The sequence below is a fragment of the Lonepinella sp. BR2271 genome (genome assembly GCF_051851515.1).
Taxonomy (GTDB): Bacteria; Pseudomonadota; Gammaproteobacteria; order Enterobacterales; family Pasteurellaceae; genus Lonepinella.
Map to the genome: position 1 here is coordinate 1 of NZ_JBPDVF010000005.1, position 57,671 is coordinate 57,671.

Here is a 57,671-nt window from a genome sequence, read left to right on the forward strand (position 1 = left end):
ATTTTGACGATATGATTACACAGGAATGTAAACGATGTCTTTAGGGATTATGTAAACTATGTTATCAGGTTGTACCCTCACCCTAGCCCTCTCCCAGAGGGAGAGGGGATTTTTTTGTTATTGCCCAAATCCCCGCAATCCCACGACATGAACCTGCTCTTGATTCCCCGAAATTTTCCGCACCAATTTATAAGTCGTGCCTTTTTCTGGGCTGATGTTTTCAGGGGCGGCGATTAATAATTGCATATCCAATCGTTCGCAGAGTTCAAACAGCGTGGAAATGGATTTGCCATCAAGTCGTGCGGCTTCGTCAAGGAATAACAGGCGGCAAGGGACAATGTCTTTGCCCCGAATACGGCGGCTTTCTTCTTCCCAGCTTTGCACCACCATTAACAAGATCGACATCCCCGTACCAATGGCTTCACCTGTTGACAATGCCCCACTTTCGGCACGCAACCAGCCGTCTGCACCACGGAACACTTCCACTTCTAAATCCAAATAATTGCGGTAATCCAGCAATTCTTCGCCGATGGTTTGAGCGGTACGTTGCCCCATATCAATATGCGGATTAATGCGTTGATAGAGTTTCGCCATCGCTTCTGAGAAAGTGATGCGATTGTCGCTAAATAAATCTTGGTATTCCTGCTGTTCGCCTGATAAGGCATCTAAAAGCATTGCGTGGGTATCACGGATATTCACCACCAACCGCACGGATTTCACTTGTCCAAAGGAAATATTTTGTAATCCTTGGTTGAGCTGACGAATACGATTTTGTTCACGTTGAATGGTTTTTCGCATAATGTTCGCCACACTTTCTGAGCTTATCGCCAATTTTTGCTCACGGCCAGTAAGTTCGTCCGTTAAGCGGTTAAGCTCAATTTCCATTTGTTCAATGGCATCAATTGGGTCATCGGTTTTGATAATATCTTGACGAATCCGCTCACGCAAATGTTGATACACCGCAATAAAGAACCGCACTTTGTTTTCAGGTTTGCGGTTATCTTCCGACAAACGCAGGCTATCACGCAGATATTCATTGTCTGCCACCGCTTGACGCAATGCCCCAAGGGCTTTATCCGACATTGAACGCAAATCGTCTGCGGATAAATAGGTAAGCTCACGGCGGTGTAGTCGTTTTTCCACATCGCTGTTGCGAGATAACCGCAATACCACGCACCAACTGGCTTTAGCAGCGACCACAATTTCACGTTGCTGTTTATAATCTCGCTCTGCTTTGCGAATACGGCGAGTTAAATTTTCTGCATCACTTTCAATCAAGGTAAGTTGTTTTTCCACATAAGAACGGCGTTGACGATTGGTGGAAAGTTGTTGATATAATTCATCTTTCCGCACTCTCGCACGCTCTTCTGCACCCTGATCGGCTCTCACGCCTAATTCGTTGACTTCAGTCAATAATTCTTTCAGCAAATCATTTTTACTGTTATACGCACTTTGCAACTGAATCATCACCTGATTATATTGGGCAAATTGTGCTTGTTTTTGGCGGAGCTGTTCACGTTGTTGCTCACGGCGTGCTTGGGTCTGCTCCAATTTCAACCGCAGTTGCTCATTTAGGCTGTTGCTTTCGGTTTGAATGGCATCATCATAGGCAAAATGGGCTTTGCGTTGCACCACGTTGGAAAGAGCAAAGATTTTCTGTTGCACTTGTTTTTGCATTGCCACGGCTTGTGCTAAATCGTCTTTCAAACGCGCATAATTTTCAGGGTCGCTTTGCAAGCTGTTTGCTATCGGCTCTAACTGTGACAATGTCACGCCGTGATGGCGAATAAACAATTCATCTTGTTCCAGATTATCCAACTGCTCCCGACATTCTTCAATGCGATCTTGCAGGCTTTCATCAGCAATTACGGCTAATTGCGGAATAATCCGATTGAGCAACTGCATTTTTTCTTTGGCTTGATCTAATTTCAAGCGCGCTTGTTGTTCGCCTGTGGAAAGTGCGGTTAATTCTCGCTCAATTTCATTGCGTTCCGTATTAATGGCTCGCAGGCTTTCTTCAGGGTTTGGTAAGAACGCCAAGGCTAAATGCAAGCCGACAAATTGGCTAAATTGTTGGTGTAAGCGTTGGCATTTTTGTACATCAAAGGCGGCTTCAGCGTACTTTTCTGTGACATTGTCACGCTCAATTTCCAATTCCGCTAAGTGTTTTTCCCGAGCCGCACGCCCGAATAACGGAATTTCAGGGAATTTGGAATAACGCACTTCCCTATCCGATACCTGCACCACCACGCCGTGTTCCAACTCATTGGCGGACAACACGCTATCATCAAAGGCACTTGGATCACCTTCAATTAAATACAAATCATCAGGGCAATCGTCTAAATTGGCAAGTTGGGCTTTAACGGTGGCTAAATCACGCACCACAATGGCGTGGCGAGCAGGACCATAAAGGGCGGAGAAATACGGTGCATCTTCTATCGGCACATCATCGTAAAGTTCAGACAACAACACGCCACCAAAACGCTCTGCCAATACATTCAAACGCGCATCTTCTGAGCCATCAGGTTGGCTTAAACGTGAAATCTGTGTTTCTAACTGTTGACGTTTTTGCGCTAACTCGTCCCGTTGAAGCGTTAATTCACGTTCTTTCACCAACAACGATTGCATATAATTCATCACATCTTGGCTATCACCAAACTGCTCGCCTGATTGTTCGGTTAATCGTTCAAGTTCGGCTTGAGCCAGTAACCACGCAGGGGCTTTTTGCGAATGTTCATTATAGGCTTGATTTAACTGCTCTCGTTTTTGACGTAAGGTAGAACGGTTTTCCACTTGCTCGGAAAGCTCCGCCCCCAAATCGTCAATCAGGGCTTCTTGTTCGCTGTAAAATTCTTCCAACTCATCAGCGGTTTCCAACTGTGTGTTGGCACGTTGATTAAACTCTTTTAATAAACGCACCGCCGCTTGTTGCTGGGCAAAACGCTGTTCCAATTCGTGTAACTTCGCTCGTAATTGTGGGGTTTGGGTCGCATTGAGTTTTTGCGTTGGGTATTCACGCAACAGTTCTTTCGCTGATTCCCACGCCGCACTTCTTGGCACGTCCCCTGCAATTTTGCACACCAACTGGTAGGCTTTATCAAATTGCGATTTTGCCGCTTCGGAAATGGACATTTTATGCTCAAGCTCTAACACTTTTTCGGTCAGAATGTCCCCTTGAGCGGCAAATTCCTGCTGATAATCGTCCACATTTTTCACGCTCAAATCTGCCAATCCGCAGAGCTGTTTGGCTTTTTCTAACGCCGCAATGGCTTGTTGATATTGCAACGCTCGAGTTTGTTGGGCATCTAATGCTTGTTGATAATCAGCAAGCTGGCTGCGAATTTGATCCACTTCGCTTTCTAATTGCTCAAATTGGGCTTGGCTTTCTTCTAGCTGTTCTTGGCTCGTTTCTACCACCATTTTTTGTTCTTCAAGACGTTCCGTTAAGCCACCAATATCGTCTTGATAACGTTCAATTTTTTCTTGATGACGTAACGCATTGAGCACCAAATTTAAATGATCCGCCGCACTTTGATGATCCACTTCCAGCCCCTTTTCGCTTTCGGCTAATTCTTGTGCTTCACGGCTTAAATCAATCAAACGATGTTGCGACAACGCCTGTTCCGACTTAGCTTGATACCACTCACGGCGGAATTTCAAGGCATTTTCAATATTGCCCTGACGCTCATTGGCGTTACGCATATAATCCGATGCTACATAATTGGTGGTTTCGGTAATCAAATGCTTAAATAAATCCCGATCCGCTTGGGTCAGTTTAATGGCTTCCAAGGTCATACGGTTTTCTCGCAACGCCGATTCCATATCTTGGAACGCCTTGCGAACGCCTAAATTTTCAGGCAATAAATAATCACGCAAGGATTTGGTGATGGCACTGGAAATCCCGCCGTACAGGGACGCTTCAATCAGTTTATAAAATTTCGCACGATCACTGGACGAACGCAGACGTTTTGGAATAATCCCCAAATCAAACATCATTGCGTGATAATCGGCGATGGAATGATATTGCTTGAATTGTCCGCCAATATCGTCAATCTTGTCTTTAATTTCGGTCAAATTCAATACTTTGGCTTGGCGATCATTGACCACTTCGGTGAAAATGGACGTTGGATTAACGGATAATTCTACCCCTTGCAAACTAAAGGTTTTAATATCTACTTTCTTATCACGCCCTGCAATTTGCTGCAATCTTGCCCCAACCAAGGTGCGTTGATGACGTGAATTAAGGGTATCCAACACTGCATAACACACCCCAGGGCGAAGTTTGCCGTGCAACCCTTTATCACGAGATCCGCCACTTGCCCCCGCTTCGGTGGTATTGCGGAAATGCAACAAGGTCAAATCAGGAATCAATGCGGTGACAAAGCCTGCCATTGTGGTGGATTTCCCTGCCCCGTTACCGCCCGACAGCGTGGTCACCAGTTCATCTAAATCAAAGGTGCGAGCAAAAAAACCGTTCCAGTTAATCAGCGTGAGCGAGCGGAATTTGCCTCGTTCTACCCCTGCTTGCGGTTGAAATGGCGAAACGGCGGTGAAAATGTCTTCTGTTTCTTCCTGCATTTCTTCTACCACATCTTGTTGGCTTAAATCATCTTGTTCTAATTCAAACTCTGCCATTATTCCGCCCCTTCTTCATTCTCATCTTGGCTATCATCAAAATCTTCGTCATTTTCCACCGCAGTTTCTTGATTGAACGCCGCTTTTTCCGCTTGCAATGATTGCGGAGTTGCCGCCTCACCGTCCCGAATCAAGCGTAATTGGGCTTCCAATGGATCATCCCCCGACCGCACTTCCGCCCCAAAACGGAACACGGATTCGGAAATGGTAAACTTGCCGCTATTCTGCTCGCCCACCGTGTGTAACATTCCCAAACGGCGTAACCGCCCAATGGCTGCTCGCACTTTTTCTGCTAGCTTTTGTTTATCCAAATCCGATCCGCTAGCACGCAAATTAATCGCTTTCAACAATTTCGCTTCGTCTGCAAGATTTAACAACTCATCATACACTTCTTGCACCGAAAAAATCCCCTGTTGAGCCAACCGTTCAGGGCTTAAATACAGATAACACAGCACTTTCCCTACCAACATTTCTAGCTCCGACAACACGGAACGTGAAATCAACGTCGTGGCTTTCGGACGCAAATAGAAAAAACCTTCGGGGGCGCGAATCAGCTCCACATTATAACGGCGATAAAAACTGTCTAATTCTGCCTGAAAATCGCCTAAAAACGCATAATTATCTAAATACTCTTGCCCGATATGCCGCCCTGCCCGTAACTGGCTATCCACCGCAGGAAATAGTGGATTGGCAATGGCGGCTGCTAGTTTGGTTGAAATCACGTCTTCTAATTTTTCTGTCATATTCTTTTTCCAATCAAAATCTATTTGAAATAACATTATTCATTAAAATCATCAAGATAATTAAACTCAAGTTTACTTTGAATAATAATTTCTTCCATAATTGATGATAATTTATTCATATTTACCATTTCTTCAAACGCTTTTACCAGCATTGGAACATTGATAATTTCTTCTATCGCATCCATATAAGATGCTACAATCGCTTCTATTTTATATTTAATACTAGCTTGTTCTTGAATTAAGCTTTTTATTTGCTCTGGTGAATTATTGGATTTCACCACAAAAGTAATTGGAAACCGTTGTACTTTTTCTATGTCTAGAAAATATTTATTTACATCTATAGTTTCCGTTACTTGAAAAAATCTTCCTAGAGGTTTCATCACAAAATCAATTCCACCATCATTCGCATTGGTTCGCCCAGTTTTATATAAGCTCAATTTTTCTTCTAATATATTCTCTCTCGTATAACCAATCCAAATGGACTGTTCTGAATATTTAGATTTCAAGACGGCGTAACTGACTATTTCAAAAATTCTTGCATCAGCACTAGGATCTAATTGTGCTTTAATAAATGCGACTGCTTTTGTAGGTTCTTTTGTACTTAATTCATTAATTCTTTGACAAGTTTGGATAAATTCATCAAAGGCTTTCGTTTTTTCTGCTACATATTGCTCTATTATTTGAATAATAACCTTTGCTAAATTATAAACAACAGGCTTTCCTTGGTGATCAATTAATGTGATTTTTATCAAATCTTCTTGTAGCCAATATCTTTGCTTTTGAAGATCTCGCACAATAGGAACGATATTTAGTGTTGGGAAATATTTTCTGAATTCATCATTCAATCTATTATTTAACGCATGATTTTGTAATTTCTGCCCAAAAGGTAACTCCCTTAATCTTTTCAGCAAATCTGTAAATTTAGCACCTTCATATTTGGCATAATGAGTATCATTTTCTAAATATCCTTTATTAATATAATCTTCTATCAAAACATAAAGGGCATAATGATTCGCAAAAGATCCTCTCGATTTTGAACCTTTATTTGCTGATCTTGTTTTTACATTTAAATATTGAATAAGATGACTTTCTTTATATATTTTTGTTGCATTTTCACCAAATTCATTCTCAAGGATCGAAAGTATCTGAGATGAAAAAGAATGTTCAGTTAAAATAGGTTTCTTTGACATATTGCCTCTGATGATGTAAGTCTATTATTCTTTTGCTTTAATTGCTTATCCAGTTTAGAAAGTGTTTCTCCGTTATATTCTGTCGCAATGCCTAATCTTCTCAAACCAATTTTCACATATTCTTCTTGAAATTCAATACTAATGCTTCTTCTACCTAAACGTTGAGCTACTGCACTGGTAGAAAATGTACCACCAAAGGGATCTAAGATTAAATCCCCCTTATTTGAACTGGCTTTAATAATACGTTCTAGCAATACTTCTGGCTTTTGACTAGGGTGAACTTCATATTCTTCCATTCGGTATCTTACTCTAGGAAAATACCAAGTATTACCAGGGACTTTAGTTGTTTTATAAGGCGTTGGCACTGGTTTTCTATAATCAATCAATTTTCTTTGAGCACCCGTTTTAGCTTCTACTTCAATATCTTCTGCATTAAACGTATAATTTTGAGGGTTTTTCACCGCAAATAATATAGGTTCATATAAAGATCCAAAATATTTTTTTGCTTGAACCCCCGAACTATCGTAATGCCAAACAATTCGAGAAAGAATTGTCATGTGTTCACGAAGCCATAAATCAATATAAGGCATAGATTGAGTACTCGTCATTACATACAAGGAACCACTCTCTTTTAATTTTTTAATACATAATTCAAGCCATTGATAACACCAATCAATATATTCCTTTTCTGTCTTCCAAGAATCTCTAAATTGACTAAATTTTTTTCCAATATTATAAGGTGGATCGGCAAAAATAAGATCAATGGAATTATCCTCTATTTCTGATAAAGCATTTAAGCAATCATCAAAATAAATCTTTGTTAATGTGTTTTCAAAAACTTTCATAAAATAAAACACCTAAATCATGATATTAACGATACTCATCAATCACATTTGCTTGCACTTCTGCACCAGCGTTATTAATCGGTTGCCACGGGGAATAAATGCCCGAGAGATCTTGACTGGCTAAACCTAATCGCACCGCTTGATCCACGATAATGCGTGCCACGTCAAAATGGCGAGAAAGCGGATAATGTTCAAGCTGTTGTTTTAACACAAGGCTTAAATCAATCGGTTGATTGTGTTCTCGTTGGGCGATGAGCAAGGTTTGCATCGTTTCTACAATTTGATCGTGCAAGTCGGAAAGCTGTTCATACTGCAATTCATCAGGTAATTCGCCCAAGGCATCTTCATCTCGCAACAGTAATTCTTCATCACGCAAATCAATCAAGCGTTCCGCTTGAGCCGTCCACAAATACCACGGGGCATCAAAATAATGATGAATAGAGTTGCGCAACCGTTGGCTAAACACCCGATTTTTATCCATATCAATGGCGGTACGAATAAATTTATGCACGTGCCGGTCGTAGCCGATCCACAAGTCAATGGCTTGCTGTCCCCAGCTGATAATGCGGTCTAATTTGGCTTGTAAATCCACAATCAACTGGTCAATAAAATACAGCGTACTATTCCCGATAATACAGTCTTGAATCCGCAATAATTGGGCTTGTAGCTTGTCGCCAGCGGCGTTTAACGTATCTTGCAATTCTCGCAAATTGCCCGATGTTTCATCTAACAACCGTTCACAACTGGCAATCGCTGCTTGCCAATCTTTGCTTAACAAATCAGCGATTTCTTGCTTAATCCCCTGCTGATTTTCGTCCATAATGCGTTGTGATAAATCAATGCTATCAAAAATCTCCGCCACGGAATATTTGAGCGGTGCAAACACATTTCGCCGCCAAAAATACGCATCTTCGTTTTTCCGCACACCTTCTTCCGCTGATTCCGATGCACGCTGAATTTCATCTGCCACAATGGCAAGCTGCACGGACAACTTAAGAGCGGAAAATTCACGTTGACGAATATAATAATCAGACACGCCCACACCCAACGGGGTCAAGCGGTAAATGGAAAGTCCTTCGGTAAACTCGCTACTAAAACGGTTTAAAAACCGCTGTTTCACCAAATCATTAATGGCATTGTTGGCTCGGGTGACGACACTCTCAGAATACTCAAATTCAGATGACACTTGACGGAAAATATCCACTAAATCAGATTCTTGCATCTCGCCGTCAAAACGTTCGGCATTATACAGCGAAATTGCCAATAAAAACGCCAGCCGTTCGGTGTTGAGATTGAGCGAAAATTCCCGCTCTCTTGCCCACGACACCAGTTCGGGGATAGTTTGTGATGTTTCAGACATTAAAATTTCTCACAACCTTTGAAAATAGATATAATTGAAGAAGATTATACAGGATCTTTGTTGATATTGTAAGTTCTTGATCGTTACAAAAAAGTGCGGTGTAAATTTTTAATTTTTTATTGAAATTTATCAAGGCAATCCGTACCATACGCAGATTAATTTTAATGGATATTTTTATGACAACCGAACAAGAAAAAAAACACACCTACAACCTAAATAAACTACAAAAACGCTTACGCCGTCATGTGGGTAATGCCATTGCGGATTTTAATATGATTGAAGACGGCGACAAAGTGATGGTTTGCTTGTCGGGCGGGAAAGATAGTTATACGCTGTTGGATATTTTACTGAATCTTAAACTGAACGCCCCGATTCATTTTGATATTGTGGCGGTCAATTTGGATCAAAAACAGCCAGGGTTCCCTGAGCATATTTTGCCTGGCTATCTCGCCAGCATTGGTGTAGATTACAAAATTGTGGAAGAAAATACTTACGGCATTGTGAAAGAAAAAATTCCTGAAGGCAAAACCACTTGCTCGCTCTGCTCTCGCTTACGTCGTGGGATTTTATACCGCACCGCGACGGAACTGGGTGCAACCAAAATTGCCTTGGGACATCACCGTGATGATATGTTGGCAACACTATTCTTAAATATGTTTTATGGCGGAAAACTCAAATCCATGCCACCGAAATTGATTAGTGATGACGGCAAGCACATTGTGATTCGCCCACTGGCGTATTGTAAAGAAAAAGACATTGAGAAATACGCCATTGCGAAACAATTCCCGATTATCCCGTGCAACCTTTGCGGTTCGCAACCGAACTTGCAACGTCAAGTGGTGAAAGAGATGTTGAATACTTGGGATCGTCAATACCCAGGGCGATTGGAAACGATGTTTAGTGCCATGCAAGATATTGTGCCGTCCCATTTGTGTGATGCGGAATTGTTTGATTTTAAAGGGATTAAAAAAGGGGCAGTAATTGAGGGCGTTGAGGGGGATTTGGCGTTTGATAAGGAAGAATTTTCTGCGGTGTCCTTGAATGATGAAAATGAAGATTTTGAGTTAGAGAATAAGATTGATTTTAAAGAAGTGGTTTAATTTAAATCGGGTTTCGCCACGCTCTTTACTTTTCTTTGCTTGTGGTAAGAACGGATTTCGCCGCTGGCGACTTACTTTTTCTTTGCTTCGCCAAAGAAAAAGTAAGCAAAAAGAAAGGCGACCCCGATTTTGCCTTGTTTCCTGAAAATGCTTAAATTTGCTTAACGGAAAAGTTGTAAACTCGCTACGCTCAAACAGTACAACTTTTCCTACAAATTTAAGCATTTTCAGGCGGCAAAGACGGGGATCCCATTGGTGATGAAATAAAGTGCGGTGGAAAAATTGAGAATACACCTAGCACTGGCGTACTAGGTTAAGCATGGTAACGCTACTCCGTAGCTTAGAAAAGAATATCTATTTTTTTACTCACAATCCTTGATAAGACTATTCGGAGCTTTGCTCCCATTGCTACGCAATGTTGAAAATTCCTACGGAATTTTTTAACCGCCTTTTATTTTCGCTCGGTCAAAATTTGGGGCCCCGTCTGAACCGCCTGAGTGTTTTGGTATTTTTAGCTAAATTTTGCATGTCTGAGCGTAGCGAGTTCAAAATTTAGCGTGAAGAAAATACCAAATAAGCTCAGAAAAGCGGTGAAGTCGGGGCGTGCTTTCTTTTTGCTTACTTTTGCTTTGCACGAGCAAAGAAAAAGTAAGTCGCCATCGGCGAAACCCGATTGAAATCTACTTCACTACCCCACAATTCAAACAATACAAATACTGCCCTTTCGGATCATTAAACCGTCCCAACACCCCCAATGGCTGTTTAATTTCTTGCTGAATTTGAGACAGTCCAACCATTTCAAGCAAACTGGTTTTAATCCATGACTTCACCCCAAATTGTAATGATTGCAACAGCGCCTTAATGCCTTGTGGATCTTCCGTCAACCATTCAACGGAATAGTCTTTAATATTCGCCAATTCTTCCGCTTTTTTCACCGCAGTTTCAAAGTCACCAAGTTCATCCACGAGTTTATATTGTAACGCATCTTGCCCTAGCCAAACTTGTCCTTGTGCGACTTTATCTACATCCGTTTTTGATAACTGCCGTCCACGACTTACTACGTCCAAAAAGCGATCATAGCCGTTCTCAATTTCTAATTGAAATACCTGTTTTAATTCCTCGGATAATGGACTCACTGATGATATTTCGCTTAATTTTGAAATACTTACACCATCCGCCGTTACACCGATTTTTTTCAAGCTATTTTCAAAGGTCGGGAACATGGCGAAAATGCCAATAGAACCGGTAATCGTATTTCTATCCGCCACAATATAATCCGTGGTGCTAGAAATCCAATAGCCCCCCGAGGCGGCCATTGAGCCCATTGAGGTCACAACAGGCTTGCCTAATGCTTGCAAATGATCGATTTCTTGGCGAATAATTTCAGAGGCAAAAGCGCTACCACCGGGGCTATTTACACGTAAAACTACCGCTTTAACCGCCTCATCTTGAGCAGCTTGACGTAGTAAATACGCCACGCTATCGCCACCAACTTCATTTTCATAGCTCTCGCCATCAATAATCGTCCCCTCGACATTCACAACGGCAATTTTATGGGTTGGCTCAGAAAAGGCACTGTCCCCTTGTTGACGGTCTGGTAACGCGCTTAAATAAGTATCAAAATCGACATTTTTAAACGCATAACTTTCATCTTGCATTGATGGACCAAAAACTGCGGTGAGTTTTTGTTGTGTTTCTGGACGACTGGCTAATTGTGTCACTAAATGCCGTTGTTTCACATAAGCGGTGCTGTCGCCTTGCAAGGCTTTTAGTTGTGCCAAATATTCTTGGCTGTCTGGCAAGACATCCTTGATCGGAATTTGGCGATTTTTTGCGACAACGTCACGGAAATTTTGCCACATACCGCCCAACCAACGTTGTGCATTGGCTTTGGCTTCAGGTGACATATCATCACGCAAAAACGGCTCCACCGCAGATTTATAGGTGCCCACACGGAAAACGTGCGGCGTGACAGCCAATTTTTCTAGCATGGATTTAAAATACAAATTTTCAGCCGATAAACCGTGAATATCTACCGTCCCCACGGTATTTAAATAAATGTCATCCGCAAAACTAGCAAGAAAATATTGTCCTTGTGTGTAATTATCTGCCATGGCAATCACGGGTTTATGTTGTGCTTTGAAATCATTTAAAGCATGACCAACATATTCCAATGCGGGTAAATCAGCGCCCTCAAAATAATTTAAATCTAGCACAATCCCTTTAATTCGGTCATCATTCTTGGCATTTTCAATAGCATAGACCACATCAAAAGTCGAAATTTGACGAGCCACTTGATTGCTATCCAAGGTATTTAAGGCTTTTTGCCAAGTCATTGTTTGCTCTCGATTATCCGCCAGATAACCGTCTAAATTTAACACCAATGCGCCTTGTTCACCGACCAATTCTGTTTGCTTAGTTGGTGAATGGAATAAACTCACAAATGTGATAAACACCAAAACGAATAACAAAAAAACCACATTCATTACTACACGTCGAACAACGTTTAAGGCTTTCCAACACTGCTTTAAAAAACGAAAAATGAGTTGCATAACATCCTCTTAATATAAACGGTAAATGGCAAAAAATAATACAAATTCACCGATGAGCTATTGAATTGAAAGGGAATATACCGCAAAAATGAGAAGTTTTCACGGTATTTTTGTGTTAAAATCATGCACGTTAAAATAAGCAAGAAAGTAAAGAAAAGAGGAAAAGAGCGTTATGAACGCATTAGAATTACTGATCAATCGTCGATCAAATAAAAAATTAGTGGCGCCTGCCCCCAATAAAGCACAACTTGAACAAATTTTTCAAGCCGCATTGCGCACACCCGATCATGGCAAATTAAAACCTTATCGCTTTGTGGTCATTGAAAATCACGGCTTAACCACACTTGCTAATGCCTTAACTCAAGTGGCAACGGATCTGAATTTAGAACAAAAACAATTCGACAAAATCGACAAACTCTGCGCCAATCCAATGGTGATTGCGGTGATCGCAAAATTGGATTCGACGATTGCCAAAGTGCCAGAATGGGAACAGCTTGTTACTGCAGGTTGTGCGGCTTACGGCATTCAACTAGCCGCACAAGATTTGGGCTTTGATAATGTCTGGATTACGGGAAAATGGAGCGACGGCAACGCCTTACGCCAAGCCTTGCATTGTACCGAACAAGAAAAAATTGTGGCTCTCTTATTAGTCGGTACGGCAGAAAATGACAAGATAGAACGTGAATGTAGAACAGTCGATACACAAGATTTTGTTTCATATTTATAGGATTTTTTCATGGATGTGTTAATTAACTTTTTTACTGATTATGGCTATTGGGCCGTTTTATTTGTATTGATTATTTGTGGCTTTGGCGTACCGATTCCAGAAGATATTACTCTGGTTTCTGGTGGCATTATTGCGGGCCTTTATCCTGAAAATGTGAATGTGCATATGATGTTGGTGGTGAGTATGATCGGCGTATTAGCGGGTGATAGCACCATGTATTGGTTAGGCCGTATTTATGGCGTGAAAATTTTACGTTTTCGCCCATTACGCAAATTACTCTCCTCCAAGCGTTTAAAAATGGTACGGGAAAAGTTTGATCAATATGGTAATCGAGTTTTATTTATTGCACGTTTCTTACCTGGCTTACGAGCCCCGATTTATATGGTATCAGGCATCACCAATCGAGTAAGTTATACTCGTTTTGTGTTGTTAGATTTCTGTGCAGCGATTATTTCAGTGCCGATTTGGGTTTACCTCGGCTATCATGGCGCAGACAATCGAGATTGGTTGGCACAACAAGTGAAAAATGGTCAACACGGTATTTATGTTATCGTGGCTGCGGTCGTGTTATACGTGGCTTATAAAATTTATAAAGCCAAGAAATCGAAGAAAAAACCGAATTAATACGTTAATAAATAGAAACAGCAAAGTGCGGTAAAAATAATATGATTTTTACCGCACTTTTCGTTAATCATCCTGTCTATTCAAAAATAGGAATAATTTTTGTGGCTTGCGAACCTTTTTCGCCATGTGAAACCTCAAAATTCACTTTTTGGCCCGCTTTTAATGAACGATACCCCTCCATTTCAATCACAGAAAAATGAGCAAAAATATCCTCATCACTGCCCTCTTTATTAATAAAGCCAAAACCTTTTGTATTATTAAACCATTTAACAACACCAACTTCCATACGATACCTCATTTCGGTCTAATGATAAAAAACAAGCGTCATGCCTTGTTACCTGTTCATATGATTAAGTATTTTTGTATTTTCTGCAATCAATAAATGTTCAAAATTCGACATAGATCACAAAATTTTTTTGCTTAATCTTTTCAGCAACGCAAAAAAGCAAAACGACATGCCGTATTTCGCAAATATTTTCAGGGATTTTTTGGTAAATCACTGAATTTAAGGTAAACTAAGCAGAATTTTTTATGAATAATAATATTTTGATTTCGGAGATTAAAAATGACAAAAATTGCCTCTATCACCGACGTACTGCAAGGTAAAGTTGCGATTGGTGAAAGCGTAACTGTACGTGGTTGGGTGAGAACTCGCCGTGACTCAAAAGCGGGCCTTTCTTTTCTGACTGTCTATGACGGTTCTTGCTTTTCCCCTATTCAAGCGATTGTAAATAACGATTTAGCGAATTATGAAACGGAAGTGTTACGTTTAACCACGGGTTGTTCCGTGGTTGTGACAGGGACCGTGGTAGAATCCCCTGCCGAGGGACAAGCGGTGGAATTACAAGCTCAAAGCGTGGAAGTGGCGGGTTGGGTAGAAGATCCCGATACTTATCCAATGGCCGCCAAACGCCACAGTATCGAATACCTACGTGAAGTGGCACATTTACGCCCTCGCACCAATATTATCGGTGCCGTGGCTCGTGTGCGTCATTGTTTAGCCCAAGCGATTCATCGTTTCTTCCATGAACAAGGTTTCTATTGGGTAGCAAGCCCAATTATCACTGCGTCAGATACCGAGGGGGCGGGCGAAATGTTCCGTATTTCTACCCTTGATTTAGAAAATCTACCACGTAACGACAAAGGTGCGGTGGATTTTTCACAAGATTTCTTTGGACGTGAATCTTTCTTAACCGTATCGGGTCAATTAAATGCAGAAACCTATGCTTGTGCATTAAGCAAGGTCTACACATTCGGGCCAACATTCCGTGCGGAAAATTCAAATACCACACGTCACTTAGCGGAATTCTGGATGATGGAACCTGAAGTGGCCTTTGCTGATTTGAATGATAATGCTAAATTAGCCGAAGATATGTTGAAATACGTATTCCGTGCCGTATTAGCAGAACGCCGTGATGATTTAGAATTCTTTGCTAAACACGTGGATCCAGAGGTGATTACCCGTTTAGAAAATTTTGTCAGTTCCGATTTTGCGCAAATTGATTACACCGATGCTATCGAGGTGTTATTACAATCGGGTAAGAAATTTGAATTCCCAGTATCTTGGGGAATCGACTTATCTTCTGAACACGAACGTTATTTAGCTGAAGAACACTTTAAATCCCCTGTGGTGGTGAAAAACTATCCGAAAGACATTAAAGCATTCTATATGCGTTTAAATGATGACGGCAAAACCGTGGCCGCCATGGACGTATTAGCACCGGGAATTGGTGAAATTATCGGGGGTTCACAACGTGAAGAACGTTTGGATGTGTTAGATAAACGTATGATCGAAATGGGATTAAACCCAGAGGATTACTGGTGGTATCGTGATTTACGCCGTTATGGCACCGTGCCACATTCAGGTTTTGGACTAGGTTTTGAACGTTTAATCGTCTATGTCACTGGTGTACAAAATATCCGTGATGTGATTCCGTTCCCTAGAGCGCCAAGAAACGCTAGTTTCTAACACAAAAAGGAACGCAAGTTCCTAATAAAAAAGAAAATAAATAAGGTGCATAAAATGCACCTTATTTTTTGTTATTTATTCTCCAACTGCACCCCGTCAAACAAGCGTTTAACGGCATTATTATCGTGCATAGATTCGGCTTTTTCCACTAACGTACGAGTTAAGTGCGGTGAAAAATAATTAATAAAATCGTACATATAATTGCGCAAGAACGTACTGTGTTTAAAGGCAATTTGCGTCATACTCGCATTAAATAAATGGCTTGCATCAATAGCAACTAAATCCGTATCAGCCTCAGTATGCGCCATGGAGGCGATAATCCCCACGCCCAAACCTAAGCGAACATAGGTTTTAATGACATCCGCATCAGTGGCCGTAAACACGATATTCGGCAAAATACCCTCGCTGTTAAAGGCATAATCCAAATCCGATACACCAGTAAACCCGAACGTATAGGTAATTAACGGGTGTTTACCCAATTCCGCAATGGTTAAATTTTTCACGTTCGCCAACGGGTGATCTTTTTTCACCACCACCGAACGGTTCCAAAAATAACAAGGCAACAGCACCAAATCATCAAATAAATATTGGGCCTCGGTGGTAATGGCTAAATCCACTTCGCCAGACAACAACGCATCATAAATTTGATTCGGTGAACCTTGATGCACATGTAAACTGACATCGGGATATTGTTTTGAAAAACGTTCAATCACCGACGGCAACATATAGCGTGCTTGCGTATTCGTCGTGGCAATGCGTAACACGCCATGATTCGGCTGAGTATACTCATCCGCAATCGCCCGAATGGCTTGGGTTTTCACCAACAATTCACGCGCAATACCAATAATTTTCTTGCCCGCCGGCGTAATGGATTTAATGTGTTTGCCATTACGCTCAAAAATTTCTAGCCCTAATTCTTCTTCCAACAAACGAACCTGTTTACTGATCCCCGGTTGCGAAGTATACAGCGCCGCAGCCGCCTCCGTGACATTTAAATTTTGATTAACAATTTCCACAATATAACGTAGCTGTTGAATTTTCATAAAAATTTCTCTTTAAAGGAATGTCAAACTAGGCTTTTTTATAACGCTTACTGATTTCAGTGTAACGTTTCACGGCTTTACGAATTTTGCCTGTATTAGAGCGACGTTTTGGCTGAGTGATATCTAATTTCGTTTCGGTTTCAGGCGCCAAACCCACCAATTCACGCAAATAATTCACATTGGCTAAATCCATTTCTTCCCAACCACCTCGTGGCAAAGATTTCATCAATTTAATATTGCCGTAACGAATACGAATTAAACGGCTGACCTGAATACCTTGGCTTTCCCACAAACGACGTACTTCACGATTGCGCCCCTCCATTAAGGTCACATCAAACCATTGATTTAACCCCGTACCGCCCATGGCTTTCACGCTTTTAAAATTGGCAAGTCCATCTTCTAACTGCACGCCTTTACGTAAGCGAGCAATCATGGCGTCATTCACCTCGCCAAACACTCGCACCGAATATTCACGCTCCACTTCTTGACTTGGGTGCATTAAACGATTGGCCAATTCGCCGTCGGTGGTGAACAATAATAAACCGGAGGTATTAATATCTAAGCGGCCTACGGCTATCCAACGTGAACCAACCAAACGTGGCAAACGATCAAATACCGTGGCTCGTCCTTCTGGATCACTTCGGGTGCATAATTCGCCCTCGGGTTTGTAATACATTAACACACGGCACACTTCTTTTTGTACCGCCGTTAAATTAATTAAATGGCCATCAATGCGGATTTTCAAGCCAGAATGCACGGTGACACGATCACCTAGCGTGGCCATTTTCCCATCGACACTCACCCGTCCAGCGGCGATAATCGCCTCAATTTCACGGCGTGAACCTTGCCCTGCATTGGCTAAAATCTTCTGTAATTTCTCACCAGCGACCGTTGGCTTATTTTCTGTGACTGCAACAGGTTTAGGTTTACGCATCGGCAAGGGTTTACGTTCAAACGGTGCTTTATCTGGGTTATTTGAACTGGATTTCACCGAGTTACGTTCACCTCGAGAACGGTCTAAACGCCCTTTTGGCGCTTGCTGATCTTTATCTTGACGCCCTCTTTCTTGGCCCGTACGGATAGTAAAGTGCGGTGATTTTTCGCCTCGTTTTTCATTTCTTCCAGTATCACGATTTGTGCTACGATTGCGGTTACGATCTGTGGAGCGTTCGGTTGAACGTTCTGTTGAGCGAGGCTGAGATTGAAATTTCATAAATGTGTCCTTTGTTGTCGCTTTCCCAAGCGTCATAATTAAAATAAACGGTTAAATAAACGGCGTGGTGCTACCACTACCCTCACGTAAAATAACCGGAATGTCCTCGGTCAAATCCACCACTGTTGTCGGGTCTTGACCTAAATAACCACCGTGAATAATTAAATCCACGTGATGTTCTAAGCGATCACGAATTTCTTCGGGATCGGATTGGGTAATATGTTCTTCTTTCGGCAACATCAACGAGCAAGATAAAATCGGCTCGCCCAAAGCCTTTAACAAATCCAAGGCAATTTGATTATCTGGCACACGCAACCCAATGGTTTTACGTTTTGATGTCATCAAACGACGAGGCAATTCTTTGGTCGCCGACAAAATAAAGGTATAACGCCCTGGTGTATTGTTTTTGATTAACCGATAAGCCACATTACTCACCGTGGCATAATGGGATAGTTCCGATAAATCACTGCATACCAAAGTAAAATTATGCCCCTCTGGCAACTGACGAATGGTCACAATGCGATCCATAGCATGCTTATCGCCCATCATACAACCTAGAGCATAACCCGAATCGGTCGGGTAAACAATCACCCCACCGCTTTTCAAAATCTCCACCGCTTGATTAATTAATCTCACTTGTGGATTTTCAGGGTGAACATAAAAAAACTGGCTCATTGTATTTCCGTTACAATATAAAAAATAATCCTTATTATACTGCATTGTTATATGTTTTTAATAGTGTTATCTGTTTCACGGAAAAAGATTTCTTTATATCCAACGGCCTTATTGGGTGGGCATATAATTTATAGACGAAAAAACCACGCAAAACGTGGTTTCTTGTAATTTGGTGCCAGTGGCCGGACTCGAACCGGCACGCTTTTAAGGGCGGCGGATTTTGAATCCGCTGCGTCTACCAATTTCGCCACACTGGCTAGCACTGATAAGAATTAATTTCTGAGGCGTATTATACGGTTATCTGCCCCAGTTGCAAGTATAAATTATATTTTTATGTTTGTTCGCTTTAAATTTCATCAATAACAAAGCGCGGTAAAAAATAAGACTATTTTCACCGCGCTTTGGCTTGTATTATTTTATAATTCTTAAATGTGAAGCGGATTTATTTTCTGTTTTCTTCACTACGTTTTCCGGTGACTTAGGTTTGTCCACGATATCGTTGAAACCCGCAGGCTGCTCGATATGAGGAACGGGATCTTCATCATAAATTGCCTCAGGCTCAAACATCACGCCGTCACCATTTTCTCGCGCATAAATGGCTAATGCGGCGCCCATGGGAATGTACACATCTCTTGGTATACCTTGGAAACGAGCATTAAATTCAATGGCGTGATTACCTAATGACAACGCACCTACTGCGCCGGCGGAAATGTTCAGCACAATTTGTCCGTCTTTGACATATTCCTGCGGTACAACAACATTATTATAAGTAGCGTCTACCACTAAATAAGGGGTAAAACCATTATCAACTAACCAATCATAATAGGCCCTTAATAAATACGGGCGCTTAGGTGTCGATTTATATTCCATGGCCATTATTTATCGTCCATTAAATTGCGTGGCGCAGCATTACCGACAGATTGTTGGAATGAATCGCGCTCAAATACTCGATTCATATAGGCTTTCAAGGCTTTGCTCCCCGTGCCGGTAAATTCTACGCCAAACGCTTGCATACGCCATAATAACGGAGCAAGATAACAATCTACTAAACTAAATTCTTCACTCATGAAAAATGGCATTTGGTCAAAAATGCCCGCAATCGCCATCAATTCTTCTCTTAATTGTTCCAGTGCTGTTGCTCGTTCTTCTTCTGTACCATTTTCGGCTTGGGCTAAAGTCGGATACCAATCTTGTTCAATGCGTTGCATTAATAAACGGGTTTTTCCTCTTGCCACGGGATAAACCGGCATTAATGGTGGATGTGGAAAACGTTCATCTAGATATTCCATAATAATACGCGAATTAAACAGCACGAGGTCACGATCCACTAAAGTCGGTAAAGTACCATAAGGATTTATCTCCATCAGTTCTTCTGGCAAACTTTGTGTATCGACGATTTCCGCCTCATAAGCCACCCCTTTTTCTGCTAATACAATACGTACCTGATGACAATAAATATCAGATTTATCGTAAAAAAGGGTCATTATTGAACGTTTATTTACTGCACTAGTCATTTAGTCCTCCAACGACTAAAATAGAAAGTTTAAACTGCTAAAATACGGTTATTCTTACTCTAGAAGAAAACCTGATAATATATCCCGACATTATACCATAAATACCCGTTAAATAGCCAAATAAAAAAACGGTGGCTTGGCACCACCGTTTTATTCACAAAAAATTCTGTTTATTAATCAACAATTAAGGTACGGCAAGTGTTGGTATCACCATTACCTAATGGATCGCCATGGGTTAATAAAACAAGATCGCCTGACAATAAGAAACCTTTATCTTTTAACATTTGTACCGCTGATCTCGCGCCTTCAGCCGTGCGAGATTCACCATCAAAATGAACCGGTGTCACGCCACGATATAATGCACAAAGATTTAAGGTGGATTGATGACGAGATAAGGCAAAAATCGGTAAGCCTGAACTAATACGTGACATCAATTTCGCGGTATGACCGGTGCTTGTCATGGTGATAATCGCAGCAACGCCTTTCATGTGGTTTGCGGCGTACATCGCGGAGAATGCCACAGATTCGCCAATGGTTTCAAATTGCACGTCCATACGGTGACGAGAAACGTTAATGCTTGGCATTTTTTCCGCGCCTAAACAGACTTTCGCCATCACAGCGACCGTTTCAGCCGGATATTGACCGGCCGCTGTTTCTGCTGAAAGCATGACCGCATCCGTACCATCTAATACCGCATTAGCCACATCCATTACTTCCGCACGGGTTGGCATTGGGTTGCTGATCATAGATTCCATCATTTGAGTGGCGGTAATCACCACACGATTTAAACGACGTGAACGACGGATTAATTTTTTCTGTACGCCCACTAACTCAGGGTCACCAATTTCTACCCCTAAGTCACCACGCGCCACCATAATCACATCTGAAGCTAAAATAATATCGTCCATGGCTGCGTCATCCACCACGGTTTCCGCACGCTCTACTTTCGCCACAATTTTGGCGTTTAAGCCCGCATCTGTAGCCAATTGACGGGCATAATTTAAATCTGCACTTGAACGCGGGAAAGACACGGCTAAGTAATCTACGCCAATTTTCGCCGCAGTAATAATATCGGCTTTGTCTTTTTCTGTTAAGGCATCAGCGGATAAACCACCGCCTAATTTATTAATTCCTTTGTTATTGGATAATGGACCGCCCACAGTCACTTCCGTAAAGACTTTCGCCCCTTCGGTGGATAAGACTTTTAATTGAACGCGTCCATCATCTAACAATAGAATATCACCGGGTACCACATCTTGTGGCAATGTTTTATAATCTAAACCAACGGCTTGCTGATTACCTTCACCTTTTGGTAACTCAGCATCTAAAATAAATTTATCTCCGATATTTAAGAAAATTTTTCCCTCTTTAAAGGTAGAAACACGGATTTTTGGTCCTTGCAAGTCACCTAAAATAGCCACATCTTTGCCTAATCTTTTGGCAATTTCACGAACGCGATTAGCGCGTCCGATATGGTCCTCTGGCGTACCATGCGAAAAATTCATACGCACGACGTTCGCACCTGCTTCAATAATTTTCTCTAAATTATTGCCTTTATCCGTAGAGGGACCCATTGTACATACAATTTTGGTTCTTCTTAATTTTCTTGACATTACTTTACTTTCTCCGTCACGTTTACAATTTAAAAATGATCATTCGCCACTCCCCCACCACAAAACATGGATAGCAGATTGCTGATAGCGAAAAAAACTGGCACACATTATACGCTGAAAATGACTTGAAAGCGAGAGACCTAAAATAAAAATTTCCTTTTGACTTTTATGGGGGTTTACGATTATATTTTTGTTCATGTATTGTAGGGCTTGTGGACGTTTCATTTTTCCCAGTGTTGTCGCTTAAAAAAGCCACAGGCAAGGAAAAAAATGCGGAAAATAGTGGTTCTATTTTCAAATTTTTTGACGTAGAATGTGGCTTTTTTAAGCACAACCCCATCTCTGTGAATATGGGGGACGGGACTTATTTTAGCCCACTCTGCGTTAAAAGTCATTTGTTTAGAATGACTAAACCGCATGACTTTCGCCTTGATTGGGCTAAAATAAGTCTCCGTCACTGGGAAAAAATGAAACGTCCACAAGCCCTAATAAGGAAAATCAGATGAAAATTTTTATTATGCGTCATGGTGAGGCTGAAATGTTTGCCAAATCCGATAAAGAACGGACACTCACCGAATTTGGGCAACAATCTGCGGCGAGCCAAGCGCATTGGCTAAAATCAACCGCATTACAATTGGATAAAGTATTGGTCAGCCCCTATACGAGAGCCAAACAGACTTTTGACTATATTAACCAAGCCTTTGACGATCAACTTTCTGATTGTGCTGAAGTGTGGGACGCGATTACGCCGAATGGCAAAGCAGAATTGGTGGTAGATTATCTTTCTGTCTTATTTGATCAAGATATCAATCAAGTCCTCTTAGTCTCCCATTTACCTTTAGTGGGCGAGATTGTGGCAGAATTGTGCGGTAAAAATAATGTGTCATTTTTACCTGCGACCATTGCTGAAATTGATTGGGATGGTGAAATTGGCCACATCATTCAGGCCAAAAAGCCGTAAATACAAGCGAATACAAAATACGTGAAAAGTGCGGTCTTTTTTGACAGAATTTTACGCTAGGCATAGGTAATTATGCCTAGAGGTATTAATTAACGTAATAGCCTTGTTGACCTAAATCACTGCATTCCCAACCTAAATAACGGGCCGAAAATTCCTCTGCCAACAGTTCGAATTGCTCCACTTGGGAAAAAATCGCTTGCGTATCTAAAGCCATCTCTTGCTCGACTTTCACTAAATAAACCCACTGTTCATCCTCCACTTTCACCGCGCGCTCGGTATATTTAATCCGTTCAAAGGGGACTTGTGACAGACTACATTTTTCAATAAATTGCTCAATATCCTCTTTTTCATCAAAATGAAAGTTATGTTCAATCCGTTGTGAAATAGACAAATCCACTCCACTTTCGCTAAGCGTATCTAACATTTCCTCCGTCAACATCATTTTACTTTCCAAGGATGACGGCAATAAAAATTCAAAATAAGTATCCCACTGAGGATCTTGCTGAATATCAAGGGCGTCATAAGTGAGTTGCCCTAAGGTTTCCAACAAGCTAATTTCATCATTAAAATAGAAAAATTGCTGCGCTTTACCGTTGGACAAAATATGCCCCGCATAAAACACATCTGGCAATGCACAAAGTTGCGTAATTGTATGCAAAATCTGGCGAAACATATCATGATAATGAGGTTCACTTGGCAAACCATTCTGATCGCTTTCATAATGTCGGCTAATTTGTGCAATATTTATCGGACGCGCCTCTGAAAAAGAGGCCAACACAGCGGTGTTCACTGAGACCACCGCCACATGCTCACCAAACCATGTGCGATAATTCTGCCAATGCTGATCATCAATATCCTGATGAAAATGTATCGCTGACATTAGTTAAATTCCGCCCAAATCGGTGCATGATCGGAAGGTTTTTCCATGCCCCGAATCTCCCAATCAATCCCCACATTGACACATTTTTCCACCAAGGCTTGATTCGCTAAAATATGATCGATCCGCAAGCCACGGTTCTCATCAAAACCTTTGGAGCGATAATCAAACCACGAAAATTGATCGTTCACCGTTGGATTTAGCTGACGGAACGTATCTCGCAACCCATAATCATACAGACGTTGATACCATTCTCTTTCTTCAGGTAAAAACGAACATTTGCCCGTACGCAACCACCGTTTACGATTTTCTTCGCCAATACCAATATCCAAATCCGTCGGACTAATATTCATATCGCCCATAATCACAAGAGGATTGGCTTTATTATGCTGATTTTCCACATAATTTTGCAGATCCGCATAGAATTTTTGTTTCGCAGGGAATTTGGTTTCATGATCACGGCACTCCCCTTGCGGAAAATAACCATTAATCACCGTTAATAAACCAAAGGGCGTGTCTAAATCTGCCATAATAATGCGTTTTTGAGCATCTTCTTGATCAGTTGGAAAGCCTTTTCGAACAGCTACCGGAGATTGTTTACATAGGAGAGCGACACCATAATGCCCTTTTTGTCCGTGATGAAAAACATGGTAGCCCAAATGCGCCACCAGTTCATAGGGAAATTGTTCATCTGCCACTTTAATTTCTTGCAACCCCAACACATCAGGCTGATGTTTTTCAATAATCGCTTCTAGCTGATGTGGTCTTGCTCGTAATCCGTTGATATTAAAAGAGATAAATTTCATAAAGGGTTCTCGTGATAAAAGAATGGTTTATTATACAGCTTTTGTAAATTGAGGGGAACTGGATAAAGAAAATAAAATCACCTGGGTCAAGCAATCCAACTTAAATAAGCTATATGGGATAAAGAGAATTCTAAACTTGTTGAGATTTATCAATTCAACGCTAAAGATAATGATGTTACTCTGGCATTTTTTGTGTAAACACCAATTTCACTTATTTACTATCTGCCATTTTCATGACAGATAGTTATATAATATGACTAAAAACTACTCTTCTCCAAGTAATTTCAACTCACGTACTCTCACTTGTGCTTTCAAAATTTCCACAAATTCATCCACATCATAAGTGCCTAAATCCGCCCCTTTGCGCGTTCTCACCGCAATTTTGTTTTCAGCAATTTCTTTATCACCACAAACCAGCATATAAGGTACACGGCGTAAGGTGTGTTCGCGGATTTTGAAACCGACTTTTTCGTTACGTAAATCCGATTTCACACGTAAACCTGCGTCCGAAAGTTTTTTGGTGACGGCTTGAACGTAGTCCGCTTGGCTGTCAGTGATGTTCATCACGACCGCTTGCACTGGGGCTAACCACGCAGGGAAGAAACCTGCATATTCTTCGGTGATAATACCGATAAAGCGTTCAATTGAACCTAAAATCGCACGGTGAATCATCACTGGCGTGCGGCGGTCGTTGTCTTCGGCGACATAAGACGCATTTAAGCGACCCGGTAAAGCGAAGTCTAACTGAATCGTGCCGCATTGCCATTCACGACCCAGGCAGTCACGCAAGGCAAATTCGATTTTCGGGCCGTAGAATGCACCCTCACCCTCTTGAATTTCATATTCAAGACCATTGTGACGTAACGCATTGGCTAAGCCCTCTTCGGCACGATCCCACATTTCATCGGAACCGATACGGCTTTCTGGACGGGTAGACAATTTCACAGCGATATTGGTGAAGCCAAAGGTGCTGTAAATGTCGTACACCATTTTGATACAGCTGGTGACTTCGCTTTCAATTTGTTCTTCCGTACAGAAAATATGCGCATCATCTTGGGTAAAACCACGCACACGCATTAAACCGTGTAACGAACCAGACGGCTCATTACGGTGGCACGAACCAAATTCCGCCATACGAATCGGCAAATCACGGTAAGATTTCAAACCTTGGTTGAAAATCTGCACATGTCCTGGGCAGTTCATGGGTTTAATGGCATATTCACGGTTTTCTGATTGCGTCGTGAACATTAAATCGCCGTAGTTTTGCCAGTGACCTGTACGCTCCCAAAGCACTCTGTCCATCATAAACGGCCCTTTGACTTCTTGGTAATCGTACTCTTTTAATTTGGTACGCACAAAGGTTTCCAATTCACGGAAAATCGTCCAGCCGTCATTATGCCAGAACACCAAACCAGGGGCTTCTTCTTGCATATGGTATAAATCTAAGGCTTTACCAATACGGCGGTGATCCCGTTTAGCCGCTTCTTCAAGGCGAGTTAAATGCTCGGTTAATTGCTTTTTATCCGCCCACGCCGTGCCATAAATCCGTTGTAACATTTTATTTTTACTGTCGCCACGCCAGTACGCCCCTGCCACTTTCATTAATTTAAAGTGTTGGCAAAAACGCATATTCGGCACATGCGGCCCACGGCACATGTCAATATATTCTTGGTGATGATATAAAGCAGGCGTTGCCGTGCGTTCAATATTTTCATCTAAAATCGCCATTTTGTACGGCTCACCACGTTGCTCAAAGGTATCCCGTGCTTCCTGCCACGAAACGGGCTTTTTCACCACGTCATAATTGGTTTTGGCTAATTCAAGCATGCGTTTTTCCAACGCATCAATATCTTCTTGGGTTAAAGAACGATCTAAATCCACATCATAATAAAAGCCGTTTTCAATGGTCGGACCAATCGCCATTTTCACATCAGGGAATAATTGTTTAATGGCATGTCCCAATAAATGTGCGGTGGAATGGCGGATAATTTCCAAACCATCTTCGTCTTTGGCAGTGATAATTTCTAATTGGCTATCTTCTGAAATCACATCGCAAGCATCTTTACGCTCACCGTTGACCCGCCCTGCAATGGTGGCTTTCGCCAAGCCCGCCCCGATATTTTGGGCAACTTCTAAAACAGAAACAGGGTGATCGAATTGACGTTGTGAACCGTCGGGTAAAGTAATAATAGGCATGTTGTATCCTTGTTTACAGTGGTAACCCATACGAAAGGTTACTTGTTAAATTTAAGTTGAGTTAAAATAAAAAAGTGCATAAAAAGCACCGCACTTTGTGCTACACCTACATTGCATAGCCAAAAAGTGCGGTGTATTTTAGCATAATTTTTTTCAAATTTCCCATAAGGATTTTATTTCGTTACCCTAGACGGTGAAAAAATCCCGTTGTATAATTCCGTCACCTCCCTGTCATCTGAAGGATCAATACTATGGCAAAACAAACAAACAAACAAACAAACAAACAAACAAACAAACAAACAAACAAACAAACAAACAAAGCGTTGGTTATCTTATCTAATTAGTCAACCTTTTAAATTCAACACCCCGATGGGGATAAAAGAATACCGTGTTGCCTCAGTAATGCTGTTGATTTTATCCGTTTCCATGTTAGTTATCCAAACCTTTATTATTCCAATTTTTACTAATTACAGTACCCATTCATACGGAACCAGTGGAACTGATGGTTGGGGTAGCATTTGGACAATGACCAACATCTATTCTATTGCTCACAACCCACTAGCAAATTTACCTAGTATCTTTTTTATGGTATTTTTTGTGTTATTTTTAATAGCGACTTACAGACGTTTTCTAGATGTGGAAAAAGCGAATGACGGTATAAAATATAGTTTTTTTATATTATGTTTTGTGTTATTCCTTAATCAATATTGTTATAAATACCTTTTCATTTTCCTACCTTTTTTATATCTTATGAGTTTTATTCATTCATCAGAAAAAACCTTTTGGAACAACCTATTGCAAAAGACAACAATATCCCATTATACAAAAGATAAAATTAGCAATAAAACATCTAAATTATCCGCTTTATTTTCTGTATTGGAGGAAAAAACAAAAGATAAAAAGATTGAAAATATATTGCTATTTTTTACTTATCTTGCAATAATTCATTTATTAACCTCATGGAAATACTCAATTTATAACCTAATATTTGATATTGGTGAATCTATTTTTGTTGGTTCTTTGGGCATTATATTAATGTCATTATTAATAATAAAATCCAATAAAATAGATCGTAGCTTTTGGTCACCCAAAACAATAACAAACAAGCTCCCTAAATCTCTTATTTTAGCCTTACTATTTTCTTTATACTTTTTTAGAGAGCGTGATATAAATATATTGCTTATTATTTTTTTATTATTTACTAACATATTATTACTCTATTTTATTGAGTTAATTAAAATACATCTTTCATGGAATACGAAATTAAAAACACCGACTGTTTATCTATTTCTTTACGTTATGCTTTACCCATTATTGCTAATAACAGGATATCAAGGAATTTGGTTCTTATCTATTCTGATTTTTATATTCATCAATTCCTTCCGAAATCTCTATTTCGTGCCAGGTTTGCCTGAAAGTGACACCAATGATGAGCTTGTCAATGAACTCAACGACACCCTCACTAATCTCACTCAAAAAGCCAAAGAGAGCGACATTGGCGAACTTGCCAAGGACCTCTCTAAGCTCAGCACAACTAAAAAAGAGCAAGAAGAAAGCAACGAAGAAAGCGAAACAAACAAAAACTAAAGCAAAGGGAAAACAGAAAAATGCCAGCCTACACTGGCATTTTTTGTGAATGTGTCCTTAAAAATGCGGTGTTTTTTCGCATAATTTTTTCAAAAATTTGACCTAGCTCACAGATTATTGTGAAAAATTGGTTTATGATGACATGAGTGTTAAGCTGTATAAGGGGGCGAACATGTGGAAATCAGTTTCTCAAGTATTGGCGGATCAATTTGGTGCCTATTATTCCATCAAAGAAAAAGACAAAGTACACACGGGCGAAATGCACGAATCTTGGTTAATTGATGATGGCATACAACCTGTTTTTGCCAAAACTAACGATAAAACCTACCGTTCTATGTTTCGAGCGGAGGCCGATCAAATTGAGTTATTAAGCAAAACTCGCACCATTGATTTACCGAAAGTTTATGGCGTAGGTTGTTCGCAAAATCACAGTTTTTTGTTGTTGGAGGCCTTGCAATTAGACACGCCAACGCCTGAACAATTTGCCCAATTTGGCGTAGCGCTGGCGAATTTGCATAACATCAAGGGGTCAGAAAGTTACGGCTTGGATTTTGACACTTGGCTCGGTTCGGTCTATCAACCGAATGAATGGCGAACTAATTGGGCGACGTTTTTTGCCGACCAACGTATTGGGTGGCAATTACAAATCTGTAAAGAACAGGGAATCAATTTCGGTAATATTGAAGAAATTGTTGCCGTGGTGGCAGCACGACTTGCCAAACATAAACCTACACCGTCTTTGTTACACGGTAACTTATGGATTGAAAATTGCGGTGCATTTAACGGCAAAATTTACAGCTACGACCCTGCTTGCTATTGGGGCGACCGTGAATGTGATTTAGCCTTTACTGAACTGTTTGAGCCATTTCCTGATGAATTTTATGAAAATTATCACCGCACTTATCCGTTGGCGGAAGATTATATTGAACGCAAACCGATTTATCAGCTTTATTATTTACTTAATTTTAGCCACCGATTTAGAGGACATTATGTGGAATTGACAAAACGGTTTTTGGAATTAATTTTGTAAAAAAATTGGATAAAAAAACACCGCACTTTATGAAAAAAATCAAAAAGTGCGGTGTTTTTTCAGGGAATTTTTTTAAATCGCTTTATCGGAATAAAGCTCAATATTGCTTAATTTCGCCATAGTTTGCACATAATTTTGCAAACCTTGAGGCAACACTAACCCTTTCACGCACGTTAAATTCCGCAACATTGGGAAAAGCATAATATCTTCAATAGATAATTGCTGACCATTGGCTTTATCTTCCGCCAGAACCAAGGTTTCAAGAGTAAGTAAATCTTGTTGCAATTCCGCAATATATTGCGCCGATTGTGCAAGATTTTCGGCAAAATCACCAATAAAAGCCGTCTTTTTATTGATAAAATAATCTAATGCACCTTGCGTTTCATATTCAGGCAAACCCAACTGCACAAAACGAGGTAATAGCAAGTGATTATAATAACTGCCAATTTGCTTGATTGCCGTTTCCAATTCAGGGCGAACCACATCAGACAGCAATTTTTCGCCATAATTATCATCTACATAACGCACAATATCTAAACTTTCTGGCATGGCAGAACCGTCCTCTTTTTGCAAAATCGGCACGGCTTTTTTACCAATTAACCCCACTGGCGTGGTTTCATCATCATTTTGAATATAAACCAATTCAACGTCTTGCTTTTTCAAGCCAAAAATCATTCTCGCCCGTACACAATAAGGGCAGTGATCAAACACATAAAGTTTCATATTTTTTCCTCTATTTACCAGTTAAAGATTTCAAATAAAGTTATCCATTTTTCATCTAACCCTGCTGTTACCTGAATTTGCTCATTTGTGACAGGGTGACGAAATTCAAGTTTTTCGGCATGTAACATCAATCGATTTACGCCTGTTTTTTCCGCTAACGCCCGATTTTGGTGTAAATCGCCATATTGGGTATCGCCTAAAATCGGGTGAAAAATATGTTTCATATGACGGCGAAGCTGATGTTTTCGCCCTGTTTGTGGGGTTAAACGAACCAAAGAATAACGTGCCGTTGGATATTTCCCGACGGCATAAGGCATTTCTACCGTTTTTAAACCTTGGTAATCGGTGATGGCCGATTGTGGCTCTTTATTCTCTTGAGCAAATTTATCCGCAATTTTATCTAATTGAATTTTCAATGGATAATCAATGCGTTCTTCCCCTGTTAAATAACCACGCACCACCGCTAAATAGCTTTTCTGTACGGTTTTACTTTCAAACTGCTGACACATCAAATTCGCCATTTCGCTATTTAACGCAAATAACAACACACCCGAAGTAGGACGATCCAAACGATGAATCGGAAAAACATGCTGACCAATTTGATCTCGCAACGTCTGCATGACAAACTGCGTTTCATGCCTGTCTAACCAACTGCGATGTACCAACATGCCTGCAGGTTTGTTCACTGCCACGATATATTGATCTTGATATAAAATTTCTAGCATTGGCTTAACAGCTTTTCAATTTCAATGATCGGTCTTAACAATTCGCCTAACCGCTCTTGCTCTTTCAATGCTTCTTCCACATAAGGTGAAATGGCTATTTTGCTCGGCAACACCGCTCCACTGTCTAACAACGCCCACATTCTCGGAATAAAAATCCACTGCAACCATTCGTGAGCTTGCAGATAATCAATGGCAAAAGGCTGTGTACTTGCAAAGGCTTGTTCAGACGGTGGCACGGTTTGCCATAGGTCAAGTTCTTGCAGGATTTTTTGTAGGTTTCGCAGATATTGTTTGGTTTGTTCGTACATTTTAATATTTCTTCGCTATCGCTATTAAGTTTGGAATTTTCTTAAGTAATTCAGGCACCTGCTCATTTAACGTCGTCCAAACTAACAAAGGATCAACTTCATTATACCCATGGACTAATCGATGTCGCATACCTGCAATATCTTTCCAAGGAACAAAATCAGCCTGTAACAGAAAATCAGGTTCTTTTTGTTTTAATGTCGTGCTAATCTCGCCTAACGTGATTAAATTAAGCGTCACAGCCTGTTGGGTTTTGCGATCGTTTAGAAAGGCGACTTTATCCATTCCTTGAATAAACGACAACGCTTCTTCTGCATAGCGTTGCAAATCGTCTATATAGCTCAATAATCTATTCATACAACAACTGCCTCTTTCAACACATTTTCTTTAAATTTCAATGGCAAGCTGCTTTCTTCCATTAAATCAAAATTATCTCCGAACACGTCTTGCAAATCCGTGCATAATCCGCCAATATCAAACAAACTGGAGCCAGGTAAAACGGTCACCAAAAAATCAATATCACTATTTTCGGTATCTTCACCACGAGCAACAGAACCAAATACCCTTAAATTTTGCAATTTGGGATATGTGGCAAAAATTTGTCTTATTTTGGTTCTGTTTTGATTTAAAATTTCTGACGGTTTCATTTTAGTTTACCTAATCGTTATCAACATAACTTATTATAGGGACTGTTGTTCTCGATCTCAATCTCAAATTAAGGTAACATAACCGCTATTTTAATTCAATTTTTAGCAAAAAATGTACCTTATCGACATCTTTTTACAAAACAAACACCCCGAACGACATCAACAGCAATTTATTATGCTCGGTGAACTCATTGATGAATGGCGGTATAACGGCCAAATTCTCGGGCGTGAAATTCCTGTGTTTCAAGCGGAACAAGAAAATCAACAAGGCTTTGGGATCAAGGTGATTTGCCCTGAACAACATAGTCTTTTACCAGAACACAACAATGCGGAAGTCAATCGTTGCCTTGAAAATTTGGAAAAGTGCGGTGTGTTTTTGCAGAGTTTTCAGATTGTGGCGGATGATTTGATGTCCGATCAAACCAATCAAAGTGATCCCACATGGCAAGTGCTTTACACCACCTATTTACGCTCCAGTTCGCCTGTGGTGAACGGTGATAATCTCGCTCCTATTCCATTGTATAAACTGGCACAAAACCAACCGCACTTAAGCCTAGATTTAATCAAATGGCTAGAAGATTGGCAGGCTTGCGATCAGTTGCAAATGAATGGGTCGGTGTTGGAAAAATCTGCACTGCTTGAAATTTCTGATTTTAACAGCACATTAAGTAAACATGGACGAGCGTTATGTCAGGAAGTAGAACAAATATCAGGCGTGCCAACCTATTATTATCTGTACCGTATCGGCGGTGAAAATTTGGAAACAGAACAAAAACGCCGTTGCCCTTGTTGTGGCGGCGATTGGGCGTTGGCAAAACCTGTTGCTGACGTATTTTATTTTAAATGTGACGCTTGCCGTTTAGTGTCCAATTTATCGTGGCATTTTTTATAACCCCTTTTGAAGAGAAATTACATGCAAGACTATATTATTGAAATTAATGAACAAAATCTCACGGAAACATTGCAACGTTCACAACAAACCCCCTTGGTGGTGGTATTTTATGCCCCAAGTCACGAAACTTCGCTTAATTTCACCGCGGTTTTGGAACGTTATGCGGACAAATATCAAGGGCAATTTTTGCTGGCGAAAGTCAACTGTGAAACTCAACAACAAATCGTGATGCAATTTGGTATTCAAGCCTTGCCAACCACGTATTTATTTAAAGAGGCTCAGGCGGTAGATGCTTTTCAAACGGCGTTACCAGAAGATCAACTTGAACAGCATTTAGCCTTGATTTTACCCAAAGAAGAAGAAATTAAATTCAATTTAGCCTTGGATTTTTTACAGGCGGAAAACTATGATGCGGCCTTGCCATTGTTAAAAGAAGCATGGTTGGCTTCGGAGCAAAAAAACAGCGATATTGCACTACTCTATGCAGAAACCTATATTGCGATGAAAAAAACCGAACCGGCACAGGAAATTTTAAATAAAATTCCACTGCAGGATCGAGATAGCCGTTGGCATGGGTTAGTCGCCCAAATTGAGCTATTAATCAAAGCCGCCGACACGCCAGAAATCCAGCAATTACAAGCAGATTATGCCAATAATCCACGCCCTAATATTGCATTAAAGTTAGCCGTACAACTTCATCAAGCTAACCGAGATGAACAAGCGTTAGAATTACTGTTTAGCATTTTACGTCAAGATCTCAATGCGGAAAATGGCGAAGTGAAAAAGCAATTTTTGGAAATTGTGGCGGCACTTGGCACAGATCCGCTGGCGAATAAATACCGCAGACAGGTTTATTCACTATTGTATTAGCACAAATTTGGTTATAATAAACAAAAGTTATGATTAACAAGGAATTTTTATGTCAGACATTAAACACAGCAAATTATTAATTTTAGGCTCCGGACCTGCCGGTTACACCGCAGCCATTTATGCGGCTCGGGCAAATTTAAAACCGGTTTTAGTGACCGGTTTACAACAAGGTGGACAACTTACCACTACCACTGAAATTGAAAACTGGCCGGGAGATTTTGGCGATACTACTGGGCCGGAATTAATGCAACGCATGCTACAACATGCGGAAAAATTTGATACCGAGATTGTGTTTGATCATATTGGTAAAGTGGATTTATCTAGCCGTCCATTTAAACTGTATGGCGATGTGCAAACCTTTTCTTGTGATGCCTTGATTATTGCGACAGGGGCATCTGCTCGTTATTTAGGCTTACCATCAGAAGACACTTTCAAAGGCCGTGGCGTATCCGCTTGTGCCACTTGTGACGGTTTTTTCTATCGTAACAAACCGGTTGCCGTGATTGGTGGGGGCAATACGGCAGTGGAAGAAGCCTTGTATTTAGCCAATATTGCCAGTGAAGTGCATTTAATTCACCGCCGTGATAGTTTCCGTGCGGAAAAAATCTTAATCGACCGTTTATACAAAAAAGTGGAAGAAGGTAAAATTATTCTCCAAACGCACCGCACTTTAGACGAAGTGTTAGGCGATAATATGGGCGTAACCGGCGTACGCTTGAAAGATACGCAATCGGATAACACCGAAGAATTAAAAGTTGATGGGGTCTTTGTGGCGATTGGGCATGCACCCAATACCGATATTTTCCAAGGACAATTGGAACTCAATAATGGCTATATTGTGGTGAAATCGGGATTAGACGGCAATGCCACAGCCACTAGCGTAGAAGGTGTTTTTGCGGCCGGTGATGTGATGGATCATAATTATCGTCAAGCCATTACGTCGGCGGGTACAGGTTGTATGGCTGCCTTAGATGCAGAACGTTTTTTAGATGCGTTAGCTTAATTTTTTCAGCTAGGATCTAGCGGATATTTATCTTTGGAGTGATTTTGGGCGAACCTGTATTTGTTAAGGTTCGCCCCTAAAATTTTATAAAAAATGGAAAAACAACGTCAAAAATATTTGTTTAAATGGTTGCGAGAACAGCAAAAACCGATAAAGAAATTATTAAGCCTAAATGTTGGCTTAGCGACTTTATCTTCTTTAATTTTGGTTGGACAAACTTGGTTGCTGGCAAGTCTTTTACATCATTTTATTATCCAACAAACACCACGCAGTGAATTACTTCCTTATTTTGTCGGCTTAGTTATCGGTTTTGCTTTACGTGCATTGATTTTATATCTGCGTGAAAAAATCGGCTTTAACTGCGGTCAAAAATTACGCAATATTATCCGCCAACAAATTTTAGATAAAATTCATGCGGTTGGACCGGCGACCATTCAAGGTAAACCGGCGGGCAGTTGGGCCAGTTTAATGTTGGAACAGGTGGAAAATCTGCATAATTTTTATTCACGCTATCTGCCCCAACAAATGCTGTCGGCAATTGTTCCGGTGATTATTTTAATTGCTGTTTTTCCGCTTAACTGGGTGGCTGGTTTGATTTTATTATTCACTGCTCCCCTTATTCCTGTTTTTATGATTTTAGTCGGTTTGGCAGCGTCGGATAAGAATCAGCAAAATATGGCGATTTTAGCGAAATTAAGCGGACAATTTCTCGACCGTTTACGTGGATTAGAAACCCTACGTCTGTTTAATCGTGCCGAAGAACAAACCGCACATATTGAAACATCCACTGAAGATTATCGCATTAGCACCATGGATGTATTAAAAATGGCCTTTTTATCGTCTGCGGTGTTAGAATTTTTTACCTCGGTGTCTATTGCCATTGTGGCGGTTTATTTTGGTTTTAGTTATCTTGGCCAAATTGATTTTGGCAGTTTTAGTGATAACACTGGCATTACCCTATTTGCAGGCTTTTTCTGTTTAATTCTCGCCCCTGAATTTTATCAACCGTTACGTGATCTTGGTGTGTATTATCACGATCGAGCCGCCGCTATTGGGGCAGCGGATGCGATTGCAGAATTTATTGAAACCGACTATCAAACGGTACAACCTGACCACGATCAACAAATTCCCAATCAACGTGCGGTGGAAATTGTGGCAGAAAATTTGGTGGTCTTGTCACCGCAGGGCAAAGCACTCACCCAACCGCTTAATTTTCACTTAGCTAAACAATCTAATACAGCGTTGGTGGGACAAAGCGGTGCAGGAAAAACCTCATTAATCAATGTATTACTCGGTTTCTTGCCTTATCAAGGTAGCCTAAAAATTAATGGCATAGAACTCAATCAAGCCGATCTTACCCAATGGCGAAAACAAATTGCATGGGTAGGGCAAAATCCGTTGTTATTGCAAGGAACGATTAAACAAAATCTGTTACTTGGTGATATTCAAGCCACGGACGAACAAATTGATCTCGCTTTAAGCCAAGCCAATGCCAAAGAATTTACCGATCACATTGGCTTAAATGCAGAAATTAAAGACGGTGGCGTCGGCGTATCCGTAGGACAAGCTCAACGCTTGGCCATTGCTCGAGCCTTATTGCGTCAAGGTAATTTGTTGTTATTAGATGAACCGACTGCGAGCTTAGATGCAAAATCTGAAAATCAGGTGCTGACAGCGTTATATCAAATTAGCCAAAACCAGACCACTTTGATGATTACCCACCGCATTGAAGATTTAAAACAATGTGATCAAATTTTGGTGATGCAACAGGGGCAACTTGTGCAACAAGGACATTTTGAACAGTTGCAACAGCAAGGTTATTTTGCTGAACTTTTGGCACAACGTCATCAGGACGTACAATAAGAGAGAAAATATGCGTTCATTACTTCCTTTTTTATCCTTATTTAAACAAGCAAAATTCCCCCTGTTTTTAGGCGTGGTATTAATGATTGGGGGACTTGCCAGCAGTATTGGCTTGCTTACCTTATCAGGTTGGTTTTTATCCGCCACAGCCATTGCTGGAGCCGGTGCATTATTTAACTATTTTTATCCCTCATCAAGTGTGCGTGGTTTGGCCATTGGTCGTACCGCCATGCGTTATGCGGAAAAAATTGTCACGCATGACGCTACTTTTCGTATTTTGGCGAAATTGCGTGTTCAGGTATTCAGCAAGATTATTCCGCTCTCCCCTGCGGTATTAAATCGTTATCGCAACAGCGACTTGCTTAACCGTTTAGTGGCAGATGTGGATACGCTCGATAGCCTGTATTTACGCTTAATTGCCCCTTTCATCAGTGCCGTTACCGTAATTGGCATGATGACATTGGCACTGAGTTTATTTAATCTTTCACTCGCCTTATTAATTGGTGCAATCCTGTTGATTTTATTACTGATTATTCCAACGGTATTTTATTTTTTAGGTTTAACGTTTGGTGCAAAACTGACACAATCTCGCTCGCTATATCGTATGCAATTTGTGGAATTTATCCAAGCTCAAGCAGAATTATTGCTATTTAATGCACAAGATAATCTGCAACAAAAATTAAATCAAACAGAACAACAATGGCAAAATTATCAACAACGTGAAAGTAATTTATCCGGATTTTCCACCGCCGTTTTAATGTTTGCCAATGGCTTATTAGTGGTGTTGACCTTATGGATTTCCGCCAATATTGAATTTGCGATTGAAGAATATCGTCTGGCATTTATTGGTTTGTTTACGCTGTCAGCCTTGGCGTCGTTTGAAATTCTTATGCCTTTGGGGTCTGCTTTTTTACATATTGGTCAGGTGATCGCCTCTGCGGAACGTGTCAGTGAAATAATTGATCAACCGCCGCTGGTGGAATTTAATGGGACAGAAACTGCGGTGAATTTTGGTGATGTTTTATTTGATCTAAAACAGGTCAGTTTTGACTATCCTGAACGGCAAGATATTGCCTTAAAACAAGTGAATTTACACATTAAACCGAATCAAAAAGTGGCCATTTTAGGCAAAACTGGTAGTGGAAAATCCACACTATTACAACTGTTAGTCCGCAATTATGATCCCATATTAGGGGAAATTCTGTTCGCTAATAAACGGATTTCTGCTTATACTGAAACCACTTTACGCCAACACATTGGCTTTTTAACCCAACGAGTTCATGTGTTTAGTGACAGTTTGCGTAACAATTTGCAATTTGCGACGGCTACCCCACTTTCTGATGAAAAAATGCTGACCGTATTAAATCAAGTCGGCTTACAAACATTGACAGAGCAAGGCTTAGATCAATGGTTAGGCGACGGCGGACGTCCACTTTCTGGCGGAGAACAACGTCGTTTAGGCTTAGCACGGATTTTACTCAATGACGCACCGATTTTATTGTTAGATGAACCCACTGAGGGCTTAGACCGAGAAACCGAACGTCAAATGTTAGCCTTGATCTTGCAACATTGCCAACACAAGACCTTAATTATGGTGACACACCGTTTAACAGCGATTGAGCAGTTCAACAATATTGTGGTGATTGATAATGCGGAAATTGTAGAACAAGGCACTTATGCGGAATTAAGTCAAAAACAAGGTTATTTACATGCGTTAATTCAACGCCTCTAATAAAAAAATAACTCACGAACTGAAAACAGTACGTGAGTTATTTTTTCATCTGTTATGTTAGAAAATAGCGGCACTTAATCCCACCACGATACCTAATGAAAGGACAACCATCACCATTGCATAACCAAAATCACTCATGTTTTTCTCCTGTTATTGTCATTTAAAATGAATTATCTAATCCGCTTTTTATTCTATCAGTTTAATTTATTTTTTCATACATTTTTTGTGGTTTTCACTTTATAATAGGATAAATTATTAGGAGATAACTATGGCAACCATTAAAGACGTGGCGAAAATGGCGGGCGTTTCCACCACAACCGTTTCTCATGTCATCAATAACACAAGGCATGTGGCAGAAGATACCAAAAAGGCGGTATTGGACGCTATTCAGCAACTGCATTATTCCCCCAGTGCCGTGGCGCGTAGCTTAAAAATCAATACCACGAAATCCATTGGTATGATCGTGACGACCAGTGAGGCACCTTATTTTGCGGAAATTATTCATGCCGTCGAAAACCATTGTTATCGTCAAGGTTACTCATTATTTTTATGTAATACACAAAATGATGCGGAAAAAATCAAAAATCATTTAGACATGCTCGCCAAAAAACGGGTGGATGGCGTGTTAATCATGTGTGCAGAATATCATCAGGAAAGTATTGATTTATTCAATAGTTTCAAAGGATTACCCATGGTGGTGATGGAATGGGGTATTCAACATAGTCAAAGCGATATGATTTTGGACAACAGTTTTCAAGGCGGTTATTTAGCCACCCAATATTTAATCGAAAATGGCCATCAAAAAATCGGCATTATTTCCGGTGAACTCAGTAAAACCACGGCAAAAACTCGTTTTCAAGGTTTTGAAAAAGCCATTCATGAGGCGGGATTAACAACCAATCCAAACTGGATTCAAGAGGGCTTTTTTGAACCTGAAGATGGCTATGAATGTATGAACAAAATCTTAGATCAACAGGAATTACCCACAGCGGTGTTCTGTTGTAATGATGTCATGGCCTTAGGTGCCATTTCTGCGATTACCGAAAAAGGCTTACGTGTACCAGATGATATTTCGATTATTGGCTATGATAATATTCATTCTTCTCGCTTTTACGCCCCGCCGCTGACGACGATTCATCAATCCAAAGCACGTTTGGGTGAGCAAGCCTTAAAATTACTCTTTGAACGAATTCATCATAAGAATCATGAGAAAGAAGTGATTGAAATTTATCCTGAATTGGTGGTGCGGAAATCGGTGAAAAATCTCCTAGCGACTTAAACGTATGGAATAAAATAATCTATTATGTTGCAATTCAAAAACAAAAGTCGGGAAAATCCCGACTTTTTTCACCGCAGTTTTGAATTACGACGCTTTCACCGCATTGGCAATTTCTTCTGCACATTGTTGAGCGAGTGCGCCGTCTTGGCATTCTACCATCACACGGATCAATGGCTCTGTGCCTGATTTACGCAATAAAATCCGCCCTTTACCGGTTAAACGTTTTTCTACGTCTGCGGCAATCGCTTTGACTGCGTCACTTTCTAATGGGTTGGCGCCGCCTGCAAAACGTACATTAATTAACACTTGTGGAAACAATGGCACGGCGGAGACCAGTTCATTTAGGCTCAATTTATGTTGTACCATGGCGGTTAATACAGCCAATGAGGCAATAATACCGTCACCAGTCGTATTTTTATCGGCAATAATAATATGCCCTGAATTTTCACCGCCAAATTTCCAATTATTTTCTTGCATTTTTTCTAGTACATAACGGTCACCCACATTGGCACGTAAGAACGGCACGCCTAATTGTTTTAAGGCAATTTCTAAGCTCATATTGCTCATTAATGTGCCCACTACCCCACCTTTCAGGTTGCCAGCACGCAAAGCCTCACGGGCAATAATATAAAGAATTTGGTCACCGTCTACTTTGTTACCTAAATGATCCACCATCATAATGCGGTCACCGTCGCCGTCATAAGCCAAACCGACATCCGCCCCCACTTCCAATACTTTCGCTTGCAAGGCTTTAATATCAGTGGCACCACATTTTTCATTAATATTCAGGCCATCTGGGTCGGTACCAATTTCAATGACCTCCGCTCCCAACTCTCGCATAACGCTTGGGGCAATATGATAAGTGGCGCCATTGGCACAATCCACCACAATTTTATACCCCTCTAAACTCAATTCTGTCGGGAAAGTGCCTTTACAAAATTCAATATAACGTCCCGCCGCATCATTAATACGACTGGCCTTACCTAATTCTGCGGACGCCACGCAGTCCATGGGTTGATCTAACATGCTTTCAATGGATTCTTCTACTTCATCTGGTAATTTTGTGCCTTGGGCGGAGAAGAATTTAATGCCGTTATCATCATAAGGATTATGAGAGGCTGAAATTACCACGCCCGCCTCTGCACGGAAAGTGCGAGTTAAGTAGGCGACAGCAGGCGTTGGCATTGGGCCGACAAAGACAGCCGATAAACCTGCTGCGGTTAACCCAGCCTCTAAGGCAGATTCCAACATATAGCCTGAAATTCGGGTATCTTTTCCGATTAATACCTTTTTCGAGCCTTGTGTGGCAAGTACTTTTCCTGCGGCCCAACCGAGTTTTAGGGCGAAGTCGGGGGTGATGGGGAAAGTGCCGACTTTGCCGCGGACGCCGTCTGTGCCGAAATATTTACGTTCTGACATTTTGTTTCCTTTTTGTTTAAATTTGTTGTTTCTGTTTTAATTACAATTTTTTAATCGGGTTTCGCCACGTTCTTTACTTTTCTTTACTTGTGGTAACAACGGGTTTCGCCGTTGGCGACTTACTTTTCTTTGCTTCGCCAAAGAAAAGTAAGCAAAAGAAAGGCGACCCCGATTTTGCCTTGTTTCCTGAAAATAGTTAAATTTGCTTAACGGAAAAGTTGTAAACTCGCTACGCTCAAACAGTACAACTTTTCCTACAAATTTAACTATTTTCAGGCGGCAAAGACGGGGCCCCCTGTCGTCATTACCGCAAAAAAATAATCCCCTCTCCCTCTGGGAGAGGGCTAGGGTGAGGGTTTACCCATTTGCTATTTTCCTAAAAATTGAATTATTTTCAGGCGACAAAGACGGGACCCCCGTCGTCATTACCGCAAAAAAACAGTCCCCTCTCCCTCTGGGAGAGGGCTAGGGTGAGGGTTTACCCATTCATCATAGCCCGCCAAATCTTCAACACATCAGCAGTTTCTTCTACATCATGCACTCGCAAAATCGTTGCACCATTTTGGGCAGCTAATAATGCGCCTGTGACACTGCCAATTAATCTTTTTTCTACGGGTTTATCCAACACGGCCCCTAACATGGATTTTCTTGAAAGCCCTGCCAATACGGGGTAACCTTGTACAGCAAAAATAGCCAACTGTTGCAATAATTTAAAATTATGTTGCACCGTTTTACCAAATCCAAAGCCGGGATCCCAAATCACATTTTCTGGCTTTCCACCTTGTTGCAAAAAAACTGCGGTGCGATTTTGTAGGAATTTTAGCACATCTTCCACCACATTTTCATAATGTGGATTAGCTTGCATGGTGCGAGGTTGGCCTTGCATGTGCATAAGGCAAGTGGGCAAACCCAATTTTATCGCCGTATCTAAAGCATTCGGTTCCTGTAAAGCACGAATATCATTAATCATATCCATCCCCACCTTAGCGCTTTCTTGCATCACAACGGCTTTTGAGGTATCGACCGAAATCCAGCAATCAAAACGTTTTCGTACAGCCTCTACCAATGGCACAACGCGTGCCAACTCTTCTTGTTCGGAAACTTCTTCAGCGTGAGGGCGAGTGGATTCACCGCCAATGTCAATGATAGTTGCCCCCGCGTTGAGCATTTTTTCTACTTGAAATAAGGCTTTGTCTAATTGAAAAAATTGACCGCTATCGGAAAAAGAATCTGGGGTGAAATTTAAAATGCCCATAATTTGCGGTTGGGATAAATCTAAGACTTTATTATTGGCTTGCAGTTTCATGTTGATGATGTGATGAATTAAAATATGCAACATTATAGCGAAATATTCTGGAAATAAACAGAAAAAGCAAAAATATAAAAGGAACACAATAATAGATCTGCCCACTTTATTTTTATCGCATATTTAATAAACGCTAGCAAACACAAAAAATAATCAAATTAATAACGATTATTATTTACACGCTACCTAAAATAGGTTAAAATCCGTCCACTTTTTTTTCATTTTGTATAAATCATGTTCAGCGTAAAAAAACCGTTTTCTTTTTATCTTCAGGCATTGATAGGAATAACTTACAGTTATTCCTCATTAGCAGCTAATGAGCCGATTTTGCCTGCGGATGCCTCTATTCCTGAAAAAATTGTTCCAATTGCTGAATCGAAACAGCAACCGAAAAAACTGGCGGATTTTCCTCGCACCGCGTTCCAATATGTGTATGATGAACAGCAATTAGCGCAGAATTTTTCTGCCACCGAACAATTGCTTAACCTTGCCATCAATTCAGGGCAATTGGCGCATATTGAAAACTTGCTCAAAATCTACCGCACTTTTCCGCAACAAGATCCGATTTTGGTTTTATTTGCCGAAGCACAAATTGCTAAACTCACCGGTAATCACCGCCTCGCCATTGATCGCTATCGTCAAATTATCGCAAAACGCCCAGATTTAACGCCAGTGCGGATTCAATTGGCGATTTCCTTGTTTAACACCCAACAAGATCGCGCCGCCCAAGATCAATTTGAAAAAGCCTTAGTGGATCCCGCCTTGCCGACGGATATTCGTGGATTGGTGCAAGCCTATAAAGACGCCTTGGATAAACGTGATAGCTGGTCATGGAGCTTTTCAGCCAACTATTTGCACACCGACAACGTCAACAATGCATCATCTGATCGTTATTTAATCGGTGATAATCTCTTTGAAAAAGATCCTAGCATGTTGCCTCGCTCTGCCAATGGCATAGCCTATGGCTTGGGCATTGAGCGTGACTTCAACCTTGTCAATGCACACTACTTGCACGTTGAAAATAATTTCTTTGGACGCAGTTATTGGGACGCCCATGATTATGATGAAATGTATAACCGTACCTATTTGGGCTATCGCTACAAACATCAAAAAGGGCAAATTTCATTCTTGCCATTTTATGAACGCCAATGGTATGCGGATCATAGATATAAACGTGGGCAAGGAGGGCGCTTAGAATTAAGCCATTGGCTCAATCCAAGTTGGCAAATTTCCTCTGCCTTAGAGTTTAACCGCAATCGTTATTATGGCCGCAATGCCACCCTTGACGGAAACACAAAATTGTTCTCCACCACCCTATTATGGCGGCGTACACCTGCGCAATATTTCTATGCAGGGGTCGACTTTAACCGTGAAACCACGCAAACCAAAAACAATAACTATGACTTACGCACCGCCCGTATCGGCTGGGGACAAGAATGGGGTTGGGGACTTTCATCACGTCTTAGTTTTTCCGCTTCTGATAGACGCTATAAAGACAATATTAACTTTGGTAGTTTCAACTTTGACTATCGTCGCCAAGATGAAATTTACCAAATTAATGCCACATTATGGAAACGTGATTGGCACATTTGGGGCATTACCCCGAAAGTAAATTACCGTTGGAAAAAACAACGTAGTAATTACGAAAATTTATACAGCTACTCCGATAAGGGGTTGATGCTGATATTTGAGAAGATTTTTTAACCCAAAGGAACATTTTATTATGCAAAAAATAAGCAAAATTTCCACCGCAGTTTTATTGGCTATAGGCATGGCGAGTGGTTTAACCGCTTGCTCGTCTGGCTCAAACTCTGTGGATGGCATTAGTGTACAAGAAAATCGTTTAAACTCCGTGCAAATTGCACTTGCTACAGGAACTGAGGCATTAAACAAAGCTGAAACGAAATTACAAGAAGCACAAAACTATTTAAGCCTTGCTGAAAACGCTACCGATTTGTCGGATCAAAAAGACTATTATGAGCAAGCACTCGCCAGTTATAAAGAAGCCCAAATGCTTTTAACTGCGGCAAATAAATCATTAAATTCGGATATTTATAATACCAATTTAAGTTCCGCTGCGGCTTTATCTAATACGATTGTGAGCGATGTGCAAACTGCCCGCAATAAATTAAGCGGTTACCAAACCACTTTTGCGGGTTTAACCACTGACTTAGACGATGTGTATAAAGGCATCGCCTTGCAAGAAATTGGTGCAAATATTGATGATTATTTCACCAAAGTTAATACCGCTTTAAACACCGCAGGCGATAGCTTAGACAGTGGTGAAACTAATGCCACGGAAGCGAAAAATGCCTCGACTAACACTGAAGCCGTGGCTGAAATGAACGCTTTGTATGATGATATTGTCGCGGCTCAAGCGGCACTGGCTACCGCACAAGAAAATTACGCGGTGGTTAGCGATTATTTAGCCAGTGGCACAACGGCGACACCTGATGTACAAGCCGCCGCAGAGCAAGCGAAAAAAGATTTAGAAACGGCACAAGCTCGTTTAGATGCACTCAATACTGCTTTGGATACGGAGCAAGAAACCCGTCAGGTGTGGGTTGATCCTGTGTTGTTTAAGGATTACACCACCACCCTAAGTGCCACAGGTTCAGTCGCTCAACTATACAAGACCGAAGAAATGCGTGATAAATTACTCGCTCAAATTAAAACCATGGGGACGAATGGTACATCTATTGGTACGGTCAATGCTACAACTGGATTAGGCAATTGTTCAGGCAATAGCTCTGCTTGTGGTACGGGTACAAGTTACACTGGCACAACCTATCTATATGATACCAACACTCAACAATTTGTTGCCAATACAGGCACAACCACAGGTTCTATTATCGTACATGTAAGTAATGCCTATTCAGGTTATGCCGTCTTGCGTGAAGAAAGTGAGTTAAATGGAGTTACGGTCAATTCCTTTGTTAGCTTAGTAGATTCTGCAAATAAAACAACAGACAAAGCCCAAGTGGTTAATGCACGTTATACAGGTAAAGCCTCGTATTATGATGGTTCTTCTGCTCGAATCCGTACCGACCAATTGGTGTTAAATGTGAATGATGGCGTGGTTTCAGGTTCGGTTTATCGTCCGCAAAATCAAAATGCCACAAGACACGTTATAAACTTGGTGAAATTTGAAGATACTACGGTTGATGTTATTCATGGTAATGTCGGTTTTTCTGGTACAGCTTATATGTTGACACCTGACCATTCAACATCTTTAAGTGCAAGTAGTGCTTCAGAGACTAATGTAACATTGGATACACAACAAGGTACGTTGGTACCAAGAACTAGTAGTGGTGTGCCATACGATATTGTACAAGGTACTTACCAAGGACAGTTCGCAGGTAGCCAAGCCGAAGAAGTGGTAGGTACTTGGGAAGGTTATAAAACTGACGGTTCACTTTATATGCAAGGTGCATTTTCGGGTACGAAATAAGGGGTAAATCATGACTAAACGTTTTTCTTATACATTATTAGCCAGCAGTATTTTGGCTAGCTTTTCTGCCCCTGTGTTTGCACAGGAAAATGACACTGAAGACAGCAGTGGCGAATCTTTGGAAACTATTGTAGTGACTGGCACATCTTTTAGCCAGCAAATGGGAACACAGACCATTACCGCTGATCAAGTCAAACACACACCGATTCGCAATAGCCATATTACTGAATTATTGCGTACCAATCCCAATGTGCAATTTTCTAATAGTGCTGATAGTGCTGCCAATGCAGGGGAAATTAAACCGAATGAAGTGAGTTTTCACGGTGAAAAATATTGGGAAAATAATTTTATTATTGACGGCATGTCGAATAATGACAATTTAAATCCAGGGGCAGATGCTAGAGGGATTGATAACAATGAGCCTTACGTTTTACCAGACGGTAACAGTCAATCGTTATGGATTGACCCAAGTTTACTCAAAACGGTGGAAGTGTTTGATAGCAATATTTCAGCCAAATACGGCAACTTCACAGGGGGTGTAATTAATGCAGAATTGAAAGACCCTAACTTAGAAAAAGCCACGGGGCGAGTGTATTACCGCACCACAAGAAGTGCGTGGGCAGATTATTATGTGACGGGGGATACCACGAATAACCGTTATCTCAATAATCATGAACACTATGTCAAACACAGTTATGGTTTTACTCATAGTACACCTGTTAATGATAAATTTGGCTTAACTTTTGCTTATGATCGCACCACATCTGAAATTGATTACTATCATACTGATTTGCGTTATGCTGATGGCGGATTAGTGCCAAATCATCAAAAACGAGTAAATGAAACCTTCTTATTACGTGGGGTATATTTGCCTGATAATGGCGATTTATGGCGTGCTACCTTGATTTATTCTCCGCATAAAGCGGAAAAACCGACAAATAATGTGATTAACGGGCGTTACACTGAAACAGGCGGTGGGATTCAAGGCAGTATTGAATGGGAAAAACAATTTGCTAATTTAGAAATGAAAACCCATTTAGGCTATAAAAAAACAGGTAATGAACGAGAATATGGTAGCGACTATTATGTTCAATATAATGCTGAATATACCGATGATTATCTCTACGAAAGCCGTTACGGTGGCACAGGTAGAGTTTATACGGAAAAAGAAAGCTACACTGCTAAACAAGACTTTAAACTCAAAGAGTTTGATTTAGGAGCGACTTCCCATAATCTCTCTTTTGGTTGGTCAGCGGAATTATCCAAAGCCCAATATAAACGGGATAGAGCAGGTTCACAATATTATTACACTAACAGTAATAATGTCATATGTAATGGTGCTGATTTCTGTCAAGACGGTGTAGGCTATGCAAGCACTCTCCAATATTATGCCACAAGAAATATTAAAGCCGATGATCATGATTATGGTGCATATCTGCAAGATAACATCAAATGGGGGCGTTTAGAAACCACCCTTGGCTTGCGTGTGGACTACAATAAATTCTATGGTAACACCTCATTGGCACATCGTTTGTCGACTTCTTATGATGTATTTGGCGATCAAAGCACGCAAATTTTCGGGGGGGCAAACCGTTATTATGCTCGTTCAAATTTGGCTCAAAAATTGCGTCAAGGCATTGCACAAACTGAACGTTATAATCGTGGGTTAAATACCGATAATACGGTAGGGGACTGGGAATTCAATTCCTCATTCTATAATGGTGTTAGACGCACCATGAATAAAGTCAAAACCCCGTATAACGATGAATTTGTGTTGGGGCTTAACCAAAAATTATGGGATCATAATTTAACCGTGAAATGGGTGCATCGTAACAGCCGTGATCAATTAGGCACTCAACAACGCATTATTGACGGCACAGCCTATCATGTTTGGGTCAATAACGGGACATCTAAAAATGATACCATTTCCATTGCCTTAAATTCAGCCAAAACCTATCAATTTAAAGGCATTGAATTGGATTGGACATTAGCAGGATCTATTTATCATTATCGCACCAATAACCGTAATTATGATTCTACTACGGTTTCTGATATCTATTCAAAAGCCATTTATAATGGGCAATTATACGATAGCGAAGAAATTCCACCCGCAGACTATAATGCGCCGTGGAAAATCTTAGGCACAATTCGCACTAAATTCCCAAGCATTAACCTATCATGGGATCATACCTTGAGTTATACGGGTAAAAAAACCCAACGTACCACATCTGACTACCCTTATTATTGTAATGGTGCAAGCAGTACGGGTTCAGTTGCCACAGCGGCGGTATGCGGTGATTATGTGGGCGAGGTGACGCAATACTATGATGAAAGCATTCCAGGTTACTTTAACCTTGACTGGCGTTTTACTTACACCCAGCCAACGGTCAAAGATCAATATCTTGAGATCACATTAGATGTCAACAATGTACTGAATAAACAAGTGCCTGTAAGTACATCTGCCAGCACGGCAAGACCTTACTGGCGTATGGGTAGAAACTTCTGGTTAGGTGTGAGTTATAATTGGTAATACTTAACCTTACATAGCAAAAACGCTCTTATTTTTTAAGAGCGTTTTTTTACAAGCCGCAAATATACTTAATGAACACTTTCCCTTAGTTTTTCAATCTCGGCAAGGGATAAGCCGATAATCTCAGAGATAGTCTGCGTATCAAAACCACGGTGAAGCATAGTTAGGGCGTTTTCTTTCATCGTATTTAATCGTCCTTGTTCAAGTCCTTCTTTAATCCCTAATAAAACGCCTTCCTGCCGTCCTTTTGTTTCCCAATATTCATGCACAGCATATTTGTCCCATTTGCATTTAAGACTGACATCATACATGGTTTTTTATCCCTTATTGGGTTGTAGTTTTTCAATATCTTCAACAGAAACGCCTATGTATTTAGCAATAGTTTTTACATCTAATCCAAGAGCAAACATATTTGTGACACTTGCTTTCAGCGTTTCTAAACGTCCCTCCAATCGACCTTCCAATCGACCTTCTGAGCGACCTTGTTCAATCCCTAGTCTAATTCCCTTATTAGTCGCTGAGCTTAACAAAGAATATTCATCCCATTTGCGTTTAAGACTGACATCATACATTTTTTGCTCCTTCTTATCTAAATTGCTGTATTCCGCAATTTCAAAGACTTTTTCAAAAATTGGGTCATCTAAAAAATCAGGTAATTCATTGAATTTTACGATATTTTTTAGTACATACAGCCATTTTTCTAAAGTAGTGGTCAACTGTTCTCTTGACTTAATATTAATTAACTCAACATAGATGAAGCCAAGTTTATCATAAAAAATTTCTCCTGTCTGTTTGTTGCAAAGGCAAATATCGTGCAAATAGTCATGGCTGTCAGAAAATTTAAATCCGTCCATAATGGCTATAACGTAGACTTCGGTGATAGCGTATTGCCATTCATCTCGCCCACCTTTTGGCGCTTGATCGCTGAGCAATTTTGCCCCGTAATAGATGGTGCGTTGTTTGAAGTTATCTTGATCACTGCGCTGCATTTCAATAATAAATTGAGTGTCATCCTCGGCGGTGCAAGTTAAATCAAAAATCACTGAGCCGAGTTTTGATGTATTGCCGACATGTTCATTTTGGTTGTAAATCAAATCTTTAATCACTTTTTTACCTTTAAAAAGTTCATTTAAAAACGCCACTAAGATTTCTTTATGGGACTCCATACCAAAAATGCGTTTAAAACCGTAGTCGGTCGTGAGATCAATGTAGCGTGAATGTTGTTGCGTGTATTGTTGCATAGTGTTGCTCCTGTTTTGAATAAGTGGGAGCATTATTAACTGCGGTTGGAATCTGACAAGATTTTTATTTCAATTTTGGAATCAAGATCACAAAATTAACAATTTTTCAGTACAAAAAGAAGAGCTTTGCTTGAAAAATGGATGTTGAAAATTGGCATTATGCTTACCTACTAAACCCCTGTGTAAAAATGGATAATGGTTTATTTTATGAATTGATTAGGCTAAAATGAAACTCTTTTAACGTTTAACTAGCAAAATATAAGCCACCTAATCTATGCTTTTTTTCTTCCACTTATTACTTGTTTTGATGTTTGCTTTGCAACAATCTGCTCAAGCTGATGATCGCCAGCCTATTAGCGGTCAACTGGATAATGGGTTGCGTTATGCTCTTATGCCATTGCATGAAGATAAAGGGCGAGTGGAAATTCGCCTAAAAGTCAATGCAGGAGCAGTGGATGAAACTGATGAGCAAACTGGTGTGGCGCATATGGTGGAACATTTAACCTTTCGTGCTTCGAAAAAATATCCCCATGGCATTATGCCCTATTTGCATGCTCAACAATGGCAACGCGGACGACATTATAATGCGGTAACCACCAATGACAGCACCACTTACCTGTTCTCTCCCCCACGAAAACCCGATTTAAATCAACTGTTTGATGTGCTATCTCAAATGCTGTTTTACGCTAAAATCACTGCAACAGATTTAGATGATGAACGTAAAATTATCCTCGAAGAATGGCGACAAGGGCAAGGCGTGAGCGAACGTATGAATCGTTTACGCACCAATGCGGTGCGTGTTGATTCACGTTATACTCGCTCCCCAGTGATTGGCACGCAAGAAAGCATTATGAACATGCCTGCCGAAAACTTGCAAAATTTCTACCGCACTTGGTATGTACCGAACAATATGCAATTGCTGATTGTGGGCGATATTGATGTGGCACAAACAGAACAATTCATTCAGCAATATTTTGCTCCGATTCCAGCCAAAACATTGCCACAACGGGATTATTATGAACCTCGCTTAAGCGATACGTTACGCACTATTCAATTGCAAGATCCGCAAAGTGGCATGAGCCAAGTGGCTTATATTGTCCGTTTTGATGAACATCATTTACGTCAACAAAGTGAACAAGGGCGTTACCTACGTTTATTGGATCGCATTGCCTTAAATTTACTTACGCAACGTTTACGTAACCAACAAAGCGAACTGCCACAAGGGGTCAATAGCCTTGTAGTGCGGAAATCAGACATTGGTAAAACCACCGTGGCATTGGGCATTTTTGCAGGGGTGGATGAACAATCCCATGCTCAAGGCTTACAACAAATTTTTAATGAAATTGAACGGCTCAAACAGCACCCTTTTACCCAGCAGGATTTAACCAAGCAAAAAGCCCTGATTCAACAACAAATTGATAAAGCTCGCCAAGTCAATAACGAGCGAGATTTTGCCAAATGGGTGCAAGTGATGCAAGAAACCTTACTCGCCGATAAACCCTATTATAGCCAACAGGAACTCGCCGAATTGACCGAACCCTTATTGCAAAAAATCACCCTTGATGAGGTAAATCGGCATATTCAGCGTTGGTTTAAACAACCAGATCGCATTGTACAATATCAAGCACCGCGTTTAACCCAAATTGAACCGATCACACAAGAAATGGTGGTGAATTTGCAACAAAAAGCGGAAAAAACGCGTTTTTCTGAACCCGTGCAAGAAAAAATTATTCCCTTAAAAACCTTTCCTGACATTAAACAAACAGGAACGATTATCGCGGAAAAATCCTATCCCGAACAGAATGTGATCTACTTTACCCTATCCAACGGCGATAAAGTAGTTTGGTTAAAAAGCGAGTTGGCTAATGACAGCACTTATTTTCAAACCCAAAGCAGTGCAGGTTTTCAAGGGGAGGGGCTAGGCTATTGGCAAAGCCAAATCGCCAGCCAATTACTTATGCAAAATGCTCCGTTAAATTGGACGGAAGAAGAAATCGAGCATTGGAAAAAACAGCATAATATCAACTTATTAGCCAAACAAAGTGAACAAAAATTATCTTTTAGTGCGGTGGTTAAAAATACTCATTTGGCGGATTTGTTGCGTTTATATTATGCCTACCAACAGGAAACCGAGATTACGCAAGGCTTAGAAGATGTCAAAAAACAAATGATTAAAGCCCTTGATTTAACTCATAAAAACACCCTAGAAAATCAACAAATTAAAACCCTCACGCAATTACGTTACGGAGTCGAACGCACGGATGTCCTGCCGAATTTAGAAGAATTACAGGATCTTAGCTATTCAAAATTGCAACAACAATGGCAACAAATGCGAGATGCCCCAACCACTTATTATGTGTTGAACAATATGGAATACGACCAAATAAAAACGGTTATTCAACAATATTTAAGCACGATTCCACGCCAACAAGCCCTTGCAAGCCAGCAAACCCAGCCATTGACGGGCGTTGACCGCCGTGATTTTGCCATGAATATCGCCCCGAAAAATGACGTGCGACTTTGGACATTCCAACCCCACAAATGGCAAGGAAAAGATGCGGTTTTAGTGTCATTACTTCGCCAAATTGCTAGTCAAAAACTCAAATTATCCTTACGCGATGAACATCTCGGCGTATATAGCTTACGCTTTGAAAGCCAGCTCAACCCAGAAACACAACGCATTGAAAGCGAACTGTATTTCACAGCTAATCCCGTTAAAACCCATGAGCTGATTAAACAGGCTCAACAGGTATTACAACATTTGGCTGAACAGATTACCGAAAGCGACGTACAAGTAGCGAAAAAACAATTTATACAAGCCGAAAAAGAACGCCAAAAATCCCCTTACATTTGGTTAAATCGCTTAATGTTAAGCGACAATCAATTCAATTCGCCCCAATATCTCACCGAATTACATCAATTGGCGGAAAATATCACCCTTGATAACATTCAAGCAATGGCAAAACAGATTTATCAACCCAATAATGTCAAAGTGTTTGTTATCACGCAGAAAACAGAAAAATAAGAGAAATGACAGCGCAATTTTTTACAGGGATGGAACAAAAATAAAAATCCCAAAAAACTTGCGAAAAAAACACCGCACTTTTGGGATTTTTATTGTGGGCGAGCTGATTTCAGTACGCCCTAATTATTTAGGAACAGATTACCCGAGTCCTTTACACGAAGATAAGTTAAAGTTGTACCTTAAAAATCTTTGCCATTTTTATCCGCACTTTCTATTGTCGAAGTTGGATTATTAGATTGAGGCGCCTCAGTCTTATCTTCTGGCTGAGTCGGTTCATCCTGTTTCTTGTCGTCCCAACCACTCGGTGCCGTCACAGGTTCACGGTTCATCAGTTGTTTAATTTGTTCTTCTTCAATGGTTTCATATTTTACTAAGGCATCTTTCATGGCATGTAAAATATCCATATTGTCGACCAAAATTTGTCTGGCACGATCGTAGTTTCTCGCCACGATAGCACGCACTTCTTCATCAATCACGTGAGCCGTTTCATCAGACATGTGTTTGGCTTTTGCCATTGAGCGTCCGAGGAACACCTCGCCGTCATCTTCGGTATAAAGAATCGGGCCTAGCTTGTCAGAAAAACCCCATTGGGTCACCATATTACGCGCAATATTGGTGGCCACTTTAATATCGTTCGAGGCACCCGTAGAAATATTTTCTTCTCCATAAATCAAGTCTTCCGCTAAACGTCCCGCATACAAAGTAGAAAGTTTACTTTCTAATTGTTTTTGGCTAATGCTCACTTGATCGCCTTCTGGTAAGAAGAACGTCACCCCTAAGGCACGGCCTCGAGGAATAATGGTTACTTTATGCACAGGATCATGTTCTGGCACCAAATAACCCACAATGGCATGCCCTGCCTCATGATAAGCCGTGCTTTCTTTTTGTTTGTCGGTCATAATCATGGTGCGACGTTCAGGGCCCATATTGATTTTGTCTTTGGCTTTTTCAAAATCTAACATGGTCACCACACGTTTGTTACTGCGTGCAGCAAACAAAGCGGCCTCGTTCACAAGGTTGGCCAAATCGGCGCCTGAATAGCCTGGGGTGCCACGAGCAAGTGTCATTGCATCGACATCTTTTTCAATCGGCACTTTACGCATATGTACTTTAAGAATTTGCTCACGACCCCGAACGTCTGGCAAACCTACCACCACTTGACGGTCAAAACGACCTGGACGAACCAAGGCGGGATCCAGTACATCTGGGCGGTTGGTGGCCGCAATCACGATAATCCCCTCTTTGCCCTCAAAACCGTCCATTTCCACTAGCATTTGGTTTAAGGTCTGTTCACGTTCATCATGACCACCACCAAGACCTGCACCACGTTGACGGCCAACCGCATCAATTTCATCAATAAAAATTAAACAAGGCGCATTTTTCTTCGCTTGTTCGAACATATCACGGACACGAGAGGCGCCCACGCCCACAAACATTTCCACAAAGTCCGATCCCGAAATAGTGAAAAATGGCACTTTTGCCTCGCCGGCAATGGCTTTAGCAATCAAGGTTTTACCTGTACCCGGAGGACCCACCATTAATACACCTTTCGGAATTTTACCGCCAAGATTTTGGAATTTACTTGGATCACGTAAGAAGTCCACGATTTCGCCCACTTCTTCTTTAGCTTCATCACAACCCGCCACATCCGCAAAGGTGGTTTTAATTTGTTCTTTATTCAGCATTTTGGCACGGCTTTTACCAAAGCTCATGGCCTTACCGCCACCGCCTTGCATTTGGCGCATAAAGAACACCCACACGCCGACCAAAAATAGCATTGGGAACCAAGACACTAAAATTTGCGAGAATAAACTACGTTGTTCTGGCAACGCTCCTTCAACTTTGACTTTTTGTTTTAGCAAATCGTTGAGAATTTGACGATCTTCTAATGGGGTTGGTAATACAGTGGTATATTTGGTACCATCTCGTTTGGTGACAAAAATTTCCCCGACTTCATTAAATTTCGTTTGGGAAATTTGTTGATTTTCCACATCTGTCATAAATGTTGTGTAATCAATACGACTCGTCGAATCAGTTGAATTAAATCCTTGGTATGCTGTCATCATCACGACGGCAATAACCACCCAAAGGACCAGATTTTTAATCATATCGTTCAAGGTTTGACCCCATTGTTATTAAAGTTAAAAAATTGTTGTTAGCTTACTATAAAATGACCATTAATCAAAACAATCAATGCAATTAATGTTTATAACCCGTCGCCACAATATACACTTCACGGGAACGTTCTCTTGAGGCTTCCGGTTTACGCACTTTCACCACACTAAATAATGCGCGAATTTCACGTAAATAGTCATCAAATCCCTCGCCTTGGAACACTTTCACCACAAAACTGCCTTTGTTGGCTAGCACCTGTTTGCACATATCCAAGGCCAATTCGACCAAATACATGGCTCGTGGAATATCTACTGAGGGCATGCCACTAAAGTTGGGAGCCATATCCGACATGACCACGTCTACTTTAGCCTCGCCCACGCGTTCCAATAATGCGGCAAGCACATTTTCATCACGAAAATCCCCTTGCAAGAAATCCACGCCCACCATCGGATCCATTTCCAAAATATCACAAGCAATCACTCGGCCTTTGCCGCCGATTTGGGTCACCACATATTGCGACCAACCACCCGGTGCAGCGCCCAGATCCACAACTGTCATGCCCTGCTTAAACAAGCGATCAGTTTGTTGAATTTCGTCGAGTTTAAAGTAAGCCCGAGAGCGCAATTTCTGCTTATGTGCTTTCTGTACAAATTGATCTTTAAAATGTTCATTTAACCAACGGCTTGAACTTGCCGATCTTTTTCTTCCCATAATTTCTTAAATTTTGTGGTAGTTTCCTTAATATAAGGGTAAAATTGCCGAATTCAACCAAACTGCGGTATTTTTCACCGCACTTTTTTTACAATTAGGATATTATTTATGTCAATGACATTATCAACCAAACAAAAACAATTTTTGAAAGGCCTCGCCCATCATTTAAATCCTGTCGTCATGCTCGGCGGTAACGGATTAACCGAGGGGGTGCTTGCAGAAATTGACAACGCATTAAATTATCACGAACTGATTAAAGTCAAAGTGGCGGGTGCCGATCGTGATACTAAACAACTGATTATTGACGCCATTGTACGTGAAACGCAATCCGTTGCAGTACAAACCATTGGCCACATTGTGGTGCTATATCGTCAAAGCGAAGATAAAAAAATTCAGTTGCCGAAAAAATAACCCTCACCCTAGCCCTCTCCCATAGGGAGAGGGGATTTTCCCGAGATAAGAAAAATAATCCTCACATTGGGAGCAAATTTTACGTCCTCTCCCTTTGGGAAAGGACGGAGAAAATCCGTTAGGATTTTCGGGAAGTGAGGGTATTATTTATATTCCACTTCCACAATATCAAATTCCACCTTGCCGCCGGGTGTCGTAATTGTCACGGTGTCATCAACTTCTTTTCCCACTAACCCACGTGCAATGGGGGAATTGACTGAAATTAACCCTTGTTTAATATCCGCTTCATCATCACCGACAATTTGATAACTCACTTCTTCTTCCGTATCGACATTCAGCAACACCACCGTCGCCCCAAAAATCACCTTACCATTATTTGGCATTTTGGTAACATCAATAATTTGACAATTCGCCAGTTTGCCCTCAATTTCTTGAATACGCCCCTCGCAAAAGCCTTGTTGCTCACGGGCCGCATGATATTCGGCGTTTTCTTTTAAATCACCATGTTCACGCGCTTCAGCAATGGCTTTAATAATTTCAGGACGGCGGGTATTTTTTAAGAAATCAAGTTCTTCTCTTAATAATGCCGCACCACGCACGGTCATTGGAATTTGTTTTAACATCAATCCATTTCCTTTTTTTAGGTAAAAACAAAACCACGGCATTGTTTTTTATTTGCTTTTTAAGCAATGGCAATGTCGTAGTCTATTAAAAATGTCAGGTTAATAGAGAAAAATATTTACTCTCTCTTATTCAGGGGCTATTATTGTTCGTCTGACAAAAAATAGCAACCCCAAAAACACAACAATGAAAAATTTAACTAAAAAATGGCTATTTACAAGCCTCCTCTTTTCTTCTCAACTCTTTGCGCAGGTGGATGTTCCCACCATTGCACAACAACTTCCCCAAGGCACAAGTTTAGGTTTTGTGGCCAAAAATCTGCAAACTAATCAAATTGTGGTACAACATCATGCGAGCACCTTTATGCTGCCAGCCAGTACACAAAAAGTATTCACTGCGCTGGCAGCGAAATTAACCTTAGGCGATCAATTTCAATTTGAAACGAGTTTGTTGACCAACGGCAAAGTGCAAAATAACAGCTTAAACGGTGATTTAATAGTAAAATTCACGGGGGATCCGGATTTAACCAGTGGCCAACTTTACAATCTCTTAGCGGAGCTCAAAAAACAAAATATTCAGCATATTACGGGAAATTTAATTTTAGACACTTCCGTGTTTGCAAGCCATGACCGTGGTATAGGTTGGATTTGGAATGATTTAACCATGTGTTTTAATGCCCCTCCCGCCGCCGCTAATATCGATAATAACTGCTTTTATGTGGAATTAGATGCGAATCAAAATGTGGGTGAAAATGTGAAATTTAATGTTCCCTCACAATATCCTATTCAAGTGTTTGGACAAGTCCAAGTCGTCAGCAAAGAAGAGGCTGGTTTTTGTCAAATCGACGCCGTGGTGAACGACAACAATCGTTATCAAATTAAAGGCTGTATTGCTCGCCAAAGTAAACCTTTTGGTTTGAGTTTTGCCGTGCAAGATCCAAGCGCTTATGCGGTGGCAATTATACAACGCCAACTCAACCGATTGGGTATTCAATTTAAAGGCAATATACAATTTCCACGTCAACCACAAAAAGGTACATTATTAGCCCAACATTTTTCCAAACCATTGCCGGATTTATTAAAAAAAATGATGAAAAAATCCGATAACCAAATTGCAGATGCCATTTTCCGTACCGTGGCTTATCGATATTACCAACGTCCAGCCTCTTTTAATTTAGGCGCCATGGCATTAAAAAATATTTTAGCCAAACAAGCCAATATCAAATTTGGCAACAGTATTGTGGCAGATGGTTCAGGATTATCACGGCATAATCTTATTGCGCCCGAAAGCATGTTACAAGCGTTAGAATATATCGCCAAAAATGAGGATAAATTACATCTGCTAGAAACTTTCCCGATTGCAGGCGTCGACGGCACCATTAGTGGACGAGGCAGTTTGATTCAGGCTCCCCTCGTCAAAAATGTGATTGCCAAAACGGGTTCACTCAAAGGGGTGTATAATTTGGCGGGGTTTATAACTAATGCCCGTGGTGAGAAAATTGCTTTCGTGCAGTTTATTAATGGCTATTCCACAGGCGAGCT

47 protein-coding genes and 1 tRNA gene (1 of these 48 running past the window's edge) are annotated in these 57,671 nt (G+C 40.8%); 19 read left to right on the forward strand and 29 right to left on the reverse strand.

Annotated features, from left to right (window positions below; translation table 11 throughout):
* Positions 1–117: 117 nt before the first annotated feature.
* The 5 genes from mukB to mukF are packed head-to-tail and all read right to left on the reverse strand — an operon-like array spanning position 118 to position 8,773.
* Positions 118–4,578 carry a chromosome partition protein MukB gene (gene mukB / locus ACTG7X_RS05420; protein ID WP_439257646.1) on the reverse strand — a complete coding sequence of 1,487 codons (4,461 nt, stop codon included), beginning with the start codon at positions 4,576–4,578 and terminating at the stop codon, positions 118–120.
* 56 nt (positions 4,579–4,634) lie between these two features.
* Complete coding sequence (gene mukE / locus ACTG7X_RS05425) at positions 4,635–5,378, reverse strand: chromosome partition protein MukE (RefSeq protein ID WP_439257535.1); 744 nt, start codon at positions 5,376–5,378, stop codon at positions 4,635–4,637.
* A 35-nt stretch (positions 5,379–5,413) separates the two neighbouring features.
* On the reverse strand, positions 5,414–6,568 hold the full coding sequence (locus ACTG7X_RS05430) for a hypothetical protein (protein ID WP_439257536.1): 1,155 nt from the start codon (positions 6,566–6,568) through the stop codon (positions 5,414–5,416).
* A complete protein-coding gene (gene yhdJ / locus ACTG7X_RS05435; RefSeq protein WP_439257537.1) occupies positions 6,547–7,413 on the reverse strand; it encodes an adenine-specific DNA-methyltransferase in 867 nt (288 codons plus the stop codon). Before yhdJ ends, ACTG7X_RS05430 begins: the two co-directional genes overlap by 22 nt.
* Before the next feature lie 25 nt (positions 7,414–7,438).
* The gene (gene mukF, locus ACTG7X_RS05440; RefSeq protein WP_439257538.1) at positions 7,439–8,773 is read right to left on the reverse strand and encodes a chromosome partition protein MukF; all 1,335 of its coding nucleotides are present in this window, start codon (positions 8,771–8,773) and stop codon (positions 7,439–7,441) included.
* Positions 8,774–8,937: 164 nt separating this feature from the next.
* On the opposite strand from mukF, the gene ttcA reads away from it, so the two are divergent.
* Positions 8,938–9,873 carry a tRNA 2-thiocytidine(32) synthetase TtcA gene (ttcA, locus tag ACTG7X_RS05445; protein WP_439257539.1) on the forward strand — a complete coding sequence of 312 codons (936 nt, stop codon included), beginning with the start codon at positions 8,938–8,940 and terminating at the stop codon, positions 9,871–9,873.
* Positions 9,874–10,553: 680 nt separating this feature from the next.
* Here the strand turns inward: ttcA and sppA are convergent.
* A complete protein-coding gene (gene sppA / locus ACTG7X_RS05450) occupies positions 10,554–12,425 on the reverse strand; it encodes a signal peptide peptidase SppA (protein WP_439257540.1) in 1,872 nt (623 codons plus the stop codon).
* Positions 12,426–12,597: 172 nt separating this feature from the next.
* On the opposite strand from sppA, the gene ACTG7X_RS05455 reads away from it, so the two are divergent.
* Both ACTG7X_RS05455 and ACTG7X_RS05460 read left to right on the forward strand, forming a co-directional pair.
* Entirely contained in the window at positions 12,598–13,152 is a 555-nt protein-coding gene (locus ACTG7X_RS05455) for a nitroreductase family protein (protein WP_439257541.1), read from the forward strand.
* Positions 13,153–13,161: 9 nt separating this feature from the next.
* On the forward strand, positions 13,162–13,776 hold the full coding sequence (locus ACTG7X_RS05460; RefSeq protein WP_439243746.1) for a DedA family protein: 615 nt from the start codon (positions 13,162–13,164) through the stop codon (positions 13,774–13,776).
* A gap of 76 nt (positions 13,777–13,852) precedes the next feature.
* On the opposite strand, the gene cspD is transcribed toward ACTG7X_RS05460, so the two are convergent.
* Complete coding sequence (cspD, locus tag ACTG7X_RS05465) at positions 13,853–14,062, reverse strand: cold shock domain-containing protein CspD (protein WP_439243743.1); 210 nt, start codon at positions 14,060–14,062, stop codon at positions 13,853–13,855.
* Positions 14,063–14,341: 279 nt separating this feature from the next.
* On the opposite strand from cspD, the gene asnS reads away from it, so the two are divergent.
* A complete protein-coding gene (gene asnS / locus ACTG7X_RS05470; RefSeq protein ID WP_439257542.1) occupies positions 14,342–15,745 on the forward strand; it encodes an asparagine--tRNA ligase in 1,404 nt (467 codons plus the stop codon).
* A gap of 71 nt (positions 15,746–15,816) precedes the next feature.
* Here the strand turns inward: asnS and cysB are convergent, their stop codons facing one another.
* The 7 genes from cysB to pyk form a co-directional block, all read right to left on the reverse strand.
* Complete coding sequence (gene cysB / locus ACTG7X_RS05475) at positions 15,817–16,788, reverse strand: HTH-type transcriptional regulator CysB (protein ID WP_439257543.1); 972 nt, start codon at positions 16,786–16,788, stop codon at positions 15,817–15,819.
* A 28-nt stretch (positions 16,789–16,816) separates the two neighbouring features.
* Positions 16,817–18,001, reverse strand: a complete 1,185-nt coding sequence (gene rluB / locus ACTG7X_RS05480) for a 23S rRNA pseudouridine(2605) synthase RluB (protein ID WP_439257544.1) — start codon at positions 17,999–18,001, stop codon at positions 16,817–16,819.
* 51 nt (positions 18,002–18,052) lie between these two features.
* The gene (locus ACTG7X_RS05485) at positions 18,053–18,676 is read right to left on the reverse strand and encodes an L-threonylcarbamoyladenylate synthase (protein WP_439257545.1); all 624 of its coding nucleotides are present in this window, start codon (positions 18,674–18,676) and stop codon (positions 18,053–18,055) included.
* A gap of 170 nt (positions 18,677–18,846) precedes the next feature.
* Positions 18,847–18,933, reverse strand: a tRNA-Leu gene (locus ACTG7X_RS05490).
* Positions 18,934–19,087: 154 nt separating this feature from the next.
* Complete coding sequence (locus ACTG7X_RS05495) at positions 19,088–19,546, reverse strand: ClpXP protease specificity-enhancing factor (RefSeq protein WP_439257647.1); 459 nt, start codon at positions 19,544–19,546, stop codon at positions 19,088–19,090.
* Between the two features lie 5 nt (positions 19,547–19,551).
* Positions 19,552–20,190, reverse strand: coding sequence for a stringent starvation protein SspA (sspA, locus tag ACTG7X_RS05500; RefSeq protein ID WP_439257546.1), 639 nt, complete (start codon positions 20,188–20,190; stop codon positions 19,552–19,554).
* A 173-nt stretch (positions 20,191–20,363) separates the two neighbouring features.
* Positions 20,364–21,803, reverse strand: a complete 1,440-nt coding sequence (gene pyk, locus ACTG7X_RS05505; RefSeq protein WP_439257547.1) for a pyruvate kinase — start codon at positions 21,801–21,803, stop codon at positions 20,364–20,366.
* A 502-nt stretch (positions 21,804–22,305) separates the two neighbouring features.
* On the opposite strand from pyk, the gene sixA reads away from it, so the two are divergent.
* The gene (gene sixA, locus ACTG7X_RS05510) at positions 22,306–22,764 is read left to right on the forward strand and encodes a phosphohistidine phosphatase SixA (protein ID WP_439257548.1); all 459 of its coding nucleotides are present in this window, start codon (positions 22,306–22,308) and stop codon (positions 22,762–22,764) included.
* 85 nt (positions 22,765–22,849) lie between these two features.
* Here the strand turns inward: sixA and ACTG7X_RS05515 are convergent, their stop codons facing one another.
* The 3 genes from ACTG7X_RS05515 to thrS form a co-directional block, all read right to left on the reverse strand.
* The gene (locus tag ACTG7X_RS05515) at positions 22,850–23,644 is read right to left on the reverse strand and encodes a TIGR01619 family protein (RefSeq protein ID WP_439257549.1); all 795 of its coding nucleotides are present in this window, start codon (positions 23,642–23,644) and stop codon (positions 22,850–22,852) included.
* Positions 23,644–24,447 (reverse strand): exodeoxyribonuclease III, encoded by an 804-nt coding sequence (xthA, locus tag ACTG7X_RS05520; RefSeq protein ID WP_439257550.1) that lies wholly within the window; start codon positions 24,445–24,447, stop codon positions 23,644–23,646. The genes ACTG7X_RS05515 and xthA overlap by 1 nt, the downstream gene beginning before the upstream one ends.
* 264 nt (positions 24,448–24,711) lie before the next feature.
* Positions 24,712–26,643 carry a threonine--tRNA ligase gene (gene thrS, locus ACTG7X_RS05525; protein ID WP_439257551.1) on the reverse strand — a complete coding sequence of 644 codons (1,932 nt, stop codon included), beginning with the start codon at positions 26,641–26,643 and terminating at the stop codon, positions 24,712–24,714.
* 207 nt (positions 26,644–26,850) lie between these two features.
* Here thrS and ACTG7X_RS05530 point away from each other — a divergent pair, with 207 nt between their 5' ends.
* Together ACTG7X_RS05530 and ACTG7X_RS05535 are read left to right on the forward strand one after the other, a co-directional pair.
* Positions 26,851–28,230 (forward strand): hypothetical protein, encoded by a 1,380-nt coding sequence (locus tag ACTG7X_RS05530; protein WP_439257552.1) that lies wholly within the window; start codon positions 26,851–26,853, stop codon positions 28,228–28,230.
* 172 nt (positions 28,231–28,402) lie between these two features.
* Entirely contained in the window at positions 28,403–29,260 is an 858-nt protein-coding gene (locus ACTG7X_RS05535) for a fructosamine kinase family protein (RefSeq protein ID WP_439257553.1), read from the forward strand.
* 72 nt (positions 29,261–29,332) lie between these two features.
* On the opposite strand, the gene grxB is transcribed toward ACTG7X_RS05535, so the two are convergent.
* The 5 genes from grxB to ACTG7X_RS05560 are packed head-to-tail and all read right to left on the reverse strand — an operon-like array spanning position 29,333 to position 31,661.
* Positions 29,333–29,983 (reverse strand): glutaredoxin 2, encoded by a 651-nt coding sequence (gene grxB, locus ACTG7X_RS05540; protein ID WP_439257554.1) that lies wholly within the window; start codon positions 29,981–29,983, stop codon positions 29,333–29,335.
* A 14-nt stretch (positions 29,984–29,997) separates the two neighbouring features.
* Complete coding sequence (gene truC, locus ACTG7X_RS05545; protein WP_439257555.1) at positions 29,998–30,708, reverse strand: tRNA pseudouridine(65) synthase TruC; 711 nt, start codon at positions 30,706–30,708, stop codon at positions 29,998–30,000.
* The gene (locus tag ACTG7X_RS05550) at positions 30,702–31,016 is read right to left on the reverse strand and encodes a YqcC family protein (protein ID WP_439257556.1); all 315 of its coding nucleotides are present in this window, start codon (positions 31,014–31,016) and stop codon (positions 30,702–30,704) included. Before ACTG7X_RS05550 ends, truC begins: the two co-directional genes overlap by 7 nt.
* 1 nt (position 31,017) lies before the next feature.
* Positions 31,018–31,371, reverse strand: coding sequence for a HepT-like ribonuclease domain-containing protein (locus tag ACTG7X_RS05555; protein WP_439257557.1), 354 nt, complete (start codon positions 31,369–31,371; stop codon positions 31,018–31,020).
* Positions 31,368–31,661 (reverse strand): nucleotidyltransferase family protein, encoded by a 294-nt coding sequence (locus ACTG7X_RS05560; RefSeq protein ID WP_439257558.1) that lies wholly within the window; start codon positions 31,659–31,661, stop codon positions 31,368–31,370. The genes ACTG7X_RS05555 and ACTG7X_RS05560 overlap by 4 nt, the downstream gene beginning before the upstream one ends.
* Positions 31,662–31,773: 112 nt before the next feature.
* On the opposite strand from ACTG7X_RS05560, the gene ACTG7X_RS05565 reads away from it, so the two are divergent.
* The 6 genes from ACTG7X_RS05565 to purR all read left to right on the forward strand — a co-directional run bounded on the left by ACTG7X_RS05565 (position 31,774) and on the right by purR (position 39,300).
* Positions 31,774–32,553, forward strand: a complete 780-nt coding sequence (locus ACTG7X_RS05565) for a Zn-ribbon-containing protein (RefSeq protein ID WP_439257559.1) — start codon at positions 31,774–31,776, stop codon at positions 32,551–32,553.
* 21 nt (positions 32,554–32,574) lie between these two features.
* Entirely contained in the window at positions 32,575–33,423 is an 849-nt protein-coding gene (locus ACTG7X_RS05570) for a co-chaperone YbbN (RefSeq protein ID WP_439257560.1), read from the forward strand.
* A 49-nt stretch (positions 33,424–33,472) separates the two neighbouring features.
* The gene (trxB, locus tag ACTG7X_RS05575; RefSeq protein WP_439257561.1) at positions 33,473–34,426 is read left to right on the forward strand and encodes a thioredoxin-disulfide reductase; all 954 of its coding nucleotides are present in this window, start codon (positions 33,473–33,475) and stop codon (positions 34,424–34,426) included.
* Between the two features lie 93 nt (positions 34,427–34,519).
* Positions 34,520–36,289, forward strand: coding sequence for a heme ABC transporter permease/ATP-binding protein CydD (gene cydD / locus ACTG7X_RS05580; RefSeq protein WP_439257562.1), 1,770 nt, complete (start codon positions 34,520–34,522; stop codon positions 36,287–36,289).
* A gap of 10 nt (positions 36,290–36,299) precedes the next feature.
* Complete coding sequence (cydC, locus tag ACTG7X_RS05585) at positions 36,300–38,021, forward strand: heme ABC transporter ATP-binding protein/permease CydC (protein WP_439257563.1); 1,722 nt, start codon at positions 36,300–36,302, stop codon at positions 38,019–38,021.
* A 268-nt stretch (positions 38,022–38,289) separates the two neighbouring features.
* A complete protein-coding gene (gene purR, locus ACTG7X_RS05590; RefSeq protein ID WP_439257564.1) occupies positions 38,290–39,300 on the forward strand; it encodes an HTH-type transcriptional repressor PurR in 1,011 nt (336 codons plus the stop codon).
* Positions 39,301–39,384: 84 nt separating this feature from the next.
* Here the strand turns inward: purR and glmM are convergent, their stop codons facing one another.
* Together glmM and folP are read right to left on the reverse strand one after the other, a co-directional pair.
* Positions 39,385–40,719 (reverse strand): phosphoglucosamine mutase, encoded by a 1,335-nt coding sequence (glmM, locus tag ACTG7X_RS05595; RefSeq protein WP_439257565.1) that lies wholly within the window; start codon positions 40,717–40,719, stop codon positions 39,385–39,387.
* A gap of 478 nt (positions 40,720–41,197) precedes the next feature.
* Positions 41,198–42,025: a dihydropteroate synthase gene (gene folP, locus ACTG7X_RS05600; RefSeq protein WP_439257648.1), complete on the reverse strand. Its 828-nt coding sequence runs from the start codon at positions 42,023–42,025 to the stop codon at positions 41,198–41,200.
* Between the two features lie 234 nt (positions 42,026–42,259).
* On the opposite strand from folP, the gene ACTG7X_RS05605 reads away from it, so the two are divergent.
* Genes ACTG7X_RS05605 through ACTG7X_RS05615 form a run of 3 tightly spaced genes read left to right on the forward strand, consistent with a single transcriptional unit; the run spans position 42,260 to position 48,006 of the window.
* Entirely contained in the window at positions 42,260–43,729 is a 1,470-nt protein-coding gene (locus tag ACTG7X_RS05605) for a surface lipoprotein assembly modifier (protein ID WP_439257566.1), read from the forward strand.
* A gap of 19 nt (positions 43,730–43,748) precedes the next feature.
* Complete coding sequence (locus ACTG7X_RS05610; RefSeq protein WP_439257567.1) at positions 43,749–45,476, forward strand: hypothetical protein; 1,728 nt, start codon at positions 43,749–43,751, stop codon at positions 45,474–45,476.
* 10 nt (positions 45,477–45,486) lie between these two features.
* Entirely contained in the window at positions 45,487–48,006 is a 2,520-nt protein-coding gene (locus ACTG7X_RS05615; RefSeq protein WP_439257568.1) for a TonB-dependent receptor plug domain-containing protein, read from the forward strand.
* A gap of 68 nt (positions 48,007–48,074) precedes the next feature.
* Here ACTG7X_RS05615 and ACTG7X_RS05620 read toward each other — a convergent pair whose 3' ends face one another.
* Together ACTG7X_RS05620 and ACTG7X_RS05625 are read right to left on the reverse strand one after the other, a co-directional pair.
* On the reverse strand, positions 48,075–48,317 hold the full coding sequence (locus ACTG7X_RS05620; protein ID WP_439257569.1) for a hypothetical protein: 243 nt from the start codon (positions 48,315–48,317) through the stop codon (positions 48,075–48,077).
* Positions 48,318–48,323: 6 nt separating this feature from the next.
* The gene (locus ACTG7X_RS05625; RefSeq protein ID WP_439257570.1) at positions 48,324–49,247 is read right to left on the reverse strand and encodes an Rpn family recombination-promoting nuclease/putative transposase; all 924 of its coding nucleotides are present in this window, start codon (positions 49,245–49,247) and stop codon (positions 48,324–48,326) included.
* A 274-nt stretch (positions 49,248–49,521) separates the two neighbouring features.
* Between ACTG7X_RS05625 and ACTG7X_RS05630 the strand changes: the two genes are divergently transcribed.
* The gene (locus tag ACTG7X_RS05630) at positions 49,522–52,272 is read left to right on the forward strand and encodes an insulinase family protein (RefSeq protein ID WP_439257571.1); all 2,751 of its coding nucleotides are present in this window, start codon (positions 49,522–49,524) and stop codon (positions 52,270–52,272) included.
* Between the two features lie 179 nt (positions 52,273–52,451).
* Here the strand turns inward: ACTG7X_RS05630 and ftsH are convergent, their stop codons facing one another.
* Together ftsH and rlmE are read right to left on the reverse strand one after the other, a co-directional pair.
* The gene (gene ftsH, locus ACTG7X_RS05635) at positions 52,452–54,380 is read right to left on the reverse strand and encodes an ATP-dependent zinc metalloprotease FtsH (RefSeq protein WP_439257649.1); all 1,929 of its coding nucleotides are present in this window, start codon (positions 54,378–54,380) and stop codon (positions 52,452–52,454) included.
* 91 nt (positions 54,381–54,471) lie between these two features.
* The gene (rlmE, locus tag ACTG7X_RS05640; RefSeq protein WP_439242533.1) at positions 54,472–55,098 is read right to left on the reverse strand and encodes a 23S rRNA (uridine(2552)-2'-O)-methyltransferase RlmE; all 627 of its coding nucleotides are present in this window, start codon (positions 55,096–55,098) and stop codon (positions 54,472–54,474) included.
* 108 nt (positions 55,099–55,206) lie between these two features.
* Between rlmE and yhbY the strand changes: the two genes are divergently transcribed.
* Positions 55,207–55,509, forward strand: a complete 303-nt coding sequence (yhbY, locus tag ACTG7X_RS05645; protein ID WP_439257572.1) for a ribosome assembly RNA-binding protein YhbY — start codon at positions 55,207–55,209, stop codon at positions 55,507–55,509.
* Between the two features lie 143 nt (positions 55,510–55,652).
* Here yhbY and greA read toward each other — a convergent pair whose 3' ends face one another.
* Positions 55,653–56,132: a transcription elongation factor GreA gene (greA, locus tag ACTG7X_RS05650; protein WP_439242529.1), complete on the reverse strand. Its 480-nt coding sequence runs from the start codon at positions 56,130–56,132 to the stop codon at positions 55,653–55,655.
* A gap of 184 nt (positions 56,133–56,316) precedes the next feature.
* Between greA and dacB the strand changes: the two genes are divergently transcribed.
* Positions 56,317–57,671, forward strand: partial view of a serine-type D-Ala-D-Ala carboxypeptidase gene (gene dacB / locus ACTG7X_RS05655; RefSeq protein ID WP_439257573.1) — the 5' portion only. Its footprint extends 73 nt past the window's final position; 1,355 of the gene's 1,428 nt are visible here — the first part of the coding sequence; its start codon is at positions 56,317–56,319; its stop codon lies off the right edge, out of view.

Excerpts from the sequence above, each read along its gene's own strand:
- mukB (WP_439257646.1), bottom strand. The coding sequence starts at position 4,578 with ATGCAGGAAGAAACAGAAGACATTTTCACCGCCGTTTCGCCATTTCAA.
- mukE (WP_439257535.1), bottom strand. The coding sequence starts at position 5,378 with ATGACAGAAAAATTAGAAGACGTGATTTCAACCAAACTAGCAGCCGCC.
- ACTG7X_RS05430 (WP_439257536.1), bottom strand. The coding sequence starts at position 6,568 with ATGTCAAAGAAACCTATTTTAACTGAACATTCTTTTTCATCTCAGATA.
- yhdJ (WP_439257537.1), bottom strand. The coding sequence starts at position 7,413 with ATGAAAGTTTTTGAAAACACATTAACAAAGATTTATTTTGATGATTGC.
- mukF (WP_439257538.1), bottom strand. The coding sequence starts at position 8,773 with ATGTCTGAAACATCACAAACTATCCCCGAACTGGTGTCGTGGGCAAGA.
- ttcA (WP_439257539.1), top strand. The coding sequence starts at position 8,938 with ATGGATATTTTTATGACAACCGAACAAGAAAAAAAACACACCTACAAC.
- sppA (WP_439257540.1), bottom strand. The coding sequence starts at position 12,425 with ATGCAACTCATTTTTCGTTTTTTAAAGCAGTGTTGGAAAGCCTTAAAC.
- ACTG7X_RS05455 (WP_439257541.1), top strand. The coding sequence starts at position 12,598 with ATGAACGCATTAGAATTACTGATCAATCGTCGATCAAATAAAAAATTA.
- ACTG7X_RS05460 (WP_439243746.1), top strand. The coding sequence starts at position 13,162 with ATGGATGTGTTAATTAACTTTTTTACTGATTATGGCTATTGGGCCGTT.
- cspD (WP_439243743.1), bottom strand. The coding sequence starts at position 14,062 with ATGGAAGTTGGTGTTGTTAAATGGTTTAATAATACAAAAGGTTTTGGC.
- asnS (WP_439257542.1), top strand. The coding sequence starts at position 14,342 with ATGACAAAAATTGCCTCTATCACCGACGTACTGCAAGGTAAAGTTGCG.
- cysB (WP_439257543.1), bottom strand. The coding sequence starts at position 16,788 with ATGAAAATTCAACAGCTACGTTATATTGTGGAAATTGTTAATCAAAAT.
- rluB (WP_439257544.1), bottom strand. The coding sequence starts at position 18,001 with ATGAAATTTCAATCTCAGCCTCGCTCAACAGAACGTTCAACCGAACGC.
- ACTG7X_RS05485 (WP_439257545.1), bottom strand. The coding sequence starts at position 18,676 with ATGAGCCAGTTTTTTTATGTTCACCCTGAAAATCCACAAGTGAGATTA.
- ACTG7X_RS05495 (WP_439257647.1), bottom strand. The coding sequence starts at position 19,546 with ATGGAATATAAATCGACACCTAAGCGCCCGTATTTATTAAGGGCCTAT.
- sspA (WP_439257546.1), bottom strand. The coding sequence starts at position 20,190 with ATGACTAGTGCAGTAAATAAACGTTCAATAATGACCCTTTTTTACGAT.
- pyk (WP_439257547.1), bottom strand. The coding sequence starts at position 21,803 with ATGTCAAGAAAATTAAGAAGAACCAAAATTGTATGTACAATGGGTCCC.
- sixA (WP_439257548.1), top strand. The coding sequence starts at position 22,306 with ATGAAAATTTTTATTATGCGTCATGGTGAGGCTGAAATGTTTGCCAAA.
- ACTG7X_RS05515 (WP_439257549.1), bottom strand. The coding sequence starts at position 23,644 with ATGTCAGCGATACATTTTCATCAGGATATTGATGATCAGCATTGGCAG.
- xthA (WP_439257550.1), bottom strand. The coding sequence starts at position 24,447 with ATGAAATTTATCTCTTTTAATATCAACGGATTACGAGCAAGACCACAT.
- thrS (WP_439257551.1), bottom strand. The coding sequence starts at position 26,643 with ATGCCTATTATTACTTTACCCGACGGTTCACAACGTCAATTCGATCAC.
- ACTG7X_RS05535 (WP_439257553.1), top strand. The coding sequence starts at position 28,403 with ATGTGGAAATCAGTTTCTCAAGTATTGGCGGATCAATTTGGTGCCTAT.
- grxB (WP_439257554.1), bottom strand. The coding sequence starts at position 29,983 with ATGAAACTTTATGTGTTTGATCACTGCCCTTATTGTGTACGGGCGAGA.
- truC (WP_439257555.1), bottom strand. The coding sequence starts at position 30,708 with ATGCTAGAAATTTTATATCAAGATCAATATATCGTGGCAGTGAACAAA.
- ACTG7X_RS05550 (WP_439257556.1), bottom strand. The coding sequence starts at position 31,016 with ATGTACGAACAAACCAAACAATATCTGCGAAACCTACAAAAAATCCTG.
- ACTG7X_RS05555 (WP_439257557.1), bottom strand. The coding sequence starts at position 31,371 with ATGAATAGATTATTGAGCTATATAGACGATTTGCAACGCTATGCAGAA.
- ACTG7X_RS05560 (WP_439257558.1), bottom strand. The coding sequence starts at position 31,661 with ATGAAACCGTCAGAAATTTTAAATCAAAACAGAACCAAAATAAGACAA.
- ACTG7X_RS05565 (WP_439257559.1), top strand. The coding sequence starts at position 31,774 with ATGTACCTTATCGACATCTTTTTACAAAACAAACACCCCGAACGACAT.
- ACTG7X_RS05570 (WP_439257560.1), top strand. The coding sequence starts at position 32,575 with ATGCAAGACTATATTATTGAAATTAATGAACAAAATCTCACGGAAACA.
- trxB (WP_439257561.1), top strand. The coding sequence starts at position 33,473 with ATGTCAGACATTAAACACAGCAAATTATTAATTTTAGGCTCCGGACCT.
- cydD (WP_439257562.1), top strand. The coding sequence starts at position 34,520 with ATGGAAAAACAACGTCAAAAATATTTGTTTAAATGGTTGCGAGAACAG.
- cydC (WP_439257563.1), top strand. The coding sequence starts at position 36,300 with ATGCGTTCATTACTTCCTTTTTTATCCTTATTTAAACAAGCAAAATTC.
- purR (WP_439257564.1), top strand. The coding sequence starts at position 38,290 with ATGGCAACCATTAAAGACGTGGCGAAAATGGCGGGCGTTTCCACCACA.
- glmM (WP_439257565.1), bottom strand. The coding sequence starts at position 40,719 with ATGTCAGAACGTAAATATTTCGGCACAGACGGCGTCCGCGGCAAAGTC.
- folP (WP_439257648.1), bottom strand. The coding sequence starts at position 42,025 with ATGAAACTGCAAGCCAATAATAAAGTCTTAGATTTATCCCAACCGCAA.
- ACTG7X_RS05605 (WP_439257566.1), top strand. The coding sequence starts at position 42,260 with ATGTTCAGCGTAAAAAAACCGTTTTCTTTTTATCTTCAGGCATTGATA.
- ACTG7X_RS05610 (WP_439257567.1), top strand. The coding sequence starts at position 43,749 with ATGCAAAAAATAAGCAAAATTTCCACCGCAGTTTTATTGGCTATAGGC.
- ACTG7X_RS05615 (WP_439257568.1), top strand. The coding sequence starts at position 45,487 with ATGACTAAACGTTTTTCTTATACATTATTAGCCAGCAGTATTTTGGCT.
- ACTG7X_RS05620 (WP_439257569.1), bottom strand. The coding sequence starts at position 48,317 with ATGTATGATGTCAGTCTTAAATGCAAATGGGACAAATATGCTGTGCAT.
- ACTG7X_RS05625 (WP_439257570.1), bottom strand. The coding sequence starts at position 49,247 with ATGCAACAATACACGCAACAACATTCACGCTACATTGATCTCACGACC.
- ACTG7X_RS05630 (WP_439257571.1), top strand. The coding sequence starts at position 49,522 with ATGCTTTTTTTCTTCCACTTATTACTTGTTTTGATGTTTGCTTTGCAA.
- ftsH (WP_439257649.1), bottom strand. The coding sequence starts at position 54,380 with ATGATTAAAAATCTGGTCCTTTGGGTGGTTATTGCCGTCGTGATGATG.
- rlmE (WP_439242533.1), bottom strand. The coding sequence starts at position 55,098 with ATGGGAAGAAAAAGATCGGCAAGTTCAAGCCGTTGGTTAAATGAACAT.
- yhbY (WP_439257572.1), top strand. The coding sequence starts at position 55,207 with ATGTCAATGACATTATCAACCAAACAAAAACAATTTTTGAAAGGCCTC.
- greA (WP_439242529.1), bottom strand. The coding sequence starts at position 56,132 with ATGTTAAAACAAATTCCAATGACCGTGCGTGGTGCGGCATTATTAAGA.